The following is a 53,943-nucleotide window of genomic DNA, read 5'->3' on the forward strand; positions in this document are numbered from 1 at the left end:
ACATCGTTGCCCTTGACGATTTCGTCGATGCGCTGCTCGGTAGACATGGTGGGATCGGTTCCTTTCGCGCCTTATTTGGGGGCGGCGGTGGTCAGTTGCAAGGCATGAAGCACGCCGCCCATGCGGCCGCCCAGCGCGGCATAGACCGCCTTGTGCTGGGCCACGCGGCTCATCCCGGCAAAGCTGGCGGAAACGACGTGAGCGGCAAAGTGATCGCCGTCCCCGGCAAGGTCGGTGATCGTCACCTGCGCATCGGGCAGCGCGGCGCGGATCATCGTCTCGATTTCGGCAGCGGCCATTGCCATCAGACTTCGCCCATCAACTGGCGGCGCGCGTCGATCGACTTGGCATCCATCGCGGCGCGGATTTCAGCCTCGGTGCTATCCACCCCGGCGGCGATCAGATCACCCAGCAACTTGCGTACGACGTCTTCGTCGCCGGTTTCCTCGAAATCGGCCTGGACCACCGCCTTGGCATAGGCTTCCGCTTCGGCCTGGGTCAGCTTCATGCGCTCGGCCGCCCACTGGCCCAGCAAGCGATTGCGGCGGGCATGGATGCGGAACAGCATTTCCTCGTCGTGGGCGAACTTGGCTTCGAACGCGCGCTCGCGATCATCGAACATGGTCATAGTGGTCGATCCCGTTGGTGGTCCCGCCATTGCGGATAGTGAGCCACTGCCCGGCCTGCAAGGAGAACATAGGGTGGAACCTAGGGGGCGGGTGGCGGCGCATCAAGCCCGGTATAGGCCGCTAGGAAGGCCAGGACATCGGCGCCACCGGCGATCACCTTGTCCACGCTCTTGCCCCCGCCATGGCCGGCGCCCTGTTCCACGCGCAAGAGACGGGGGCGCGTGCCGATGTCAGCCGCCTGCAACGCGGCAACGTACTTGAAGCTGTGCGCGGGCACGACGCGATCGTCGGTATCGGCGGTGGTGACCAGGATGGCCGGATAGCGCGCGCCGTCGCGGATGTTGTGATAGGGCGAATAGGCGCGCAGCACCTGCCAATCGGCCGCACGTGCCGGATCGCCGTAATCGTCCACCCAGAACCGGCCGGCGGTGAACCGATCGAAGCGCAGCATGTCCATCACGCCCACATCGGGGTTGGCGGCGGCAAACAGGTCGGGCCGCTGGTTGACCACGGCGCCCACCAGCAAACCGCCATTGGAACTGCCCTGGATGGCAAGCCCGCCCTTGGGCGTCACGCCCTGGGCAATGAGATATTCGCCAGCGGCAATGAAATCGTCGAAGCTGTTCTGCTTGGCCGCAAGGCGGCCGCCATCGTGCCAGGCCTGGCCGAATTCGCCCCCGCCGCGAATGTTGGCAAGGGCAAAGGCGCCGCCCGCGGCCAGCCAGGCCATGCGCACCGGCGACCATCCGGGGGTAAGCGCCACGTCGAAACCGCCATAGCCATAGAGCAGCGTGGGCAAGGCCTGCCCGGCCTGGGCCGCGCGGCGGCTGCGCACGAGATAGAGCGGCACCATCGTGCCGTCCTTGGAGCGATAGCGGCGTTGCTCCACCACATAGTCTGCCGGGTCGAACGAAAGGCGCGGCTGGGCAAAAGGCGTGGCCGCGCCGGTCTTGAGATCGAGGCGAAAGATCGTGGGCGGCAGGTTGAAACTGGAGAATTGGTAGAACGTCTCGCTGTCACCCGGCTTGCCGGCAAAGCCCGAGGCCACGCCGATGCCGTTGAGCGTGATCGCGCGCGCCGGCTTGCCCTTTAGATCGGTAACGACCGCGGTGGTCGCGCCATCATGCTGGTAGGACAGGATCAGCCGATCGCCCACCACATTGCCGCCCGCCAGCGTCTGGCGACGTTCCGGGACCACCACGCGCCACCGCGCCGCCGCGCCACCCAGATCGAGTTCCGCGACCATGCCATTGGCCGCGCCCGAGGTGGTGATGAACCACAGGCGATCGCCCAGCCCTTCGACCACTTTCCATTCGTGATCGAAATTGTCCACCAACGGCAGGACCTGCCATTGCCCGTTGCGCCAGGCACCGCCGCGCAGATCCACCAGATGGACCATGCGCCGCGCATCGGTGCTTGCCTCGGTGGTGATCACCGCCCAGCGCCCATCCGAGGTGACGAAAGCCTTGTGGCCCCATTCGGGATGATCGGGCGTGGCAAACACCAGTTCGTCGGCCGATTGGGGCGTGCCCACGCGGTGGAACCACACCGCCTTGCCCGAAAGCACCGCGCGATAGGCCTGGCCCTGCGCCGGAGCGGGATAGCGCGAATAGAGGAAGCCTTCGTCCCCCAGCCACCCGATCAGCGTGTCGTTTGCCCATTCCAGGGCATCGTCGAGCACCTGCCCGCTGCGGGCATCGACAACGCCCAGCGTGCGCCAATCGCTGCCATCGCGCTGGCGACCAAAAGCCAGGAACCGCCCGCTCCGCGATGGCACCCACAGGTCCAGCGCCTGGCTGCCATCGGCTGACCACGCATTGGGATCGAGCAAGAGGCGCGGCGTGCCGCTTTGCCCTTCCTGTACATAAAGCGCCGACTGATTCTGCAAGCCGGTGTTGCGCAGATAGAAATAGCTGCGCCCCGCCTTGCGCGGCAGCGACACGCGCGGATAATCGAACAGGTTGCGGATGCGCGCGGCAAAGGCATCGCGGCCGGGCAGGCTCTTGAGAAATTGTGTCGTCAGGCTGTTTTCGCGCGCCACCCAGTCGGCCACGTCAGGACTGGTGCGCAAGTCGGCTTCCAGCCAGCGCCAGGGATCGGCCACGGCCTGGCCGAACGGCTTTTCCACCACGCCATCGCGCCGCGCAAAGGGATAGGCCGTGCGTGGCAGAACAAGGCCGGTGACCGGTGCCACCGTGGGTGCCCCGGCAATGCCCGTACTGGAAAGCGCGCCCCCGCCGCCGTGTGTCACATCGACTGCAACATCGACGGCCGCATCGGGCGCAGGCGCAGGAACGGGTGCGGCGGCGGCATGTCCGTCATCCGCCCCCCAGCCCGCCATCGACGCCGCCAGCGTTCCCGCCAGCAGCGCCGCGCGCCATCCTGTCCCAAACCTTGTCATTGTTCGCAATGCTCTAGCACCGGCGCGGGGCCGGCGCCAGAGCGGCCCTTCACGGGCGCGGCGTTAATCCCGTGAAATGCGCGAGGAACGCCTGGACGTCGGCGGTTTCCTCGATCTGCTTGTCGATCGGCTTGCCCGACCCATGCCCGGCGCGGGTTTCGATGCGGATCAGGTGTGGCTTGGGCCCGATAGCCGCCGCTTGCAACGCGGCGGCATACTTGAAGCTGTGCCCGGGCACCACGCGATCGTCCGTATCGGCCGTGGTGATCAGGATCGCGGGATAGTCCACGCCGGCGCGGATGTTGTGGTAAGGCGAATAAGCGCGCAGCACGCGCCAATCGGCTTCCTTTTCGGGATAGCCATAGTCATCCACCCAATAGCGGCCAGCGGTGAACTGGTCGAACCGCAGCATGTCCATCACGCCCACCGCCGGGCTGGCGGCGGCGAACAGATCGGGCCGCTGGTTGGTCACGGCACCGACCAGCAGGCCGCCGTTAGAGCCACCTTCGATGGCCAGGCCGTGGCGCGGGGTCACGCCCTTGGCGATCAGGTATTCGCCAGCGGCGATGAAATCATCGAACACATTCTGCTTCTTGTCGCGCCGCCCGGCATCGTGCCACGCATCGCCGTATTCGCCGCCACCGCGCAAGTTGGCCAGTGCAAAGGCCCCGCCGCTGTCGATCCAGGTCATGAACGCGGCCGAAAACCACGGCGTGAGCGCAATGTTGAAGCCGCCATAGCCATAGAGCAGCGTGGGCAGCGGCCCGGTGGCATCCTTGCGGCGCACGATGAACATCGGCACCTTGGTGCCATCCTTGCTGGGATAGAACACCTGCTCGACGCGGAAATCGGCCGGGTTGAACGTCAGGTGCACCGGCTCCCACGGGCTGGTCTGCGCCGTAGCCGGGTCTAGCCGCAGCACGGTGCCCGGCTGGGTGAAGCTGCTGAACGAAAGGAACGCCACTTTGTCGCCAGGGCGGCCGCTCAGCCCCGCCGCACTGCCGATTCCCGGCAGAGTGACGGCACCGGCCGGCTTGCCATCCAGATCGAACGCCAGCACCTGGCTCTTGGCATCGTGGATATAGCTGGCAAAGATGCGGTCGCCGGCAATGCCCACCGATTCAAGGTTATCCTTGCTTTCGGCCACGATCGTTTCGAAACGCGGCGCGCCGCCGGCCAGATCGACACGCACAATCTTCTTCAACGGCGCGCCATCACCCGAAACGAACCACAGCTTGTCGCCCACGCCGTCGACGAAATCCCATTGCGCCTTGAGATCGGGCACCAGGGCGATGACCGGGCCGATCTTGCCATCCGTGACGCGCGCCACATGGACGGTGTTGACCGGATCGGTCCCTTCGCTGCTGGTGATCACCACCCAGCGCCCGTCGCTCGAAACGCTGGCGCCGTGGCCGCGCTTGGGCAGGTCGGGCGTGGCAAACACCGGCTGGTCGGCGCTCTGCGGCGTGCCCAGGCGATGGAGCCACACGGTCTGGTTGTAGTTGAGCGCCTGGAACGCCTGGCCTTCCTTGGGTTCGGCAAAGCGGGAATAGAGCAGCGCATCGTTGCCCAGCCAGGCCAGTCCCGAGAATTTCACCCACTTGAGTTCGTCAGCCAGCGGCTTGCCATCGGCAACACCGACGAACTTGACCGTGCGCCAGTCCGAACCGCCATCCTGCACCGAATAGGCCAGCAAGCGGCCGTCGTCGGAAGGCGCCCAGGCATCGAGCGCGGTGGCGCCATCCTTGGCCCAGAGATTGGGATCGAGCAACACGCGGCCTTTGGTGCCCACGGCAGCGTCGGCGGGGCGCACCAGCAATTGCGACTGGTTCATCAGTCCGCTGTTCCAGGTGTAGAACACCGTCCCGCCGCGCTGCACCGGCAAGCCGAACCGCTCATAGTCGATCAGCGCCTTCATCCGCTTTTCCAGCGCTGCCCGCTCGGGCAGCTGCTTGAGATAGGCGGCGGTATAGGCGCTTTGCGCCTGAACCCAGGCGGCCACCTTGGCATCGGTGCGCACGTCGGCCTCAAGCCAGCGCCAGGGGTCCGACACCTTCTCTCCGAAATGGCTTTCCACCAGCGGCACTTGCGGGCTGGCAGGATAGGGCGGCAGTGGCGGCATGGCCTGGTCCTTGGCAAAAGCGGGCAGAGTGGCGGCAAGGGCGAGCGGCGCAGCAAGCGCAAGCCGGGCAACAGGGGCCAGCCACAGGTGGTTCTTCATCGCGGCATCCTGACAGACGGGGTGGTTACGCAGGAAACTAGCGCCGGATCGATGCCGCGCAACACGGCGTTTGCAAAAGTCAGGAATATTGTTCGAGCATCGGTGGGCGATGCAGGCACTGATCAAAGCGGAACGGCCGCACCGTGAGCGGCGGCACCACTGCGGCCGCTGGGTGGCCGGCATTCATCAGCACCACGTCGGCCTCGGGCAGGACGGCCGAGCGCACAGCGACAAGCAGCGATCGCCCGCTGCGTGCCCAGGCATCGACCCATGCGGTCGTCTCCACACGATCCAGCCCGTCGGGCACCCTTTCCGGCACGGCATCGCTCTGCGTCCAGCCCAGTTCGAACGGCTCTTCGCAAACGTCGGGTGGCCCGACAAGGTAGCGCATCTGCACCAGCACGGCGAGGCCGGCCTCGCTCGCGAAGTGCACGATCGGCTGGCCTGGCGAACAATAGCGCCCGCCAAACCGCCGCGCCCCTGCCCCGTCCAGCGCTCGCTGACCCGCTCTTGCCAATCGCCACAAGATCATGCGCCTTGCTACCGCGCACGTGCGCAGCCGGCAACGGCATGGCCAACGAAAAACGGGCGGCGGCCTTGCGGCCCCGCCCGTTATCCGGTTCGTCCGATCTTGGGGCTTTCACCCCGATGCGATCAGGCGTTTTCGAGTTCGTCTTCGTCGGCGGTCAGCACCGGACCCGAATCGAGGCCCTTGGCCGAGGTGTCGCGGTCCACCAGTTCGATCACGGCGATCGGCGCGGCGTCCGAAGCGCGGTAGCCGGCCTTGATGATGCGGGTGTAGCCACCTTCACGGTCGGCATAGCGAGCAGCCAGCACTTCGAACAGCTTCTGTTCCTGCGCATCGTCGAGCAGACGAGCGTGGGCCAGACGGCGGTTCGAAAGGCCACCGTGCTTGGCCAGCGTGATCAGCTTTTCGACGTAGGGACGCAGTTCCTTCGCCTTGGGCAGAGTGGTGGTGATCTGCTCGTGCTTGATCAGCGCGGCGGCCAGGTTGCGCAGCAGCGCAATACGGTGCGACGAGGTACGACCCAGCTTACGCTGGCCCAGCTTATGACGCATAACTCATTCTCCGTTCGTAGGGGGGCCGTGCGAGGTACCCCGATCCAGGCCGGCTTGAGGGGCGGCCCGTGCCCTGTTGCCACTGCCAAAGCAGAGGCGAATTTATTGCAAGGTTGCAGCGTTGTGCTGCGGCCAGGCCGACACGGGAGTTAATCCCGTGTCGTCAGACGGCCCTGCGGGCCGCTGGCCGGGCAGGCCGCTGATCCTTGTCCAGGCTACCGTTTTGCGATGCAAAACGTCGCCTGCCCAAGGGCGGCCGCTTTTGGGCTATCAGCCCAAAAGCTCCTGCTCCAGCTTCTTGGCCATTTCCTCGATGTTTTCCGGCGGCCAGCCAGGGATGTCCATGCCGAGGCGCAGGCCCATCGACGAGAGCACTTCCTTGATCTCGTTGAGCGACTTGCGGCCGAAGTTCGGCGTGCGGAGCATCTCGGCCTCGGTCTTCTGGACCAGGTCGCCGATGTAGATGATGTTGTCGTTCTTGAGGCAGTTGGCCGAACGCACCGACAGTTCCAGTTCGTCCACCTTCTTGAGAAGGTAGCGGTTGAGCTGGTTGGCGTCGCTTTCTTCCGGCGCATGGGCGGCAACACCGGCCAGCGACGGCACGTGGCCGGTGGGAACCTGGTCGTCGAAGTGGACGAACAGGGCCAGCTGGTCCTGAAGAATGCGCGCGGCATAGGCCACGGCGTCTTCCGGCGTCACCGTGCCATCGGTTTCCACCGAAAGGCTCAGCTTGTCGTAGTCCAACTCCTGGCCGATACGCGCGTTGTCCACCTTGTAGGAGACCTGGCGCACGGGCGAATAGAGCGAGTCGACCGGGATGAGGCCGATGGGGGCATCGACCGGACGGTTCGACACGGCGGGGACATAGCCCTTGCCGGTGTCGCAGGTGAGTTCCATGTTGAAGGTCGCGCCTTCATCCAGGTGGCAGATCACCAGGTCCTTGTTCATCACCTCGATGTCACCGGTCACGGCGATGTCGCCGGCCTTGACTTCGCCAGGCCCGATCGCGGAAAGCTGAAGACGCTTGGGGCCTTCGCCCTGCATCTTGAGCGCGATCTGCTTGACGTTGAGCACGATGTCGGTGACGTCTTCGCGCACGCCGGCGAGCGACGAGAATTCATGCAGCACGTTCTCGATCTTGATCGACGTGACCGCAGCCCCCTGAAGCGAAGAGAGCAGCACCCGGCGCAGCGCGTTGCCGAGGGTAAGACCAAAGCCACGCTCAAGCGGTTCGGCAACGAAAGTCGCGCGACGCTTCGGATCGTGGCCGGGCTTGATTTCGAGATTGTTGGGCTTCTTCAGTTCCTGCCAGTTCTTGATGTTGACAGTCATGGAATTCCCCTAGGGTTTTTCGAGAGCGCCGGCAGTCGGCCAGAAGGGCGCCGCAACCGGTCAAGATATTGGGCGGGTGTGGCGCGCGTGGTACCTCGCGCGCCACTCGCCAAAAGGCAGGTCAGACGCGACGGCGCTTGGAAGGACGCACGCCGTTGTGCGGGATCGGGGTCACGTCACGGATCGCCGTGATCGTGAAACCAACCGCCTGCAGCGCGCGCAGCGCGCTTTCGCGGCCCGAGCCGGGGCCCTTGACTTCGACTTCCAGGGTACGGACGCCGTGTTCGGCGGCCTTCTTGCCGGCATCGTCCGCAGCCACCTGGGCGGCGTACGGAGTGGACTTGCGGCTGCCCTTGAAGCCCATCATGCCGGCAGACGACCACGAGATGGCGTTGCCCTGGGCATCGGTGATGGTGATCATGGTGTTGTTGAAGCTGGCGTTCACGTGCGCAACACCGCTGGTGATGTTCTTGCGCTCGCGGCGCTTAATGCGCTGGGGTTCGCGTGCCATGTGTTGAATTCCTGTCGAGAAACCGTTGGGAAGATCCTGCCTATGCGGCGGATCTTACTTCTTCTTGCCGGCGATCGGCTTGGCCTTGCCCTTGCGGGTGCGCGCGTTGGTGTGCGTGCGCTGGCCACGGACCGGAAGACCCTTGCGGTGACGCAGGCCACGATAGCAGGCCAGGTCCATCAGGCGCTTGATGTTCATCGCGGTTTCGCGACGCAGATCGCCTTCCACGGTGTGCTCGGCGTCGATCGCTTCACGGATCTGGAGCACTTCGGCGTCGGACAGGTCCTGAACGCGGCGGGCATGATCGATGCCGAGCTTGTCGGCAATCTGGCGGGCCTTGAACGAGCCAATGCCATGAATGTAGGTCAGCGCCACGATCACGCGCTTGTTGGTGGGGATGTTGACCCCGGCAATACGAGCCACTTGTTTCTCCGTTTGCTCCACAGGGCGCCGAATCGGCTTCTTGCACCCTATCTCATCGCGACAACACCCGCCGAAAAACGCCAAATTGCAGCCCGCGCAAGCATTTGCCCCGGACTTCAAAAGACCCTTCTCGTTCGAGTGAAAGGCGCGCTTAGGCTTTTTGCAGGGAAAGGTCAACCACAAAGGGCACGTTCACCACGCTGTCGGGTGAACGTGCGGCCATCCCGTAAGCGCGGGGGCCACCTTGGCGACGCCACCTTATACGCCACAAGCGCGTCGGCGCAAAGCATCGATTCGCGTGAGCCGCCATCGATCGCCCATCCGGGCATGTCGCCCGCGTCACTCAGTGGCTGTCATCCCCGCCCAAGGCGGCGTCGAACGCGGCCTGGGCATCCTTTTGCGCCGACGCCTCATCGCCAGGCGCCACCGGCGCAGGGCGAGGCTTGGTCTTGGGTGGCGCCACCTTGGCCGGCGCGGGCTTGGCGGGTGCCGGCTTTGCAGGCGCCGCCCGGGTCGGCTCTGGCTTGGCCGCAGCGGAAGTCTTTTCGGCCGGCTTTGGCGCGGGACGCGCCGGCGCGACCTTGGCCGGCGCAGGCCGTACCGGGGCAGCCTTCACCGGCGCGGCGGGCACAATCGCGCCACCCTCGTCCGGCACGCTCAGGCCGTCATCGTCGTCCACCGGCGGCACCGTGGTCCGCTTGCGCGGCAAAGCCGGCAGCCCACGCAGCGTGGCGGGCGGGCGCCCGCTGATGGGCGCCCCATCGGGATCGAGCGAAGGCCCTTGCGGCACGCTGCGCACCAGTGGAACGACCGGCGTCGCCTCGCCGCTGCCAACCGAGGCGGGCGGCGTGACGATCGGCACCGCGCCGTCCGCCGCCAGAGCGCCGCCCAGCTTGTCTGCCAGGCGGGCGATCTGCTGCCCCAGCATGCGATCGACCGCCGGGGCGATCTGGTCGGGGCGATAGCGCATGTAGCCACCCACGACATATTCGAAGAGAATGCGGGTCCCGCGCTCATTGCTCTTGAGCGTGATGGTCAGCGCGCCAAGCAGGGCTTCGCTCTGCAACGGACCCAGCGCGCCCGACAGCCGCAAGGCCCGGCCCGGCTCGGCATAGATCACGCGCATGTGCTGGACGCTGCCAGCCAAGGCCCCTGCCCCGCCCTGCTTGGAAGGCGGCAGCTTCTCGCAGAAGCAGCCACCGGCCACGGGATCGAGCGTGAGATTGGCCGCTTCACCCGAAAAGGTGTGCTCGCTCGACCACCATGTGGCCGGCTTGACCAGCGCGCGCCAGGCTTCCGGCGCGGATACGCCGACATCGGCAGTCTGGCGCACCACGAAGCCGCGTTCATCGCTCGCCAGGATTTCGGCATGCGCGGGCGTAGCGAGCGCCGCAGCGCCCGCAAAAGTGGGGAAAAGGAGCGCTGCGACCCTGCCTGCAAGCCGTGATCGCACCATTGCACTCCTTTTCCGCCGCCAAAATCCGTCTTCCTGCCGAAAATAGCAGAAAGCAGCGGCGAATTAAGCCAGAATCGCCTCGATCGATGCGGTTACCGCATCCATGTCCGCCATCCCGTCCACGCGCGAAACGATGCCGCGCGCTTCGTAGATCGGCAGGATCGGCGCGGTCTTGGCACGATATTCGGCCATGCGCGTGCGCACGGTTTCCTCGTTGTCGTCGGGCCGGCGCTTAAATTCGTGGCCACCGCACTTGTCGCAGGTGCCCTCGACCTTGGGCTTCTCGAACGTGTCGTGATAGCCCTTGCCGCACGTGGCGCAGGTGTAGCGACCGGTGATACGGGCAACGAGCGCGTCCTCGTTCACCTCAAGCTCGATCACATGGTCGAGCTGGCGGCCGCGGCTGGCCAGGATCGCATCGAGCGATTCGGCCTGCGCCGCGGTGCGCGGATATCCGTCGAAGATCGCCCCGGTGCCGGCGCCCATCGCGTCGAGTTCGTCACCGATCAGAGCCGAGACGATCTCGTCCGAGACCAGCTGGCCCGCTTCCATCACGGCCTTGGCCTGGAGGCCGACCGGCGTGCCGGCCTTGACGGCGGCGCGCAGCATGTCGCCGGTGGACAACTGCTTGAGGCCGTGGCGCTCGACCAGACGCTGGGCCTGGGTGCCTTTGCCGGCGCCCGGCGGGCCGAGAAGAATGATATTCACTGTGGCAGTCCCCCTCTTTGTCACCTGCGCCTTCAGCGCAGTCGGCCTTTCAGCTTGGCCTTCTTGATCAGGTCGCCGTACTGGTGCGCCAGCAGGTGCGACTGGATCTGGGTGATCGTATCGACCGTCACGTTGACCACAATCAGCAGGCTGGTGCCGCCGAAGAACAACGAGCCCATGCCTGTCTCGGCCATGATCCATTCCGGCACGACGCAAACGAACGTGATGTAGGCCGCGCCCAGGACGGTGATGCGGGTCAGCACATAATCGAGATATTTCTCGGTGTTCTTGCCCGGGCGAATGCCGGGGATGAAGCCGCCGTTGCGCTTGAGGTTCTCGGCCGTTTCTTCCGGATTGAACACCACTGCGGTGTAGAAGAAGCTGAAGAACACGATGCCCAGGGCATAGAGGATCATGTAGAGCGGCTTGCCATGGCCCAGGTACTGGTTGAGCCCGATGATGATCTGGCCCCAGGTGGTATCGGGCGAGATCGACTTGCCGGCGAACTGGGTGATGGTGAGCGGCAGCAGCAGCAGCGAGCTGGCGAAGATCGGCGGGATCACGCCCGCGGTGTTGAGCTTGAGCGGCAGGTGGCTGCGATCGGCGGCCATCATCCCGCGCTGTGTCGCGCGCTTGGGATACTGGATCAGCAGGCGCCGCGTGGCGCGCTCGAAGAAGCAGATCAGGATGATGACACCGACCAGGAGCGCCATGACCCCGGCGATGACGAAGCCGTTGAGCTGGCCCGAACGGCCCTGCTCGAACAGGTTGCCCACGAACTTGGGCATCTGCGCCACGATGCCGGCCATGATGATCAGCGACGTGCCGTTGCCGATGCCGCGCGCGGTGATCTGTTCGCCCAGCCACAGCAGGAACATGGTGCCGCCGATCAGGCTGATCACGGCGGTGATGCGGAACAGCACGCCCGGCAGCACGACCGCCTGGATACCGCTCGATGCGCCATAGGCTTCAAGGCCGGTGGCAATCGCATAGCCCTGCACGGCGGTGAGGAACACCGCGCCATAGCGGGTGTACTGGTTGAGCTTCTTGCGCCCGCTTTCGCCTTCCTTCTTGAGGGCGGCGAGCGCTGGGTGGAGCGAAGCGGCCAGCTGCACTACGATCGAGGCGGTGATGTAGGGCATCACGCCGAGCGCGATCAGGCTCATGCGCTGGAGCGAACCGCCCGAAAAGGCGTTGAAGATGTCGAGGATCCCGCCGCGCGTCTGGTTGTACAGCGTTTCCAGGATCAGCGGGTTCACGCCGGGCAGCGGCACGAAGCTCAAGAAGCGGAACACGATCAGCGCACCGATGGTGAACCAGATGCGGTTCTTGAGTTCGGTCGCCTTCGAGAAGTTCGACAGGTTGAGATTGCTGGCGATGTTGTCGGCGCGGGATGCCATGGTCGGGTATCAAGCCTTGCTGTGGCCCGGTCCGGCCGACGCCCGCTTCCAAAGCATCCGCTTCGGATGGTGTCAGGCCCCGCCCGGCGGGCTGCGCGTCAATATGGTGCGTTCAATACTGTACGGGCCATATAGGACGGGCGCAGGGATGCAATAACCCCCGCGCCCGTTTTACGCGATAATTAAAAGGTCTCAGGCTTCGGCAGCAGCCTTAGCGAGGGTCACTTCGACCGCGCCGCCCAGCTTTTCCACCGCAGCCACGGCGCCCTTGGAGGCACCGGCCACCTTGAAGCTGACCTTGGTGGTCAGTTCGCCCTTGGCCAGCAGGCGCACACCATTCTTGCCGCCACGGGCCAGGCCGGCGGCCTTGAGCGCCGCGTGATCGACCACGCCCGATACGTCGAGCTTGCCGGCGTCGATGAACTTCTGGATCAGGCCCAGGTTCACTTCGGCATAGTCCTTGGCGAAGATGTTGTTGAAGCCGCGCTTCGGGATGCGCATGTGCAGCGGCATCTGACCGCCTTCGAACCCGTTGACGGACACGCCCGAACGCGCCTTGGCACCCTTCTGGCCGCGGCCAGCGGTCTTGCCCTTGCCCGAGCCGATGCCACGGCCCACACGCATCCGGCCCTTGCGCGAGCCGTCGTTGTCGGAAATCTGGTTGAGCTTCATGATGTGCACTCGCTTTCGCTTTGAGTCGCGCTGATAGGAAGTTGCGGCCCTTAGTGGCTTGCGGCGGGCTTGTCACCCCCTCAGGGTGATTCGTGGGCCGACATCCCGGAATCCTTTGGATGGAACGGCCAGGCCAAGCGCCATGCCCACGCCCTTCGACAAGCTCAGAGCGAACGGACGCTCGGTTATCAAATCCGTCCGGGCTGAACCATAGCAATCCGGTGAACGCGGCTGTCAGGTCGCGGCGTTCCGACGTTTTACACGCTGCTCGAGCCACCAATCATTTTGCCATTCTTCGTAGCCACCTGAGTGCGCCCTCAAGAGCGTTCGCTCAGGAGCAGCCAAAGGCGGGGAACGCCGGGTGGATACGCCGAGCCTGTCGAAGCCGACATATCTGAGAGCGCAACGCAGCCGCAAACGAAAAGCCCCGCGCATCAAAAGATGCGCGGGGCTTTTCAAAAGGCTCTGCTCTGGAGGCTATGGTCAGTCGACCACGGCCACCATGTGCGGCAGCTTGGCGATGGCGCCACGGGTTTCGGCGGTGTCTTCCACCTCGACCACGCGGTGCATCTTGCCCAGGCCCAGACCGATCAGAATCTTCTTCTGATGTTCCGGGCGACGGATCGGCGAACCGATCTGCTTGATCTTGATCTTCGCCATGACCGATTACTCCGCGATGGCTTCGGCGGCGGCTTCGGCTTCGACTTGCGAAGCGCCACCACGACCGAGCAGATCAGCGACCTTCTTGCCGCGACGCTGGGCGACAGACTTCGGCGAAGTCTGGTCCTGCAGCGCGTCGAAGGTGGCGCGGATCATGTTGTAGGGGTTCGAGGTGCCGACCGACTTGGTCACCACGTCGTGCACACCCAGGCTTTCGAAGACGGCGCGCATCGGGCCGCCCGCGATGATGCCCGTACCGGCCGGGGCCGAGCGGACATTGACCTTGCCCGCACCGAAACGGCCCTTGCCGTCGTGGTGAAGGGTGCGGCCTTCCTTGAGCGGAACGCGAACCATCTTCTTCTTGGCCGAGGCAGTGGCCTTGGTGATGGCTTCAGGCACTTCGCGGGCCTTGCCGTGGCCGAAGCCCACGCGACCCTTGCCATCGCCGACCACGACCAGCGCCGCGAAGCCGAAGCGCTTACCGCCCTTGACCGTCTTCGAGACGCGGTTGATGTGAACGAGCTTTTCGATCAGCTCTTCACCCTGGTCCTCGTCGTTGTTGTTGTTGCGGCCACGACGGTCGTCGCGACGGCCACGGCCGCCACGTTCACCGCGTTCGCCACGCTCGCCGCCACGGCCACGACCGCGACCGCGACCTTCGCGCTGCTCGCCACCGGTCTGTTCGACGGGGGCAGCGGCATCGCCCTGCAGGTTGGTTTCGTCAGCCATGATCAGAACTCCAGGCCGCCTTCGCGGGCAGCATCAGCCAGCGCCTTGACGCGGCCATGGAACAGGTAACCGCCACGGTCGAAGACGACGGTGGTGACACCGACTTCCTTGGCCCGTTCGGCGATCTGCTTGCCCACCAGGGCAGCGGCGTCGATGTTGGCGCCGATCGACTTCTCGCCCTTCACCAGCGACGAAGCGGCAGCCAGGGTACGGCCGGCAGCATCGTCGATGATCTGCGCGTAGATGTGACGGCCCGTGCGGTGCACGGAAAGACGCGGGCGACCGCCCGAGCGCGCCTTGAGCGCGGTACGGACGCGGCGGCGGCGGCGATCGAAGAGAGACAGCTTGGCCATTACTTCTTCTTCCCTTCCTTGCGGAAGATGAACTCGCCACGGTACTTGATACCCTTGCCCTTGTAGGGTTCGGGCTTGCGCCAGCGGCGAATTTCGGCCGCAACCTGGCCGACCTTCTGCTTGTCGATACCCGAGATTTCGACCGTGGTGTTATCCGGGGTCTTGATCTCGATGCCTTCCGGCACGGCGAAATCGACGTCGTGGCTGTAGCCGAGCTGCAGCTTCAGGTTCTTGCCCTGAGCGTTGGCGCGATAGCCGACGCCGGTGATGTCCAGGATCTTGGTATAGCCCTGGGTCACGCCGGTGACGAGGTTGGAGACGAGGGTGCGCTGCATGCCCCAGAACGCGCGAGCGCGCTTGGTGTCATTGGCAGGCTTCACCGAGATCGTACCGTCTTCGACGGCATAGGCGATGTCGTCGACGAGCGAGAGCGTGAGGGTGCCCTTGGGGCCCTTCACGGTCAGCACGCCGTTCGCGATGTCAGCGGTGACGCCACTCGGGATCGCCACCGGCTTCTTGCCGATGCGGCTCATCAGAACACCTCCGCCAGCACTTCGCCACCGACGTTGGCAGCGCGTGCTTCGGCATCCGAAAGCACGCCCTTGGGCGTCGAGACGATGGTGATGCCAAGGCCGTTGCGCACAACCGGGAGTTCCTTGGAACCCGAGTAGACGCGGCGACCAGGCTTGGAGACGCGGGCCACATGCTTGATCGCGGGCTGGCCTTCGAAGTACTTCAGCTCGATGCGCAGCTGCGGGTGGGCGCCGGTGGCGTCCTCGCTGAAGCCACGGATATAGCCTTCGCGCTGGAGAACTTCGAGAACGTGCGCACGCAGCTTGGAAGCGGGCGAGAGGACCGAGTCCTTCTTCGCCTGCTGGCCGTTGCGGATACGGGTGAGCATATCACCCAGGGGGTCGGTCAATGCCATCGTAGAGGCTCCTTACCAGCTCGACTTCGTCACGCCGGGGATGAGCCCCTTGTTGGCGAGATCGCGCAGTTCGATGCGGCAGAGACCGAACTTGCGGTAGTAGCCACGCGGGCGGCCGGTGGTGTTGCAACGGTTGCGGACACGCGTGGGATTCGCGTTACGCGGCAGCTCGGCCATCTTCAGACGGGCAATGAGGCGCTCGGTTTCGTCGAGCGATTCATCGTCGGCCTGGGCCTTGAGCGCGGCGTACTTGGCCGCAAACTTTTCAACGAGCTTCTTACGACGCTCGTTCTTGTTGATCGAACTCAGTTTCGCCATGGACTTAAGCTCTTTCCTATGACTGGCTTCAGGCGGCCTGCGCCTGTTCGGCGGCTTCCTGCGGGAACGGGAAACCGAACAGGCGAAGCAGTTCACGTGCCTCGTCGTCGGTCTTGGCGGTGGTGGTCACGATGATGTCGAGCCCGCGCACCTTGTCGATCTGGTCGTAGCTGATCTCAGGGAAAATGATCTGTTCCTTGAGACCCATCGCATAGTTGCCGCGGCCGTCGAACGACTTGGGGTTGAGACCCCGGAAGTCGCGAATGCGGGGCATTGCGATGGTGATCAGGCGGTCCAGGAATTCGTACATGCGTTCACGGCGCAGGGTGACCTTGCAACCGATCGGCATGCCTTCACGCAGCTTGAACTGCGCGATCGACTTCTTGGCCTTGGTGATCACGGGCTTCTGGCCGGCGATCAGCTCCATTTCGGCAGCGGCGGTCTGGACCTTCTTCTTGTCCTGGCTCGCTTCGCCAACGCCCATGTTCAGCGTGATCTTGTCGATCCGCGGAATTTCCAGGTCGTTCTTGTAGCCGAACTTCGCCTTCATCGCGGCAGCGATTTCAGCGTCGTACTTGCCCTTGAGGCGCGGAGTGTACTTGTCAGCCATCGATGGCCTCCCCGGACTTGACGGCCACGCGAACCTTCTTGCCATCGCGGGTTTCGAAGCGGACGCGGGTGGGCTTGCCATCCTTGTCGGCCACGGCGACCTTCGAGATGTGCAGCGGCGCTTCGAAGCGATCGATGCCACCCTGCGGGTTCTGCTGGCTGGGCTTGCGGTGACGGGCAGCGACGTTCACGCCGGCAACGACGACCTTGTCTTCCTTGGGAAGAACCTGGAGGACGGTGCCGGTACGGCCCTTGTCCTTGCCCGAACGAACGACGACGTTATCGCCCTTCTTGATCTTGGCGGCAGCCATTACAGCACCTCCGGGGCAAGCGAGATGATCTTCATGAAGCCCTTGCCGCGCAGTTCGCGCACCACGGGGCCGAAGATACGGGTGCCGATGGGCTCTTCGTTCTTGCCGACGAGCACGGCAGCGTTGCCGTCGAAGCGGATCACGCTACCATCGGGACGACGAACGTCCTTCTTGGTGCGCACGATAACCGCGCGATGGACGTCGCCCTTCTTGACACGGGCGCGGGGCTGCGCCTCCTTCACCGACACCACGATGATGTCGCCGACGCTTGCGGTACGACGCTTCGACCCGCCCAGCACCTTGATGCACTGGACGCGCTTGGCGCCGCTGTTGTCCGCGACGTCGAGATTGGATTGCATCTGGATCATTGATCCGGTTCCTTCTCACTGGCTTGCCGGAACCAGTCCGGCAGTTCCAAAAACGTGACGCTCCCTAAGACCGAGAACGGACGTTTTGTCAAACGTCCGCTTCGATCGCGGCGGTCTTCCCAGCCAGAACCCGGTCGATAACCTTCCAGGTCTTGAGCTTGGAGTAAGGTGCGGTCTCTTCGATCCGCACCGTTTCGCCGGTCTTGAAGGCATTCGCCTCGTCGTGGGCGTGATACTTCTTCGAGCGGCGGATGATCTTCCCGTAGAGCGGGTGCTTCACCTTGCGCTCGACCTTCACGACCACGGTCTTGTCGGTCTTGTCGGAAACCACGGTCCCGATAAGGATACGCTTGGGCATCGTGTGTCTCCTTAAGCCTTTGCAGTGCGAGCGCGCTCGCCCTGCAGAGTCTTGATCCGCGCGATGTCGCGGCGCACTTCCTTGATGCGCGCCGGACGCTCCAGCTGGCTCGTCGCCGCCTGGAAGCGCAGGTTGAACTGTTCGCGCTTCAGCTCGGCGAGGTCAGCAGTCAGCTGGTCGTCGCTCTTGACGCGGAGGTCTTCGAACTTAGCCATCATTCCCACTCCTTACTCGCCACCAAGGTGCGAGGTATCGCCGAGGCGAGCCACAACCTTGGTCTTGATCGGCAGCTTCATCGCTGCACGGCTGAAAGCTTCGGCGGCCAGGGGGCCGGCGACGCCGTCAAGCTCGAACAGGATCTTGCCGGGCTTCACGCGAGCGGCCCAGTATTCCACCGAACCCTTGCCCTTGCCCTGGCGGACTTCGGCCGGCTTCTTGGTCACCGGAAGGTCGGGGAAGATGCGGATCCAGAGACGGCCCTGGCGCTTGATGTGACGGGTGATCGCGCGGCGAGCCGCTTCGATCTGGCGAGCGGTGACCCGCTCCGGTTCCAGGGCCTTGAGGCCGTAGGAGCCGAAGTTGAGGTCGGTACCGCCCTTGGCGTTGCCGTGGAGACGGCCCTTGAACGCCTTGCGGAACTTGGTCTTCTTGGGTTGCAGCATGGTGCTAGCCTATCCTCAAGCCTCAGCGCGCCGGACGGACACCGGAGGTCTGTGCCTCCAGCATCAGGCGGTCCTGCGCCAGCGGGTCATGACCCAGGATCTCGCCCTTGAAGATCCAGGTCTTGATGCCGATCACGCCGTAGGCGGTGTGGGCTTCGGCTTCGGCGTAGTCGATGTTCGCGCGCAGGGTGTGCAGCGGAACGCGACCTTCACGGTACCATTCGACGCGGGCGATTTCCGCCCCGCCGAGACGGCCGCCGCAGGTGATCTTGATGCCTTCGGCACCAAGACGCAGGGCCGACTGCACGGCACGCTTCATCGCACGGCGGAAAGCCACGCGGCGCACGAGCTGGTCGGCAATGCCCTGGGCAACGAGCTTGGCATCGATTTCCGGCTTGCGGATTTCAACGATGTTCAGCTTCACGTCGCTGTTGGTGAGCTTGGCAAGCTTGGCGCGGAGCTTTTCGATGTCCGCACCCTTCTTGCCGATGATCACACCGGGACGGGCCGCGTAGATCGAGATGCGGCACAGCTTGGCCGGACGCTCGATCACCACCTTCGAGATGGCTGCCTGGGGCAGGCTCTCGACGATGAACTTGCGGATCTGAAGGTCTTCCTTCAGCAGCTGCTGATAGTTGCGCCCTTCGGCGTACCAGCGGCTATCCCAGGTGCGGTTGATCTGCAGGCGCAGACCGACGGGGTTCGACTTGTGACCCATGGATCAGGCCTCCTCGACTTCACGGACGACGATCCGAAGCCGAGAGATCGGCTTCAGGATGCGGGTCGACTTGCCGCGACCACGGGTGTGGAAGCGCTTCATCGTGATGGACTTGCCAACCGAGGCTTCCGCCACGACCAGCGAGTCGACGTCCAGGTTGTGGTTGTTTTCCGCGTTGGCGATCGCCGAGGCGAGCACCTTGCGGGCATCAACCGCCATGGCCTTCTTGGAGAAGGTCAGGACATTGAGGGCGTCTTCGGCCTTCATGCCACGGATCAGGGCGGCGACAAGGTTGAGCTTCTGGGCCGAACCACGGATCGTGGTGTTGACCGCAAGAGCTTCCTTTTCACCGACGCGGCGGGGAGCAGCAGACTTGCTCATCAGCGCTTGCCCTTCTTGTCAGCGGCGTGGCCGGGGAAGTTGCGCGTCGGCGCAAATTCACCAAGCTTGTGGCCGACCATCTCTTCGCTCACGGAGACGGGGATGAACTTCTGCCCGTTGTAGACGTTGAACGTCAGACCAACGAACTGCGGAATGATGGTCGAACGACGCGACCAGGTCTTGATCGGGCCAGCGCGGCTGCCAGCATCCTGGGCCACTTCGGCCTTCTTCAGGAGGTGCAGGTCGACGAAGGGGCCCTTCCAGACGGAACGTGCCATGGGGTCTTACCTCTTCTTCTTCGCGTGGCGCGAACGAATGATGAACTTGTCCGTCTTCTTGTTGTGACGGGTGCGGGCGCCCTTGGTCGGCTTGCCCCACGGAGTAACCGGATGACGGCCACCCGAGGTGCGGCCTTCACCACCACCGTGCGGGTGGTCGACCGGGTTCTTTGCCACACCGCGCGTCAACGGACGACGGCCAAGCCAGCGGTTGCGACCGGCCTTGGCAAGGTTCTGGTTGGAGTTGTCGGGGTTCGACACGGCGCCAACGGTGCCCATGCAGTCGCCACGCAGGTAGCGCTGTTCGCCCGAGTTCAGGCGAACGATCACCATCCCGCGGTCACGACCGACGAGCTGGACGTAGGTACCGGCCGAACGGGCGATCTGACCGCCCTTGCCCGGCTTCATTTCCACGTTGTGGATGATGGTACCCACCGGCATCTGCGACAGGAGCATCGCATTGCCCGGCTTCACGTCGGTCTTTTCACCGGCAACCACCACGTCGCCCACGGCCAGGCGCTGCGGCGCCAGGATGTAGGCCTGCTCACCGTCTTCGTACTTGACGAGGGCGATGAACGCGGTGCGGTTGGGATCGTATTCCAGACGTTCCACAGTGGCCGGCACGTCCCACTTCCGACGCTTGAAGTCGATGAAGCGGTACTTCTGCTTGTGACCGCCCGCGATACCGCGGCTGGTCACGTGGCCCTTGTTGTTACGGCCGCCGGTCTTGCTCTTGCCTTCGGTCAAAGCCTTGACAGGCTTGCCCTTCCAGAGCGCCGACTTGTCGACGAGGACCAGGCCGCGACGGGCGGGGCTGGTCGGGTTATAGCTCTTGAGTGCCATGGTCTATGCCTTCGCCTCAGATACCGCTGGTGACGTCGATCGACTGGCCGGCGGCCAGAGTCACGACGGCCTTCTTGACGTCGGTGCGCTTGTAGGGCTTGCCCTTCCAGCGCTTGGTCTTCCCCTTCTGGGTCAGCGTGTTCACCTTGGTGACCGTGACATTGAAGAGGGCTTCCACCGCCGCCTTGATCTCCGGCTTGGTCGCCTTTTCGGCAACCTTGAAGACCACGGCATTGTTTTCGCTCAGCAGCGTCGCCTTTTCGGTGATGTGGGGAGCCACGATCACGTCATAGTGACGCGTGTCGATTGCGTCCTTAGCCATTGAAACGCGCCTCCAGCTTCTCGACCGCGGCGCGCGTCAGCACCAGCGTATCATGCTTCAGGATGTCGTAGACGTTGGCGCCGATCGCGGGGAGGACGTTGACGCCGACGATGTTGCGGGCCGCGCGGGCGAAGCCCTCGTTGACCTGCTCACCATCCACGACGAGCACCTTCTTGCCGAAGCCCGCCTTGGCGAGCGTGCCGGCCAGGACCTTGGTCTTCGCTTCGTTCAGTTCCAGGGTGTCGATCACGACCAGGCCGCTCTTGGCCTTGGACGAGAGCGCCATCTTGAGACCGAGCGCGCGCACCTTCTTGTTCAGCGAAACGCTGAAATCACGAACGCGCGGACCATGGGCCTTGCCACCGCCGATGAAGATCGGGGCCTTGCGGTCGCCGTGACGAGCGGTACCACCACCCTTTTGACGGCCGAACTTCTTGCCGGTGCGGGCAACGTCCGAACGCTCGCGAGCGCCACGGGCCGTGCCACGACGGTTTTCGAGCTGCCAGGTCACAACGCGGTGCAGGATGTCGGCGCGCGGTTCGAGACCGAACACGTCATCTGCAAGTTCCACGTCGCCGGCGGCCGAACCGTCCAGATTGAGGACTTGAACCTTCACGACTTAGCCCTCCTGGCCATCGGCGGCTTCGGGAGCGGCCTGTTCGTTGGTGTTGGCGGCCTTGAGGCCGGCGGGATAGGGTGCTTCCGCGTGGCGAGCGACCTTGACCGCGTCACGAACGAGCAACCAGCCATTCTTCGCGCCAGGGACCGAGCCCTTGACGAAGATCAGGCCGCGCGCATCGTCGGTGCGAACGATTTCAAGGTTCTGCTGGGTGCGCTGACGGTCGCCCATGTGGCCGGCCATCTTCTTGTTCTTGAAGACGCGGCCCGGATCCTGGCGGTTACCCGTCGAACCGTGGGCACGGTGCGAGATCGACACGCCGTGCGTGGCGCGCATACCGCCGAAGCCCCAACGCTTCATGGCGCCGGCAAAGCCCTTGCCCTGGGTGTGGCCAGTGATGTCCACGTACTGCCCTGCAACGAAGTGCGAAGCGGCGATGCTGGCACCGACATCGAGCAGCGCGTCATCGGCGACGCGGAACTCGGCGACCTGCATCTTCAGCGGAACTTCGGCCTTGGCGAAGTGTTCGCGCTGCGGCTTGGCAACGTTCTTCTGCTTGGCTTCGCCAGCACCCAGCTGAAGCGCGACGTAACCGTCACGTTCGGCAGTGCGGACCGAAACCACCTGGCAATCTTCGAGCGAAAGGACGGTGACCGGCACGTGCCGACCATCTTCCTGGAACAGGCGGGTCATACCCACCTTCTTCGCGATCACGCCGGTGCGCATGATCTCATACTCCTCACAGAGGCCTTCGAGGGCCCATCCCCCAAAGGCGTGTTCAGCCCGTATAAGAAGCATGCCCCGTCCGGGCTGAGTGCCCCTGCCTGAACAGGAGCGAACGGGGGACGCTTTCCCGACCCTTTGCGCAGCACCCTGGAGAGGGCAGCGGCACGAGCGGGCCGGAGGTATCCCTTTTGTCGCGGCAGAACGGATTTTCCGCCAAACCAGCCTCAGGGCCGGAAGAGATGGTGGATCACAAGTGATCCGAAACTGGAAACCGATGAGGCTCGGTCAAGCCGCCCTGCCCGCCACACATGTGGGGGCGGGACCAGGGCGCTGGCATCAGGCCAGCTTGATCTCGACGTTCACGCCGGCAGCGAGGTCCAGCTTCATCAGCGCGTCGACGGTGGCAGCGTTGGGCTGCACGATGTCAAGCAGGCGCTTGTAGGTGCGGACTTCAAACTGTTCGCGCGACTTCTTGTCGATGTGCGGACCGCGGTTGACGCAGAACTTCTCGATGCGGGTCGGCAGCGGAATGGGACCACGAATCAGGGCGCCGGTGCGGCGGGCGGTGTCCGCGATTTCACCAGTGGCCTGGTCCAGCACGCGATGATCGAAGGCCTTGAGGCGAATGCGGATGTTCTGGGCTTCCATGTCCGTTTACCGATGCGAAAGAGCGAATAACAAAAACCAGCCGCCCTGCCCTTACAATCCCCTCCCGATGGATGGGGAGAAAGCGGGACGACTGATCGAAAAAGACCGTCCGGCGGGAGAGCGAATCTCCCGCCGGTCCGGCGCCTATATTACTTCGTGATCTTGCTGACAACCCCCGAACCGACGGTACGGCCGCCTTCGCGAATTGCGAAGCGGAGACCTTCGTCCATGGCGATCGGCGCGATCAGCTTGACCGACAGGGTGAGGTTGTCGCCCGGCATCACCATTTCGGTGCCTTCGGGGAGAACCACTTCACCGGTCACGTCGGTGGTGCGGAAGTAGAACTGCGGGCGGTAGTTGGCGAAGAACGGCGTGTGACGGCCACCTTCATCCTTCGACAGCACGTAGACTTCCGCCGAGAATTCGGTGTGCGGCGTCACCGAACCGGGCTTGGCAAGAACCTGGCCACGCTCGACTTCTTCACGCTTGATGCCACGGATCAGGGCGCCGATGTTGTCGCCAGCTTCGCCCTGGTCGAGCAGCTTGCGGAACATTTCCACGCCGGTGACGGTGGTCTTCTGGGTGTCCTTGAGGCCGATGATTTCGACTTCTTCACCCACCTTGACGATGCCGGTTTCGACGCGGCCGGTCACAACCGTACCACGGCCCGAGATCGAGAACACGTCTTCGACGGGCATCAGGAAGGGCTTGTCGGTCGGACGCGGCGGCTGCGGGATGTAGCTGTCGACAGCTTCCATCAGCGCGTTGATCGAGTTCTTGCCGATGGCGTCGTCACGACCTTCGAGAGCGGCCAGAGCCGAACCCTTGACGATCGGAATATCGTCGCCCGGGAAGTCGTACGACGAAAGCAGTTCGCGCACTTCCAGCTCGACGAGTTCGAGGATTTCCTCGTCGTCAACCTGGTCGACCTTGTTCATGTACACGACCAGAGCCGGCACGCCGACCTGGCGGGCGAGCAGGATGTGTTCGCGGGTCTGCGGCATCGGGCCGTCAGCAGCGTTCACCACCAGGATCGCGCCGTCCATCTGGGCAGCACCGGTGATCATGTTCTTCACGTAGTCGGCGTGACCCGGGCAGTCGACGTGCGCGTAGTGACGGTTGGCGGTTTCATACTCGACGTGGGCGGTCGAGATGGTGATGCCGCGTTCGCGCTCTTCGGGAGCCTTGTCGATGTTGGCATAATCGGTGAACTGGGCGCCGCCGGTTTCCGACAGGACCTTGGTGATCGCTGCGGTCAGCGTGGTCTTGCCATGGTCAACGTGACCGATGGTGCCGATGTTGCAGTGCGGCTTGTTCCGCTCAAACTTAGCCTTGGCCATTGTTCAAACCTTCTATTCGCTTGTCTGTGAATTCTGCGGGGTACGGCACCCGACGGAATCAGGCGCCGCCCCTAGCCTGATCAGAGTGATCAGGCAAGCTTCTCCTTGACCTCAGCCGCGACATTCGCCGGAACTTCGTCATAGTGGGAGAATTGCATGGTGTACTGCGCGCGCCCCTGCGTGAAAGAACGCAGCTGGTTCACGTAGCCGAACATGTTCGCGAGCGGCACCATGGCCTCGACGACCTGGGCATTGCCCCGGCTGTCGGTGCCCTGGATCTGCCCACGACGCGAGTTCAAGTCGCCGATGACGTCACCCATGAATTCCTCAGGGGTCACCACTTCGACGCTCATGATCGGCTCGAGCAGCTTGATGCCGGCCTTCTGGGCGGCTTCACGCATGGCACCACGACCGGCGATTTCGAAGGCCAGGGCCGACGAGTCGACGTCGTGGTACGCACCGTCGTAGAGCAGGATTTCAAAGTCGATGATCGGGAACCCGACGAGCGAGCCGGTAGCGGCCGTTTCGCGCATGCCCTTTTCAATCGCGGGAATATATTCCTTGGGAATATTACCGCCCTTGATTTCGTCCTTGAAGATGATGCCCGAACCACGTTCGCCCGGCGTGACCTTGACCTTCACGCGGCCGAACTGGCCGGTACCACCCGACTGCTTCTTGTGGGTGTAGTCGAGGTCGACCGGCTTGCCCAGGTATTCGCGGTAGGCCACCTGCGGTGCGCCCACGTTCGCTTCAACCTTGAACTCGCGACGCATGCGGTCGACGATGATGTCGAGGTGCAGTTCGCCCATGCCCTTGATGATCGTCTGGCCCGATTCGTGATCGGTCGAGACGCGGAACGAGGGGTCTTCGGCGGACAGGCGATTGAGCGCGATGCCCATCTTTTCCTGGTCGGCCTTGGTCTTGGGCTCCACCGACAGCTCGATAACCGGCTCGGGGAATTCCATGCGTTCGAGCACGATCGGCGCGCGTTCGGCGCAGAGCGTGTCGCCCGTGGTGGTTTCCTTCATGCCGGCCAGCGCGATGATGTCGCCAGCGAACGCTTCGTCCACGTCCTTGCGGTCGTTGGCATGCATTTCGAGCATGCGGCCGACCTTTTCCTTCTTCTGCTTCACCGAGTTCAGGTACGTGCCCTTGGTCAGCGTGCCCGAATAGATGCGGATGAAGGTGAGCGAGCCCACGAACGGGTCGTTCATGACCTTGAACGCCAGAGCCGAGAACGGCGCGTCGTCCTGGGGCGGACGGCTGTCCTTCTCGTCGCTGTCGACCTTGACGCCCTGGACGTCTTCGATGTCGAGCGGCGAAGGCAGGTAGTCGACCACGGCGTCGAGCAGGGGCTGTACGCCCTTGTTCTTGAACGCCGAGCCGCAGCACACCGGCACGAACGAGTGGTTCAGCGTGCCCTTGCGGATCAGCTTCTTGAGCGTTTCGGCGTCGGGCTCGTTGCCTTCGAGATAGGCTTCCATCGCCTCGTCGTCCTGCTCGACGGCGAGTTCGATCAGTTCCGAACGATAGATCGCGGCTTCGTCAGCCAGGTCGGCCGGGATTTCTTCATAGAAAAATTCGGCGCCGAGCGATTCGTCCTTCCAGATGATCGCGCGGTTGTTGACCAGGTCGACCAGGCCCTTCAGATCGGCTTCGAGACCGATCGGAATGTAGAGCACGGCAGGCTTGGCACCGAGGCGGTCGATGATCGACTGCACGCAGTACTTGAAGTTCGCACCGGTGCGGTCGAGCTTGTTGATGAAGCACATGCGCGGCACGCCGTACTTGTCGGCCTGGCGCCACACGGTTTCCGACTGCGGCTCAACGCCGGCAACGCCGTCGAAGCAGGCAACCGCACCGTCGAGCACGCGCAGCGAACGTTCGACTTCGATGGTGAAGTCCACGTGGCCGGGGGTGTCGATGATGTTGATGCGGTGGTCGTTCCAGAAGCAGGTCGTCGCGGCCGACGTGATCGTGATGCCGCGTTCCTGTTCCTGTTCCATCCAGTCCATGGTCGCGGCGCCGTCGTGCACTTCGCCGATCTTGTAGGACTTGCCGGTGTAGTAAAGGATGCGCTCGGTTGTCGTCGTCTTGCCGGCGTCGATGTGCGCCATGATACCGATGTTGCGGTAACGCTCGAGCGGATGGCTGCGGGCCATGGTGGTGTTCCTTGGGTTCGGGAAGGGCCGGATTGCTCCGGCCCACCCCATATGGTTACTGCTGTGACCGTTTGAAGACGGCCACGTGACCAGTTTTTCGGAAGCTTACCAGCGGTAGTGGCTGAACGCGCGGTTGGCGTCGGCCATGCGGTGGGTGTCTTCGCGCTTCTTGACGGCGTTGCCGCGGTTGTTGGCAGCGTCCAGCAGTTCGGCCGACAGGCGGGCCGACATGGTGGTTTCCGAACGGTTGCGCGCAGCCGTGATCAGCCAGCGAATGGCCAGGGCCTGGGCGCGCTCGGGGCGCACTTCCACGGGAACCTGGTAGGTCGCACCACCGACGCGGCGCGAACGCACTTCGATGTGCGGCTTCACATTGTTGAGCGCATCGTGGAACAGCTGCACCGGATCCGCCTTGGCGCGGGTCTGCATGGTGTCGAGAGCGCCATAGACGATGCTTTCGGCAACCGACTTCTTACCGTCGAGCATGAGGTTGTTCATGAACTTCGACAGAACCTGATCACCGAACTTCGGATCGGGCAGGATGACCCGCTTTTCCGGACGACGACGACGTGACATATTGAATTCCTTCTGACCGGGCCAGCATCAAAGCCAGCCGCTCATTTCCGGCATGGTGGCCTGGCGGGGCACCGCGTGCCCCCACCCGCCACGCTTGCGGCCACGATTACTTGGGACGCTTGGCGCCGTACTTCGAACGGCTCTGCTTGCGGTCCTTCACGCCCTGCGTGTCGAGCACGCCGCGCAGCACGTGGTAGCGCACGCCGGGAAGGTCGCGCACACGGCCGCCGCGGATCAGCACCACGGAGTGTTCCTGAAGGTTGTGGCCTTCGCCGGGAATGTACGAAATGACTTCGCGGCTGTTGGTCAGACGGATCTTCGCGACCTTGCGGAGAGCCGAGTTCGGCTTCTTCGGGGTGGTCGTGTAGACGCGGGTGCAAACGCCGCGCTTCTGCGGGTTCTGCTCCATCGCAGGGACCTTGCTCTTGGCCTTCTGCGGGACGCGACCCTTGCGGATCAGCTGGTTGATCGTAGGCATGAAGTACTCTTCACCTTGGTTGTGGCAACGCCGGAACAGGTGAAGGAAGACGCATCTCATGCAATGCACCAAGGCAGCGGCGCAAAAGGCCACGGCGCGGGACGCATCGTATGAGCCGAAAACACTCCACCCAGGCCAACGGCACCGGGTTACTTTGACGGCTAGAATCCCGGTGGACCGGCCGGGCGATTCGGCATGATCCGAATCAGCAAGGCCAAGCCCAATGGGAAAAGGGCCACCATGGCGGATTACCCGCCACTTGCAGCCCCATGCGCACCGGCAATGTTCAGCTCTTTGACTGGCCGGCGGCATGAAATGCCCCCGGAACGAAAGCGCCCCTACGCCAAGGCACCGCCAAGGTCAAGCCGGACGCCCGCGATCCTGGCCAGTCACAAATTCTACCGTTGCGGTTGAGAATCCGCTTGGGACGGGAACGCGATGTGATACCATCACCGATGCAACCGCCGCCGCGATCCGCCCGGGTCCACTGCGGCCGTTGCCCGGGACGCGGCCTTGCCTGTCATCAAAAGGCCGGACCGGAACATGGCTGAGAGGAGAAACGCATGGCTTATGTCGATCAGACTGCCCGTCGTCCTTCACTGCGCATCGGCCTTGCCGTCGGCCTGCTCCATGTGGGCGTCGGCGCCGCGCTGCTCACCACTTTTGCCGGCGGGGCCATCCGTGCAGTAATCCACGATACCTTGCAGGCCAACGACTGGACTTATGTCCCGCCCCCGCCACCCAAGACCCCGGATCGCAAACCGCCGCCCCCCACGACCGGCCAAGTGACCCCTGCACAAACGCCGGCGGACCCGCGCACGCCAGCCAATCCGCTCCCCCAGACCGGGCCGCTCATCTTGCCCCAGGGCGATACCGGCCCGATCGGCGTGCCCACGCCGGGACCGATTGTCATGCCTTCGCCAGAGCCGCTGCCCACGCCAACCGTCACGCCGCAGCGCGCGGTGCCGCGCGGCGATCCGGGCGGGTGGGTCACGCGCGATGATTATCCGACACAGGCCGTGCGCGAGAACTGGACCGGGGTCACTCGCTTTCGCCTGACGATCGGCCGCGATGGCCGCGTGCTGGACTGCGCCATCACCGGCAGCAGCGGACACGACCTGCTTGATGCCACCGCCTGCAACCGCATCACCAGCCGTGCGCGGTTCCGCGTGGCGACCGACGAAACCGGCGCTGCGACGACAGGTATCTATCTCGGCTCGATCCGCTGGGAATTGAGCGAGTAAGGACACGTTACGCCTTCACCCTGCCTGCCGGCCGCGCGGCGCGAGGAATCTATCCCCGCATCCCCGTGCGGCCGGGCTTTTCACCCCAGGGTGCGATGCCCGACCGGCCAGAACCTGGTGTCAGTCGGCCGCCAGGTCCTGAAAATCCAGCATGGCCAGCGCGGACGCTTCGGCGCTGCGGCCAGTCTGCACCGCCGAACCCATGCCTGTCTGCCAGTTAAGCATCAGATCGGTCATGGCGGCCATGCCACGCGCTGTCAGGCACACGAACGTGCGCCGCCCATCGCGGCCATCGTCCTCGCGTTCGACCAGCGCGCGCGCTTCCAGAATGCGCAGCCAGCGCAGCGCCGTGGTCGGCGGCACATTGGCGCCGATGCACGCGCTGGTGGTGGGCACGCGCCGCCCTTCGCCGGCCGCGATATAGAGATCAAGCAGGATGTCCCAGGTCGGCTCGCCGAACAGGTCGGCCGCCAGGAAGCGCTCACGCCGGCGGCGGCCGGCATAGATTTCGCGCGCCATCGCCAGCGCCGCTGTCGGCAGCACGGGGCGCTGCGGCGCCACCACTGCCGATACGGCGATCGGTTCTGCCGGAAATGCCATTGCCCTGGCGCCATCGCCGCGACGGGCAGCAGCCCGCATCGAACGCACGGTCATGCCACGGCCCTCCCCTTGCCCGAAAGCACAGCGATCAGGTCAGCCGCCAGCCGTGATAGTCGCCCAGCCGCCGCGTGCGCAGCACATGCGCCGCGGTGCCAAAGATCAGCAACAGCAGTTGCAGCGTGAAAGGCACCTGGGTCATAACCCAGTACGCCTTGCGCACCATGGCCAGTTCCCACAGCTTGGCCGCGTGGCCCAGCAGCACCACCGCCTGGGCCGCACTGACCGCCAGGGGCCATGCCCGGTTGGCCCGCAAGGCCACCCACAGCAAGACGATAAACGCCCATATATCGATTACCAGGTGTCCAGGGTTCACCGCGAACCATGCGGGATCTCCGAAAATAGCGTGGTTGGCGACGTCGAGCGCGAACGTTGCGAGCAGGATCGCCGCCACCGATTGTTCCGGTTCGCCGCCCCTGCGGGCGGCGAACAGCACGGCAAACGCCAGAAGAATGCGGGGTAGCCAGAGCGAAAGCATCGGGCGTCACATCCTCCTTGCGCGTGCGGACGGCCGGTCAGGCCGCGCGTGGAAGGGCTGCGGCAGCCGCATCGCCGGCGTCGGCCGGATCGGCCAGGGTGGCCGTCTTGGGGCACTGGTCGTTGCCGCCCATGGTTTCGGCGGCAATCGCGCTCAGGCGCCCATGAACCCGCGCCAGTTCGCCCCCGGCATCGACCATCGCCTGCTGGCTCTTGAGCAGGCGCATCAGCGCATCCTGCCCCTGGAACGGCGGCAGGCCGGCCTCGCGGCGCGCCGTCACCATCGACGAAAGCAGGTTGGCCTGGCGGATCAGCGCTTCATCGAGCGCTGCTTCGGCTTCGTGCAGATCGCGGGTGACGCGCATCTGGGCGACAGCCGGGGTCATCGCGGCAGCGCCGCGAACAGAAAGGGTCTGATTGTGCTTGTTGCTGGTCATCGTCATGTGCCTCCACTCGGCGCCAAGGGCGCCGTCCCCGTTTTGACGCGGAGGATGATCGACGGTTCAGCGATCCACGATCCGTGACAGTTGCGAAAACATCGTCAACCCGCCCAGCACCGTGAGGATCAGGACCATCGCGATCAGGGCCGTGGCCCCCAGTCGCATCAGTGTCCCATATGGTCCGTCAAACATCTCCGGAAGGACGCGATGATATCCCTCATCCCGTTGGTTGACCGGTGCGCCGTCAGCGTGATCCCCATCAACGCTGCCGTACCCGGTCGGGGCTTGGGCCCCATCGCTGCCTTCCTCATGCTTGTGCGTCGGATTATTGCGCATGGCGACGTCCGGCGAACCATATACGGGTTTTCCGGATAGGCCTTCGGCGGCCGTCCGCTCCAGCAAAAGTCTATATGCCTGCGCCACTTCGCTGCGCGACGTGACCTGCAGCTTGCCCCGCGCCAAAAGGATACGCTGATCAACCGTATAGGGAGAGATCCCCAGAATCCGCGAGATCTCCTTGGAGGTCTTGTGCTGGATCAACAGGTCCAGAACCTCCCGCTGCTTGGCGGTGAGTGCATCGAGCGGAGATTCGGATAGTGGCGAGATGGTCATGGTTTCCAACCGATCCTATCGGCAGTGCCGGCCATGTGCCACCCTGCAAGGGAGAGCAGGCGAATCAAAAGTCGATAAAGAAAGGGCATCAGCGATATGTTCATGAACCGGCAAGCGTGATCGGTGGCATGGTACTCTCTGTAACAATGGTTAACGCAAAAGCACACCCATGGGCAGCGCATTGCATATCCCGCGCGGGTGCCACATATCTTTTCATATAGGGGAGGCCGCAGGCTTGGAGGTCCGTCACATGTTCTCGCGGCGCAGCGGCAAGGTTCTCGCCTTGTGCCGGATGACGATGGCGCTCCTGTTCATGGCCGGCATCGTGTTTGCCGCCGACGTATCCTTGCGCAATCCCGATCTCACCACGCTCCTGGCGGGCGGCTACGTGCTGTGGGCCATCGTGCTGGCGGGCGTTGCCTGGCAAGACTGGTGGTTCGATTGCCGCCTGGCCCCGGTTGCGCAGATCATCGATTTCATCGCCTTTGCCTCTGCCATCTATTTTACCGAGCAACCCCATGGCGTGTTGACCGGCCCGTTCCTGGTGTTCGGCACGTTCCTGCTGCTGGTGGCGCTGGTTCGCTGGGGCACGATCGGCGTGGCCGCCACTGGCATGGGGCTCATACTCTCGGCAATCGTCCCTGCAGCGGCGCTGGCCATGGAAAGCGCCGGCCCCGATCCGCTGCGCTTCGTGCGCGGGCTGATCTGCATGGTGGTGGTATCCATGCTGATGCTGTGGCTGGCCAGCCGCCAGCGCGGCTTGCGCGTGGTCACGCTGCCAGACCCGATCGGCGCGCCCGGTGCCCGGCGCAACCGCGTGTTGACCGGCGCACTGGGGCAGGCCTGCGCCACCATGGGCGCACGCGGCGCGGCACTGGCCGTTGCCTGGGGTGACGAACCGTGGATCGACCTGCTGGTCGAGCGTGACGGCGTCGTCACCACCGAACGCCAGGGTCCGGGGCTGCTGTCGGAAACCCTGGGTGCGCCAGGGTACCCCACCTTGTTCGATTTGCGCCGCCGCCGCCGCATCGGCCTGGCCGCCGAACACCAGCTGGTGATCGAGCACGAAGCCTTCACTGCGCCGCTGGCCGTCCGCTGCGAGGTGAACGAAGGCATCATTGCCACGTTCAATTCGGTTTCGAGCCAGGGGCAGCTGCTGGTCTGGGGCATTCCCGCCATGGCCGTGGACGATCTGCCGTGGATGGCAGCACTCGTGCGCGAAATCGGCCTGGCACTCGATCGCGAGGAAATGGCAACCCTGGCAAAGAGTTCGGCCGTGGCCGAAGTGCGCAATGCCCTGGCGCGCGACCTGCACGACAGCGTGGTGCAGTTCCTGGCGGGCACGATGTTTCGCCTCGAGGCGCTGCGCCGGCGGCTGCGCGATGGCAAGGACCCCGAAGGCGAAATCGTGGCCATGAAGGACGCGCTGCGCCGCGAACTGGCCCAGTTGCGCGTGATGATCGACCGCCTGCGCCGGGGCGAGGACGGCGACCGCGCCACCGACCTCACCGAGGAATTGCGCAGCCTGGTCGAAGAGATGTCCGCCCACTGGCGCATCCGCGTGACCTTTGCCGCCCATGTCGGCCCGCTGTCGGTTCCGATCCACTTATCCTATGAATTGCGACAAATGGTGCGCGAGGCTGTTGCCAACGCAGCGCGACATGGCCAGTGCAGCGAAGTGTCCATCTCGCTCGATCACGACGGCTCGCTGCTGACCGTCACCATCGCAGACAACGGCATCGGCTTTCCCCGTGCCGGGCAATTGCGCCAGCCCCGCTCCATTACCGAGCGCGTAGCCGCGCTGGGCGGGCGGATGCATATTGCCGAACATTCCAACAACCACCTGCGTCCGGGCGCCCGTCTCGATATCGAAGTGCCCATCCGCCTCTATGCATGACAGGCCTCCAGGCATGACCAGCGTTCTTGTCGCAGACGATCACGGCTTCATCCGCGCTGGCGTGGCCGCCGTGCTGCGTGACAGCCAGTTCCATTTGGTGGCGGCCACGGCCAGCGGCGAAGAAACGCTGGCGGCGATCACCACCCACGATCCCGATATCGTACTGCTCGATATCAACATGCCCGGCATGAACGGCGTGCAGGTGCTCGAAACCCTGCGCGCGCGCGGCGACAAGCGCCGCATCGTCCTGCTGACCGCAGAACTGACCGACCGCAATCTGCTGGCCGTGATGCGTGCCGGGGTTGAAGGTATCGTGTCCAAGGACGGCGCGGGAGACGAACTGATCGAAGTGCTCGACAAGGTCCAGGACGGCGAGCGTGCGATCTCCGCCGATCTGCTGCAACGCGCGCTCGATCTTTCGCTTCATCCCGAAGGCGCGGGCCCGCTCGACCGGCTCAACCCGCGCGAGCGGCGCATTGCCCGGCTGGTGGCACGTGGCATGCGCAATCGCGACATCGGCGCCGAACTCAATATCGGCGAAGGCACCGTGAAGGTCTATCTCCACGCGATGTACCAGAAGCTGGGCATCGAGAACCGCACCGAACTGGCGCTCATGGCGGTGAACGACCTGGCAGAGTGAACCGGCGCGCCCTCCCCCCCAGGAAGACGCGCCGGCCAATCGATCCACGCGTGCGGCACGTGGACCGAACGCCAAACGTTCACGCCGGCGTCAGCACCAGGGTGGCCGCGGCGGTATTGCTGATCGGGATATGATAGTTGCGCGTCACTTCGGCCTGGGCGCCATCGCCCAATGCCCCGCGCGCGGCGATCCAGTTGACGATCTCAACCCCCTGCGTCCCGGCGATGGCCGCCACTTCCTCGGTGGAATGGCGCAGCAGGGCCTGCGGGTCGTTGGCCAGGTGATCCAGGCAGAACCGGTCGTAATCGGCATTGATGAAGCCAGCGCGCGCCCCGTCGAGCTGGTGTGACAACCCGCCCGAGCCGATCACCACCACGCGCGTATCGTCCTGCCAGGATTGCAGCGCCCGGTTTACCGCGCGGCCCAGGTCATAGCAGCGCTGGGGTGAGGGCAGCGGATATTGCACCGTGTTGATCGCGACCGGCACGATCTTGACCGGCCAGGCGTCGGCATCGGGATAGGCCAGTTCGAAGGGGATCGACAGCGCATGGTCCACTTTCATCTTCTGGCACATGGTGATGTCGAACCCGCTGCCCACCAGTTCCTCGATGATGTGCCAGGAAAGCCCGGGATCGCCTTGAAACGTCTTGTAGACCGGCAGGCCCCAGCCCTCGTCCTCGTTGGGATAGGATGCTGCCGCGCCCACGGCAAAGGTCGGCATCGCGTCGAGGAAGAAGTTGAGCCCGTGATCGTTGTAGAACACGATGGCGACATCGGGCCTGGTCTGGGAAAGCCACGCGCGAACCGGGGGATAGCCATCGAAAAACGGCTTCCAATAGGGCTTGTCCTGGTCACCCCGAGCGATTGCCCCGCCGATGCCGGGCACGTGGCTGCTGAAATAGCCGCCGATGATCTGCGCGCTCATGCCGCCAATCCTTCATCCTGCCGCGCCGCGACGCAGCCTGCCGCCGTTCCCTGGTCGATCAGGTACTGCTTGAATTCGGGTACGCTCATGCCCGTTTGCAGCGCGCCCAGATCCTGCACGTTAAGACCGAATATCCCGGCCAGCTTGGCCAGGTAATAGACATTGCCGCCGGCCTCGATCATGCCCAGCACATCGCGCCGGGCCACGGCATCGCGCTGTTCGGGCGTGAGGCGATACCGCGCGCAATAGCCTTCCTCGTCAGCGAGGAACGCGGCGCGATTGGCGCTGTCGTTGAACGAAAAGCACATCGCGTTGAGTTCGAAACCCCGGCTGGCCAGTTCGCCGTCGAACAACAGCGTGCCGGCGATCCCTCGCCGCAACGCCATACTTTCAGGATTGGTCATCGCTGCATCCTCCTTGCCCATCCGCCCGATCGCCGTTGCGGATCAAGCCACCATGCTACGATAGCAAGGCTGCGCCCGCCCTCCTTGACGCATGTCAAATGGGCCAGCGCGTGTGGGTCAACGGGCATAGGGATGGTTACGCAAGGGCGTGACCGGGCTTTCCAAGCGCAAGAAATCCCCGTCTAGGCATGCCATGGCCCTGACCAATGCCGAAAGGCAACGCCGCTATCGCCAAAAGCTAAAAGCCCGCGCATCGGGAGAAGCGGCGGGAGACCTGGTGCGCGCCATGGTCGAGCGCGCCATCGGCGTGCTGTGGCGTATCCAGGCGGCGGCATCGCCCGAAGATGCCTTGATCGTCACCGGCCAGTCCGACGCCAACGCGCAAGAGTACTCGCTGGCCGAGTTCCGGGCCAACCTGGCGCGCCATCCGGCCAGCCTGCTTGCGCTGTGCCGCGCCACCCTTAACCATGGCGTTGCCCTTCTCCCCGAAGAGCGGGCGCTCCTCGCCAGCCTGCTGGAAATAGAAGCCGCCTTGCGCCTTGCCCCGCCCCGCCCGCGTTGACGGATTTAACCCCTTTCGCTTGACCCAGGATAAAAAAGCGCTGCGGTTTACAGGCTATGCCGTTAACACTGTTTTGCAAACGGTCTGACACTGCGGATTCGCGATTCTGCAAGGGCTTAAGGGGCGTAAATGAAAGTCTTGACCGGGGTTTCCGGTGTGATGCAGGCCGCGCTGATCAAGCAGCGCAGCCTGGCCGAGCAGGCCTTGCTGTCTGCCGGCCTGGCCATCGTGCCTGCGCTCCTGCGCCTGGTGATAGATCCCGATCCTGGCACGATGCCGTTCCTGGTGTTCTGGCCCACCGTGCTGCTGTCGGCGCTGCTGCTCGAACCATGGTTCGCCGCGCTGGCCGTGATCGGCTCGTTCGCCTTGGCCCTGATGCTGTTTGTCCGCCCACTCGCGCAGATGGCGTGGACGGGGCAGTTGCTGGTATCGCTGGTTCTGGCCCTGTGCTGCGTCGTGCTGGCAATGACCATGGCGATCGTGGCGCGGACCACCGTGCGCGAGTTGCACTCGGTGACGCGCCAGCAGGACTCGTTCAACCGCGAATTGCGCCACCGCACGCGCAACCTGCTGGCCATCATCCAGGCGCTGTCCGCGCGCGGCCCGCGTGCCGAAAACCCGCTGGATTTCTTCCGCGAGTTTTCCGATCGGCTCGAAAGCCTGGCCAAGGCCAGCGACCTCTTGCGCATCGGCACAGAGGCGGAAGGCCACCTGCCCGAACTGATCGAGCGCACCATCGCGCCGTTCAGCCTGGGATCGCGCATCCGCCTGAGCGGCACCGCCTGCGTGGTGCCCGATCAAAGCTGCATTCCGCTGATCATGGCCGTGCACGAGTTGTGCACCAACGCCATCAAGCATGGCGCCCTGTCCGGCCCGGCCGGCTGGGTCGACTTGCGCTGGTTCCTGGCGCCAGACGGCAACCGGCTTTACCTGCTGTGGAAGGAAACCGGCGGCCCGCTGGTGGCCCCCCCCGCGCACGAAGGGACGGGCTCGCACCTGCTGCGCGCGCAGCCCGGCCTGGAAGCAGTCGACCTGATGTTCGATCCCAAGGGCGTGTGGTGCGAGATGCTGATCGTGGGCGCGCGCGCCACCGCCGAGCACGAAATGGCCTGAACCCACCCCCGGCCGGCCTTTCCACACACCGCCGCGCACAGCGGTTCCAAACGCTATTGTTCCGCGGCGGAAGTATTTGGCAACGTGGTCTTGGCGCATGCTGCTATAGCAGTGGCGATTGAGGGCCTTGTTGGGGGTGTTTGAACGTGGATCGGCAAATGCTGCGCCTTTTCCTGCGCAGGTATCGCGGAAATCTCGCGCTGGTGGCGGTGGCCAGCCTGCTGCTCAATGTCCTGGTCTTTGCCGGATCGGGCTACATGATGCTGGTCTACGACTCGGTTTTGCCCAGCCGCAGCATCCCCACCCTGGTGGGGCTCTTCGTGATGCTCGTGCTGATCTACGTATTTCAAGCGGTTTTCGAGGCAATCCGGGCAGAGGCGCTGCTGGGCGTTGCCAATGGCGTGCACGATGACCTGTTTGGCGCGGTGCACTATGCCACCGTTTCGCGGCCACTGCGCGCCGGGGCCGAAAAGGGCGATGGCCTCCAGTTCGCGCGCGATCTCGATTCGGTCCACACTTTCCTGGCCGGGGCCGGACCGGTCGCGCTGATCGACCTGCCCTGGGTGATCATGTTCCTGATCGTGCTGGCCGCGCTGCACTGGTGGCTGGGCCTTACCGCATTGGCCGGCGTGCTGGTCATGGCGGTACTGGCCCTCATGTCCAACCGCCGCACCCAGACCGCCTCGCGCGAATTGGCGATGATCACCGGGCAACGTAGCGCAGCCACCCTCTCGGAAATCCGCTTTGCCGAATCCGCCTTTGCCATGGGCATGCAGGACCGCCTGGTGGCCCGCACCTCGGGCTGGGAAAGCCAGTTCATCGCGGCACAATCGGCCCTGGCGCGCACCGTCTCGCGCCTGGGCGGCGCCAGCCGCACGTTCCGCATGCTGCTGCAATCGATCATCCTCACGGTGGGCGCGCTGCTCGTCATCGATGACAAGGCCAGTGGCGGCGTGATCCTGGCGTCCTCGGTGCTGTCGGGCCGCGCCCTGGCGCCGGTCGATTCGGCCATCGCCAACTGGAAAGGCCTGGTTGCCGCGCGCAGCGGCTGGACCCGTATCGTCCAGGCCATCACCACGTTCCGCCGCCCGCCCGAACGGCAGGTGACGCTCGATCGCCCCCGCGGCGAACTGGCGTTGCGCGATCTGTGGGTGGCGCCGCCGGGAACCCAGCGGTTTACCGTGCAGGGCGTGTCGCTGTCGGTGCAACCTGGTCAGGCGCTTGCCGTGATCGGCCCCAGCGCAGCGGGCAAGACTTCCCTGGTGCGTGGCATCCTCGGGATATGGAAACCCAACCGCGGGGAGGTTCGCCTGGACGGCGCCACGCTGGATCAGTGGGATGCCGAAGCGCTGGGCAGCGCCTTTGGCTATGTCCCGCAAACGGTGGACCTGATCGAAGGCACGGTGGGCCAGAACATCGCGCGGTTCGATCCGGCCGCCACGTCCGATGCGGTGATGGCCGCTGCCCGCGCGGCCAGCCTGCACGAGGCGATCCTGGCCCTGCCCGATGGCTATGACACACAGGTGTCGGCCGGCGCGAGCGAGCTTTCGGCCGGACAGCGCCAGCGCGTGGGCCTGGCCCGCGCGCTTTATGGCAATCCCCATCTGCTGATCCTGGACGAGGCCAATTCCAACCTCGATGCCACCGGCGACGCCGCGCTCAACCGCGCGGTGCTGGAAATGCGCCAGCGCGGCGGCATCGTGATCATGATCACCCATCGCCCCGCCACGCTCGGCCCGATCACCCATGTCGCCGTGATGCAAAACGGCCGCCTGGTCGATTTTGGAGAGCGCGACGCGGTGATGCAGCGCACGCTCCAGGCAAACGATGGCGCCGCCGCGCCCGGCGCACCCGCACCCGGCCGCCTGGCCCAGGAGGCCGCACGATGAACGCGCCCCTTTCTCCCGATGCCGTGCGGCAGCTTCTTCCCGCGCTGTGGGTTGACGAGCCTGGCGAGCCCAAGCCCCATGCCCCGCGTCTTTTGGTGCGGCTGGTCGTCGCACTGGCCGGCCTGATGGTCCTGCTGTTCGGCCTCGCCGCCATCGTGCCGATCGGTGGCGCGGTGATCGGCGGCGGCCAGGTGGGCGTGGAAAGCCGGGTCAAGCGCATTGCCCATCCCACCGGCGGCGTGATCACGGCAATTGCCGTGATCAACGGCCAGCATGTGCGCCAGGGCGAACTGCTGATGCGGCTGGATGACCGCGTGACCGGCGCCGATGCCACCTATTCCAACCTCACCGTGGAACAGTTGCTGGCGCAGAAGGCGCGGCTTGAGGCCGAACGGCTCGGCCTGGGCCAGGTGGTGTTCCCGCCCCAGCTGACCGGCTCTGCCAATCCCAGCGCGCGCAAGGCCATGGCCGATGAACAGCATCTGTTCGCCATGCGCCAGACCGAAGAGGGCCAGTTGCGGGCCCAGCTTGCGGCGCGCGTGGTGCAATACAACCAGCAGATCACCGGCCTTCAGGCGCAGATCGATGCCTTGCGCCAACAGCGCCACTTGATCGAACCCGAACGCCAGGGCGTGCGCGACCTGTGGGACAAGCAGCTTGTCACGATCAATCGGCTCAACCAACTGGAACGCACCGCCGTGGATATCGATGGCCAGGTGGCGCAGTTGCAATCGCAGATCGCCCAGACCCGTGCCCGCATTACCGAAGCGCAGGAGCAATCGATCCAGACCGTGCAGACCCGCCGCGTGCAGGCCGGCACCGACCTTGCGCAAGTGAACACTTCCCTCAACCAGCAGCAGTTGCGCAACGTCAGCGCATCGGACCAGAAGGACCGCAGCGAAATCCGCGCGCCTTATTCCGGCACGATCGAAAAGATCGCCTTTGCCGCGATCGGCGATGTGGTGCGCCCGGCCGAACCGATCATGGAAATCGTGCCCGATCACGACGTGATGGTGGTCGAAGCCTCGATCAGCCCCACCGATGTCGACCAGGTGCGCGTGGGCCAGGCCGCGCGGGTACGCTTCTCGGCCTTCAACCGTGCCGCCACGCCGGAAATACCCGGCCGCGTGGTCTATGTCGCCACCGACCGGACGGATAACCAGGAAACCCGCCAGGCCTATTACACTGTGCGGATCGAAGTGGACCAGGGCGCGATCCAGCGCGAGGGGCTGGCACTGCGCAGCGGCATGCCAGCCGAAACCTATATCGAAACCGGCAACCGCTCGCTGCTGTCCTACGTCACCAAGCCGCTGCGTGACCAGTTCATGCGCGCCTTCCGCGACAATTGAGGGGGAATTTCGCCATGCGCCGCAACGCCTTGCGCCACCTGCGCCTTCATTGCCGGCGCGCCCTGCCCAGATCGTCGGCATCAGCCGCGGCGGTTCTTGCCTTGCTTGCCACGCCGGCCGCGCACGCACAGGATGCCGCGCAGGACGAAGATGCCGCCCCCGCCTATGCACCTGAATTGCCGGCCGACACGCCGGCCGACATCGTGGAGGGCGCCGCGGCGGGGCGGCCCGTTACCACGCTCGCCGATGCCTTGCGCTATGCCTATTGGACCTCGCCCACGCTGCTCGCCCAGCGCAGCAGCGCGCAAAGCAGCGATTGGGGCGTGGCCCAGGCGCGCGCCGCCTATGGTCCCAAGCTCGATTACGCGCTGACGTATGGCTGGACCAAGGATCGCTTCGAAATCGCCAAGGGGGTTTACCTCGGCCGCCGCGGCTGGACCTCCACCGCCACGGCCGTGCTGACCCAGCCCCTGTTCAGTTTCGGCCGCTCCTTTGCCAACGAGCGCGGCGCGCGGGCGCAGGCGTCGTACCAGCGCGCGGTGCTGCACTCGGCCGAGCAGCAGGCCTTGCTCGATGCGGTGGACGCATTTGTCGGCCTGCGCCGCACCCGCGCGGCCGTGGCCATCGCGGCCGACAACCTGTCCGCTCTCACCCGTGAATTGACCGACAACCAGGCCCGGCTCAAGGCACATGAAGTGACAGCCACCGATATCCAGCAGGTGGAAACGCGGGTGGAACTGGGCCGCGTGCAACTGCTGGCCGCGCAGCGTGACGCCGGCAGTGCGGAGGCTGCTTTCATCCGCATGATCGGCACCCGCGCTGGCGACCTCGCCGCGCCACCCGCGCTGCAACTGCCCGTTTCCGGGCTGGAAGAAGCCTATGCCTATGCCGAGGCACACAATCCGTTGATCCTGGCGGCGCAGGAACGCGAGCGTGCCTCGCGCGCCAGCGTGGAAGGCGCCAAGGCCGACCAGCGCCCGCGCGTGGATTTCCAGGGCACTGCCGCCCTGCTGCCCTATTCCAGCGGCTTTTCCAATTATTCCGACAGCTTGCGCCAGACCGAGATCAAGGGCGTGGTCACCCTTTCGGGCCCCTTGTTCGACAGCGGAGAGCGCGCCGCGCGCATCCACGCGGCCGAAGCGGCCAACGATGCCGATTGGCGCCTGATGGACGCCACCTTGCGTGAAAACCGCGCGGCCCTCGCCAGCGCCTGGAACGACTGGCAAGCCCAGACCAGCGCGATCGACAACCTCGCCAAAGCGGTCGAATCTGCGCAAAAGGCCTATGACGGCGCCGTGCTGCAAGAACGCGCCGGCATGTTCACCACGCTCGACGTGCTGCAACTGGCGCGCGAACTGCTTCAGGCGCGCAGTTCCTATAACGAAGGCATTGCCGGCGCCTATATCGCCAAGGCGCAAGTGCTGGCCGCGCTTGGCGCGCTCGATGCCACTTGGCTGCTGCCCGATGCCCCGCGCCACGATGCGGAAAAAGACGCCTGGCGCGTGGCCGGCAAGGCCGACGTCCCCCTGATCACCGCAACGGTGCGCGCGCTGGACGGGCTGGTCGAAGGCCCCGCCCGCCCCCGCCCCACGCGCGACCCTGCTGCTGGCACCCATGCTGCGGCGGCCACGATCGGCGTTCCCGAAACCCCGGCAATGCCCTGATCGGGTTTGGGCCCTAAAAGGAAGCGGTCAGGTTGAGCGCGCCATAGGCCGTGGTGCCATGGGCCGGCGCATTGGGCGCGTCTTCCAGAAACCGCCCCTTCATCAGCAATACCCCGTCCATTTCGAACCGCAACTTGGCCGGGCGCACCCACCAGCGGAAACGCCCGTCCAACTGGTGGCCGGCAAACCCGCCCGATCGGCCCGAAGCATCGCGCACGCCCGTTGTCGAGAAACTGTCGGTCCGCGATGCCAGCCACAAGGCTTCATACGTGGCAAAGGCATCCCACCGGGGCGATGGGGCGACCTCTACTCTGATGCCGGGCGTCGAGACATTGGCCCGGCCGACGGCGTTATAAAGCCCGGCGGGCGCCAGGTCTGCCCGGCGCATGCCATAGAGCGTGTCGAAGTGGCGATAGGTCCCGGGCGCGCCATCGCCGCTGGCGCGATCGTACTGCACCGAAACGCGCGTTTTCCAAGCGTCATGTAGGCTGTAGCTCATCGCTGCGTGGATGAACCAGGCCGCAACCGGCAATGTCGCCGCACCCGGCGCGACCGAAGCGCTGACCCGGCCCGATTGCGCAAAGGCCTCCACCTCTCCATCGAGTTTTCCCGCCGCCGGCTCGCGCAGCAGGCGGCCGCCATACGTGTCGATCGCGCGATCGCGCGTGGGATGGCCCGGCGTGTCGCGCTCACCCAGGTGAAAATAGCTGGCTTCGGCCGTGAGCGACCCGATCGCCTTCGCCTTGGCGAGCACACCGCCCCAAAGCACCAGATCGAACCCTTCGCGATCGACGGCAAAGGCGTTGCGCCGTAGCGATGCCGGATCGTCGGGCCGGCGCTGCTGCGGCAGGACGTAGATCGCTGTTGCCGTAATCCCGTTGCGGGTGGCCACGTCGGCGCGCAAGCCGGTGTAGCCGTTGGTCGTGTTGCGATATTCGTCTGCGGCCACCAAGCGGCGCGACCCGATGTTGAGCAGGAACCGCCCCGCCTGGACGGAAACCTTGGCGTGCCCGACCACGCCCTTCGCCGCCACGAAGGCCTGCACCAGTTCCAGCGTGTTGACTTCGCCCGTGGTGATCGGCGTGCCCTTGTCACCGCCATAGACGCGGCTGTCCCACAGTTCCCCGCCGATGGTGAATGGACCGGACTGGTATTTGGCCATGAGCGTCGTGCGCAGATTGACCAGATCATCGTTCTGATTGAACCCGGCGCGCGGTTGATTGGCAATCGCCTCGTACCGCAAGCGCGCGGTGCCGGATAGCGCGAAGCCCCCGCCGTCATCGGCCCATGCAGGCGCGGCGAAAGCGATCAATCCGATGCAACACATTGCCCTGACCATCAGCATCCCCCCGGCGCCGCTGTTTGTCTAGCGGCGCCATAGGGATTTGCCGGCGCTGGGTCGCAGAAGTTTATCTTCCAAACGAGACACGACGCCTAGGCAGGCCGGGATGCGGCGGATCGAGACCGCTTAGAACTCCGACCAATCGTCTTCCGACAATGCGGTATTGCCGGCGCTGCGCGGGGCGGGCGCCGGGCGTGGACGCGGTGGCGCAGCGGGCGGCGCAACCGGCGCGGCGGCGGCCGGCGGCGGGGCCGACGGCACGGGGGTTGGCAACGGCGGCGGGGCTGCCGGCCTGACAGGCACCGCAACCGGCGCTGCCATGGGGGTCGGCGCGGGCACTGGGTCAGGCGTGGGCGCGCGGGGTGCCGTGGTGGGGGTGGGGGCCGCCTGCCCGGCGGCAAAGCGGAACTTGCCCAACTCGCGCGCCATCACGCCGGCCTGATCGGCCAGGTTGCGCGCCGTGGCGGTGGCTTCCTCGGCCATGGCGGCGTTCTGCTGGGTGATCGAATCGACATCGCGCACGGTGGCGTTGATCTGGCCCAGCGTTTCGGCCTGCTGGGTGGAGGTGCCGCTGATCCGGCGCATGACATCGTTGATTTCGCTGACGCTGGCGGCAATGCGCTCCAGTGCGTCGCCGGTGGCGGTGACCAGCCCCACCCCGCTGGAAACCTGTTCGGTGGAACTGCCGATGCGGGCGCGGATGTCGCGCGCGGCGTCGCCAGCGCGCTGCGCCAAGGCCCGCACTTCGCTCGCGACCACGGCAAAGCCCTTGCCGGCGTCCCCGGCGCGGGCCGCTTCCACCCCGGCGTTGAGCGCAAGCAGATTGGTCTGGAACGCGATGGCGTCGATCACGCCAACGATTTCGGCGATTTCCTGCGAGGATTTCTCGATCGCGGCCATGGCGTCGATGGCGCGTCCCACCACTTCGCCCGATTGCCGTGCCTCGTCCAGCGTGGTCTGCACCATCGCGCTGGCGTGGCCTGCTTCCTGCACCGACTTCTGCACGCTTTCGTTGATCTGGCGCAGCGCAGCAGCGGCTTCCTCAACGGCTGCGGCCTGCTGTTCGGTGCGGGTGGAAAGGTCTTCCGATCCGGCCAGGATCTCGGCCGATCCGTTGGACACCTGCTCGGCAATGCCGCCCACCGATCGCATCGCGCCGGCCATCGCATCGACGGCGGAATTGAACGCCGTGCGCAGGCATTCGTAGTCCTGGCGGAAGGCGCGCGTCAGGCGGCAATCGAGGTCTCCGCCGGCAAGCCGCTCCAGCCCGTCGCGCAGGGCATCGACCACCGCAGAGGTTTCCGCCTGGCTCTGCACCTGGATCATCAGCGCATCACTGCCATCCATCTCCACCGGGGTAAGCGTCACCAGCATGCGCAGCGGCTGGCCCTGGCGATCGAGATTGAGCCATTCGAACCGCGAGAAGCCCTGGCGCTGGGCTTCGGCCAGCCGCTCGGCCACATGGACATCCGAGGGGCGGCCATCGGCCTGGCGCGGCGCCGCCAGCGAGCCCGGCGTGGCCCCGATGATTTCCTGGCGGGTGCGCTGATAGACGCGTTCGGCCGCCGCGTTGCACAACGTGAAGCAACCGTTCTGCATCAAGAGGAAGCCGTCGGGCGACCGCTCGAGCACGGCCTGCGCAAATCGGGTCTCGAGCGGAACGACAACGCGCCTTTTGAACATGCAACCTTTCCCCGGTTCCGGTGGACTGAACAGACGGGTCCGGCGCTATCATCGCGACGCTCAAACGCAGCTTAAACGATGGCCACGTAAACATCCGGGTGGGGCGCTGTGGCTTGGGCGAAGCCCGGCGTCATCCTCGCGCAAGATCAAGACGATAGCCGATGCCTGGCTCGTTGCGCAGGGCGGATTGGCCGGGTGGCCGGTCGCTTTCCAGCTTGCGCCGGATGCCACGCGCGGCAACGCGCAGATATTCCACGTCGGTTTCATGGCCCGGCCCCCAGATCGTGCGCAAGAGCTGCGCATGGGTCACCACGCGCCCGGCATGGCCGGCCAGTTCGGCCAGGAACGCATATTCCTTGGGCGCGAGGTGTACTTCCACGCCCGCTTTGCGCACCTGCCGCGCGGCAAGGTCGATCTCCACATCGGCAAAGCGCAGTAACGCGCCGCCTGCTGCCCCGGCGCCGCCGGCCAATCGCGCGCGGTGGCGCAGGGCGGTGCGCACGCGGGCCAGGATTTCGTCGGGATCGAACGGCTTGGTGACATAGTCGCTGGCGCCAAGATCGAGCGCGGCAACCTTTTCCGCCGTGGCATCGCGTGCCGAAAGCACCACCACGGCAAGGCCCGCGGCCACCAGTTGCGGCAGGATTTCCAGGCCGTCGCGATCGGGCAGGCCCAGATCGAGCAGCGCCAGATCGGGCGCGTGGGCGGCCCGCTGGTCCAGTGCCTGGGCGGCGCTGGCAGCCTCGCTCACCACATAGCCGGCCTGGCCCAGGGTGTGGTGCAACAAGGCGCGGATGGCAGGATCATCATCCACCACAAGCACCCGCGCGTTCTTCGCCTCGACCACGCCGCTCATGCCTTACGCCTCCACCGCGCGAACCAGCGCGGACGGCACATGCAGGGCAAAGCGGGCGCCGCCGTCTGGGCGATTGGCCGCCGTCACCGCCAGCCCCATGGCTTCGGCAAAGCCCTTAACGATCGCGAGACCCAGGCCAGTGCCGCCCTGCCGATCAGACCCTTCCAGCCTGGTGAACATCCCGAAAATTCGCTCCTCCTCGCCAGGCGTAACGCCGGGCCCATTGTCACACACGGCCAGTTCCACCCCGCCCTGCCCGTCGGCCAGGGCCTCTACGCGGATCGCGCCGCCGCCGCCATGGCGGGCAGCGTTGTCGATCAGGTTGATCAGGCAATGGTGCAACAGGCGCGGATCGGCCAGCACCAGCGGCAAGTCCTCAGGCACGGCCAGGTCCACCTGGCGCGCCAAACCGGCCGGGGCCAGGTGATCGAGCGCGGCATCGCAGGCTTCGGCCAGGTCCACCGGCTCGGGCTCGCGGCGCAAGGCACCGGTTTCCATCCGCACCATCTCGATCAGGTTGGCAACAAACCGGTCGAGCCGCTCTGCCTCGCTCCGCGCGCTGGCCAGGGCCACGGCCTGTTCGTGGTCCAGAGGACGCAGCGCGCGCAGGGTGCCGAGCACGGTGGTCAGTGGCGTGCGCAGATCATGCCCGATCGAGGACAGCAAGGCACTGCGCAGGCGTTCGCGTTCTTGCACGCGGCCCAGCGCCAGCTTTTCCTCTTCCAGGCCGATCCGCGCCAGGGCCAGCCCGGTCTGCGCCAACAGGCTTTCCAGCAAGGGCGCCTGCGCGCCTTGCAAGGGCAGATCGGCATCAGGATCGCCCACGCCCACCACGGCCAAGGGGCCATGGCTGCCCGGCACGGGCAGGAACAGCCATTCCGATGCGGTGGGCACCAGCCCGCCCGGCCCGGCAGAGCGCCCACTGTCCAGGCACCACTGCGCCGCCGCCGCTTCGAGAAGATCGAGCCGGTCATGCGCAGGGCGTGCCGCCACCAGTTCCACGATGCCCTGCGCATCGGGCGCTGCCACCAGCACGCGCAGGCCGAACAGATGCGCCACTTCGCTGGCCAGCAAGGTCCACAGCGCGTCGCGCCGGATCACGCCCATCAATCGTCCGGCAAAGCCGGCCAGCAAGGCGTCGCGCCCGGCCTGCGCCTGGGCCAGCATTGCCTGCTGGCGCAGGCGCGCGGCCATGTGGCTGCCCACCAGCGCCACGCCCAGCAGGATGACCAGCGTGATCAGGTGCGATGGATCGGCCACCGCCATGGTGAAGCGGGGCGGAATAAAGAAGTAGTTGTAGCACAAGGACGACAGCACGCCCGCCGCCAGCCCGGGCCGCAATCCCAGGCGAATAGCGGCAAACATCACCGGCACCAGATAGAGCAGCCCGATATCGGCAATGTCGCCCCGCGCCAGCAGCGTCAGCCCCATCAATGTGGCAAGGCCGATCAGCGCGGCCGTGGCCAGGAGGCCGGCAAGCAGCCCATCGCCCTCGGCAGTGCCGGTCGGAGGCGCAATGCGGTGGGCGTGAGCAAGGGTCATAGCCATGGGATGCCGCACCAGTGCCCCTGCTGTCGAGAGGCCAGGCTGTCGCACCCGGTCGCGGCCTCACGACAAAGAAGGCGTGAAGCGGCGTAAAGAATGCATAAATTTCGTCGCGCCCGGTCACGCCGGGGCGTAGCGGCGCCGCCATGACTGCCATACCCCTTTCGGCGGCGCCCGATTCCGCGGCCGCCAGTGCGTCCGCTGCCACCGATCATGCGCCTGCCAGCGCTTCGCCCGGAACACATGATGGCCACCCGCCACAGGGCCTCGTGCCCCTGGCCGTGGGCGCCATCGGCGTGGTGTTCGGCGATATCGGCACCTCGCCGCTCTATTCGCTGAAGGAAAGCTTCATCGGGCACCATCGCCTGGCGGTGGATGCCGATCATATCTTCGGCGTGCTCTCCCTGATGTTCTGGACCATGACGCTGATCGTCACGGTCAAGTATGTCTTCGTGATCCTGCGCGCCGACAACAAGGGCGAAGGGGGCAGCCTGGCGCTGCTCGCGCTGATCGGCCGGCAACTCAAGCCGGGCCGGTGGACGGCGTTCACCGCGATCCTGGGCATCGTCGCCACGGCCCTGTTCTATGGCGACGCCATCATCACACCGGCGGTTTCGGTGCTTTCGGCGGTGGAAGGGCTCACCGTGGTGCACCCCGCCTTTGCCGACGTGGTCCTGCCGATTTCGATCGCCATTCTCATCGGCCTGTTCGCCATCCAGTCGCGCGGCACGGCGGCGGTGGGCAAGTTGTTTGGCCCGGTGATGCTGGTCTATTTCCTGGTCATCGCGCTGCTTGGCCTCAACGGCATTGCCCGTGCGCCGGAAATCCTGCTGGCGGTGAACCCCTGGTATGCGGTGAAATTCTTCACGCTCGATCCCCTGCTGGCGTTCCTGGCGCTGGGTTCCGTCGTGCTGGCGGTGACCGGGGCCGAAGCGCTCTATGCCGACATGGGCCACTTCGGCCGTCGCGCGATCATGGTCGCGTGGCTGTGGGTGGCGTTTCCCTGCCTGCTGATCAACTATGCCGGCCAATCGGCCCTGCTCTTGCGCAACCCGGCCATGGTGGAAAATCCGTTCTTCCTGATGGCCCCGGATTGGGCGCGCCTGCCGCTGGTGATCCTGGCCACCCTGGCCACGGTCATCGCCAGCCAGGCGGTGATCTCGGGCGCGTTCTCGGTTTCGCAGCAGGCGGTGCAGCTTGGCTTCCTGCCACGCATCCGCATCCTGCACACCAGTGCCAGCGCGGCCGGACAGGTCTATGTTCCGCTGGTGAACTGGGTCTTGCTGGCGATGGTCATCCTGCTGGTGCTGGCGTTTCGCACGTCGAGCAACCTGGCCTCGGCCTATGGCATTGCCGTGACCGGTACGATGTTCATCACCGCCTGCATGCTCGGCGTGCTGACCTTTGCCGTGTGGAAGTGGCACCCGCTGGTGGCGGGCCTCGTCACCGGCACGTTCCTGGTGATCGACGGCGCCTATTTCGCCTCGAACGCCACCAAGATTCCCGATGGCGGCTGGTTCCCGCTGCTGGTGGCGGCGATCACGTTCACCGCGCTCACCACCTGGGCCACCGGGCGGCGCATCCTGCGCGAGCGCCTGGCCGAAGACGCCATGCCGTTCGACCTGTTCCTGGGTTCGGTGTGCGAGCGCGTGCGCCGGGTCAAAGGCACGGCGGTGTTCATGGCGTCGACCGTCGAAGGCATCCCGCCCGCGCTGCTGCACAACTTGAAGCACAACCACATCCTGCACGAACGCGTGGTGATCCTGACCGTGATTACCGCCGGCGTGCCCCACGTGCCCGATCACAAGCGGCGCGACGTGGAAGACATGGGCCACGGCTTCTATCGGATGATCATCAACAGCGGCTTTATGGACGAGGCGGACATTCCCGCCGAACTGGCCGCGGAAACCCGCGCAGGCGGACCGTTCAAGCCGATGGAAACCAGCTATTTCCTGGCGCGGCAAACCCTGATCGCGTCAAAGCGGCCGGGTATGGCGATCTGGCGGGAAAAGCTGTTTGCTTGGATGGTGCGCAATTCGGAAAGCCCGATGCAGTTCTTCCGCCTGCCCACCAACCGCGTGATCGAACTGGGCAGCCAGTTGGAAATCTAGCGGTGGCCGCGCGAGGGCTTCGACAGGCTCAGCCCGAACGGAAGCCCTTCTAACTCCCCCTCCTCTTCAGAGGAGGGGGTCGGGGGGTGGTGGAACCCTTGCGCGAGGCTTCGCACCACCCCCGGCCCTCCTCTGAAGAGGAGGGGAGAATCGGCCTGCATCTCAACTCGTTCGCCAGGATTCAGGCCCGCTAAATTTCCACCACCGCATCAGCCAGCCGCGCCACATCCTGCTGCTGGTGCGATACCAGCAGGACCGGCAGGGCAAAGGCATCGCGGATGCGCGCGATCAGGGCAATCACCCCTTCGCGCCGCGCCGGATCGAGCGCGGTCAGCGGTTCGTCCATCAACAGGAAACGCGGGGCCGACAGCAGCGCCCGGCCGATCGCCACGCGCTGCGCTTCCCCGCCCGACAACGTGTGCGGGCGCCGGCCGAGCAAAGGCGTGATGTCGAGGAAGCCGGTCACTTCCTCCAGCGTCAGCGTGCGGCGTTCGGCCGGGGCGTGGCGCCAGCCGAACAGCAGGTTGTCCCGCACGGACAGGTGCGGGAACAGGCGCAAGTCCTGAAAGACATAGCCAGCGGCGCGGACCTGGGGGGGCAGGTCGATCCCGCTGGCGGCATCGAACAGGACGGCGCCATCCACGGCGATGCGGCCCGAACGCGGGCGCAACAGGCCGGCGACGGCATCGAGCGTGCTGGTCTTGCCCTGCCCTGACGGGCCAACCAGCGCGGTAATGCCGGGCCCGCCGGCCACGCGCACGGCAAATTCGCGGCCACCGCGCGCCAGCACGATGTCGATATCAAAGGACATGCGCGCCCCTGCCCCCCTGCAAGCCAACGCCCCCCTGGCGCCGCGCCAGCCATTCCGAGCCGACCAGCGCCAGCAGCGACAGCACCACCGCCACCACGGCCAGGCGCCAGACCGTGGCTTCGCCGCCGGGCACCTGCAACGCGGCATAGATCGCCAGCGGCAGCGTCTGGGTTTCCCCCGGAATGTTGGACACGAACGTGATCGTGGCGCCGAATTCGCCCAGCGAGCGCGCAAAGCCCAGCACCGCACCGGCGAGCATGCCCGGCGCGCAGAGCGGCAAGGTCACCTGGCGGAATGTGGCCCATGGCCCGGCGCCCAGGGTGCGCGCGGCCTGCTCCAGCCGGGGATCGACCGCTTCAAGCGACAGGCGGATGGCCCGCACCATCAACGGCAGGGCCATGATCGCGGCAGCCAGTGCCGCGCCGGTCCAGCGGAACAGCAGGGTCACGCCAAACGTGCGCCACAGCCAGCCACCCATCGGGCCGGCCGGCGCAAATGCCACCAGCAGCATCCAGCCGATCACCACCGGCGGCAAGACCAGCGGCAGGTGCACCACCGCATCGAGCACCAGGCGCCCGCGAAACCGCCCACGCGCCAGCGCCCAGGCCAGGGCAAAGGCGATGGGCAGAACGCCCAGGATGGCAACGCCGCTGACTTTGGCCGACAGCGCCACCACGCCCCATTCCTGTGCCGAAAGCAGCATGCCCGTCAGTGTGCCACAAAGCCGAAGCGACGGAAAATCGCCTTGCCCTGCCCAGACAGCAGGAAGCGACGAAAACCTTCGGCATCGGGATGGGTGGAACTGGCCAGCCGGGCCAGCGGATAGGTGATCGGCGCATGGCTGCCGGCGGGAAACACCCCCACCACCCGCACGCCCGGTTCGGCCCGCGCATCGGTGGCATAGACGATGCCCAGCGGCGCGGCGCCATGGGCGATCAGGGCCAGCGCGGCACGCACGTTTTCGGCCCGCGCCACTTGTCCCTGAACCTGGCTCCACACCCCCAGCCGTTCCAGCGCCGCCTTGCCATAGCGGCCGGCCGGCACGGCATCGGGATCGCCCATCGCCAGCTTGCCCCCGCCCAGCGCGCGCGCCAGCGGGAAACCAGGCGCGGGATAGAGCCGCAAGGCGCTGCCCGCCGGAGCCACGATCACCAGCGCGTTGGTCACCAGCCGCGCACGCGTGCGCGGTGCCAGGAGACCGGCATGCGCAACATCGTCCATCCAGTCTTCATCGGCCGACACGAACAGGTCGGCCGGAGCATGGGCCTCGATCTGTCGCGCCAGCGCCGAAGAGGCCGCGAACGATACCACCGGCCGTGCATGGCCCAACGCCGACCAGCGATCGGCCGCGGCGTTCATCGCTTCCTGCAGGCTGGCTGCGGCCAGCACCAGCGGCCCCTTGCCCAGGCCCTGTGCGGCGGCGGGCGCGGCGCTCGTGGCCAGAGCGGCGATCACGGCAAGAAAACGCAGAACAAGGCGGCCCATGGCAACTCCACAACGGATGCGCTGTATTTGGCGGGATATATTCAGCTGCCCTACAGCCAGCCAGGGCGAAATGCAAAAAGCACGGGCGCGGCAAAGCGGGCTTGCCGCCTGCCCCGGATTGGGCAAGAGCACGCACACGCAAGCGTAAGGACAAGGAACAGCAATGCGCGCATGGTTCCGGGCTATGGCCCTGGCGGCAACGATCACGGTCTCGGCGATGGGCCCTATGGCCGCCCAGGCACTGGCCGCGCCGGCCCAATTGCCCGATATCCCGGCCCCGTGGCGCACCGTTCCCGATGTGGGTGCGCTGCTGGCGCAAGATCGCGTCTCGGGCCCGGTCCAGGCGCCCGTGAGCGTGGTGGTCTGGTCCGATCCCGAATGCCCCTATTGCAAGCAGTTTTCCGGCGTGCCCGACGCGGCCATTTCGCGGGCCAAGGGCCAGGCCAACCTGGCCATTCGCATGCTGCCCCTGCCGTTCCACGGTGCGGCCGCCGTGCTGGGCGGCATGGCGGCGCTGTGCGTGGCCGATCAGGGCGGGTCGGCGGCCTATTACCGTTTCCTGGGCGATTACTTTGCCCGCACCGGCGGCAATGGCCGCGGCCTGCCTGGCAATAGCACCGATCGCGGCCGCGGCGCGGTGGTCGCGCTCGCCCGGCAGGATGGCGCCGCCGACGCGGCCAAGCTCGACGCCTGCCTGCGCAGCGACGATACCCTGGGGCGCCTGGCGGCCGAAGGCGACGCCGCCGAACGCGCCACGGTGCAAGGCACGCCGGCCGTTGCCGTGCGCAACAACACCACGGGCGAAACCATCCTCGTCGATGGGGCGATCGATGGCGAAACCCTGGACGCGGCGATCGCCCTGATGGCCGCGCGCAGCACCCGCCACGGCCCGCCGCCGGCGGATTATTCGCGTTGATCCAGATTGAGCCCCAAATTGAGCCAAAGTTTCCCGCGAATCAGGCTTCAAACGCCAAGTTTTCGCGCTAAACGGCAGGGATGGACCGCATAGATCGCAAGTTGCTGGCTGCACTGCAGGCAGATTCGCAAAGTTCGCTGGCACAACTGGCCGATCGGGTGGGGCTTTCCAGCTCTGCCTGCCACCGGCGGATGCGCGCGCTGGAAGAAAACGGCACGATCACGGGCTATGGCGCACGGGTTGACGCGGGCAAGATCGGGCTCAACCTGCATGCCCTGATCGACATCACCTTGGAAAGCCAGAGCCGCGAAGCGATGGAACGGTTCGAACGCGCTGCGCTGGATTCGACTGAAATCCTTGAATGTTATCTCATCTCGGGCACGGGTGATTATCGCCTGCGCATCGGCGCGCGCGACATGGCCGATTACGACCGGCTACACCGCGATTGCCTGGCCCGCCTGCCCGGGGTCAGCGCGATGCACACCAGCTTCGTGATCCGCCCGATCAAGGCGTGGAACGGCTATGCCCTTGGATAGGGCATGATCATGGCAAGGCGCGGCATGCTCGGCCTGTTGGCTGGATTGCCGTGGGCGGGCCTGGCGCGCGCGGCGTCGCTGTCCTTTCCGCGCGATACGGCGGCCGCTGGCCGGCTGCGCCGCCGCCTGGGGGTTCCCGCGCTGGCTGCCGGTTGGCGCGAAGGCGCCACGGGGGGTGAAACCTGCGCCGGCCTGCGCATGATCGGCGCTACGGCGCCTGTCGCACAAGGCGATGCCTGGCACTGGGGCTCCGTCACCAAGCCGGTGACTGCCACGCTGATTGCCCTGGCGGTGGAAGCGGGTGAGCTTGCCTGGGACGAGCCGCTGCTGGCACGCCTGGCCTGGCACGATGCACCGGCCTGGCAGGGCGTTACGCTCTTGCACCTGCTGTCCCATACCAGCGGCTTTCCCCGGTTGGACAGCGATGGCGAAATGGATGCCTTTCCGGCAGAGGAAGCCGATCCGCGCGCCAGCCGCCTGGCCCTGACCCGCATGACTCTCGCCCGCGCGCCCGAGGCCGCGCCCGGCACACGCTTCATCTATTCCAACCGCAATTATGTGGCTGCGGCCGCGATGCTTGAGGCGGCCTGCGGCCAGCCCTGGGAAACGCTGGTGGCCCAGCGCCTGTTCGCGCCGCTTGGCATGGCCGGGGCGGGCTTTGGCGCACCGGGCACGCCGGGCCTGCTGGACCAGCCGGTGGGCCATGCCTGGTGGCCCGGTGAAGCCGGCGTGCCCCACCCGCCGGGCGTACCACCGACCGACAATCCCGCCGTTGCGGGGCCCGCCGCAAGGCTGCACGCGCCCATCGCCGCGATGATCGCGTTCCTTGAGGCCCACCGCACCCGCGCGCCACTGTTGCGGCCGCAAACCTGGCAGCGGCTGCACACCCCGCCGTTCGGCGGCAGCTATGCGCTGGGTTGGGTCGTGCGCCCCGATGGCACCTTGTGGCACGATGGCAGCAACAACCTGTGGACCGCGCAAGTGCTGGTGAGACCCGATGCCGCGCGCGCGATTGCCACCAACTGGGGCGATCACCAGCGGCTGGCAACGCCGCTGGAGGCGGCGCTGCACAGTTGATCAATCGGTCTCTTCCACCCGCGCCATGGCCACCACCGCGCCAGCCATGACAAGCGCCGCCACCAGCATCGTCCACTTCGGCTCGTCAGGAAAAAAGCTGCGCATCACCCCGCCCATGGCCGTCGCGACGATGAGCTGCGGGATCACGATGAACAAGTTGAACAACCCGATATAGATGCCGAACTTGCGCGGGGGCAGCACCCGGGTGAGGATCACATAGGGCATGCCCAGAATGGAAGCCCAGGCCACGCCCACCAGGGCCATCGGCACCAGCAGCAGTGTGGCATCGCGGATCACCAGCAGCAGCACGAAGGCCAGCGCCCCGGCGCCCAGCCCCACCATATGCGTGCGCACATTGCCGATCCGCCGCGCCAGCACCGGCAGGGCAAACGCCGCCAGTGCCGCAACGCCATTGTAAAAGGCGAACATCACGCCCACCCAGTCGGCCCCGGCGTTATAGGCTGCGCCACTGGTGTCTGTGGCATGGA

General features: G+C 65.6%; 64 protein-coding genes (2 of these 64 cut by a window edge). 12 read left to right on the forward strand and 52 right to left on the reverse strand.

What is annotated here, in order from left to right; all coding sequences use genetic code 11:
- From grxD to rpsL, 38 genes are all read right to left on the reverse strand, one after another.
- A protein-coding gene (gene grxD / locus R9J51_RS17755; RefSeq protein WP_168556945.1) for a Grx4 family monothiol glutaredoxin crosses the window boundary here: on the reverse strand, positions 1-47 show its 5' portion. Its footprint begins 277 nt before the window's first position; 47 of the gene's 324 nt are visible here — the first part of the coding sequence; it begins with the start codon at positions 45-47; the stop codon falls past the left edge of the window.
- Between the two features lie 24 nt (positions 48-71).
- A complete protein-coding gene (locus tag R9J51_RS17760) occupies positions 72-305 on the reverse strand; it encodes a BolA family protein (protein WP_168556944.1) in 234 nt (77 codons plus the stop codon).
- Positions 305-628 (reverse strand): DUF1476 domain-containing protein, encoded by a 324-nt coding sequence (locus tag R9J51_RS17765; RefSeq protein WP_168556943.1) that lies wholly within the window; start codon positions 626-628, stop codon positions 305-307. Before R9J51_RS17765 ends, R9J51_RS17760 begins: the two co-directional genes overlap by 1 nt.
- 80 nt (positions 629-708) lie before the next feature.
- Positions 709-3,030 carry a prolyl oligopeptidase family serine peptidase gene (locus R9J51_RS17770; RefSeq protein ID WP_432787638.1) on the reverse strand — a complete coding sequence of 774 codons (2,322 nt, stop codon included), beginning with the start codon at positions 3,028-3,030 and terminating at the stop codon, positions 709-711.
- Between the two features lie 49 nt (positions 3,031-3,079).
- Positions 3,080-5,251, reverse strand: a complete 2,172-nt coding sequence (locus R9J51_RS17775; protein ID WP_179505277.1) for a prolyl oligopeptidase family serine peptidase — start codon at positions 5,249-5,251, stop codon at positions 3,080-3,082.
- A 79-nt stretch (positions 5,252-5,330) separates the two neighbouring features.
- Positions 5,331-5,783 (reverse strand): RES family NAD+ phosphorylase, encoded by a 453-nt coding sequence (locus tag R9J51_RS17780; RefSeq protein ID WP_221240682.1) that lies wholly within the window; start codon positions 5,781-5,783, stop codon positions 5,331-5,333.
- A gap of 122 nt (positions 5,784-5,905) precedes the next feature.
- Positions 5,906-6,331, reverse strand: coding sequence for a 50S ribosomal protein L17 (gene rplQ / locus R9J51_RS17785; RefSeq protein WP_168556940.1), 426 nt, complete (start codon positions 6,329-6,331; stop codon positions 5,906-5,908).
- A gap of 270 nt (positions 6,332-6,601) precedes the next feature.
- A complete protein-coding gene (locus R9J51_RS17790; protein WP_168556939.1) occupies positions 6,602-7,663 on the reverse strand; it encodes a DNA-directed RNA polymerase subunit alpha in 1,062 nt (353 codons plus the stop codon).
- Positions 7,664-7,784: 121 nt separating this feature from the next.
- Entirely contained in the window at positions 7,785-8,174 is a 390-nt protein-coding gene (gene rpsK, locus R9J51_RS17795; protein ID WP_008065643.1) for a 30S ribosomal protein S11, read from the reverse strand.
- A gap of 54 nt (positions 8,175-8,228) precedes the next feature.
- A complete protein-coding gene (rpsM, locus tag R9J51_RS17800) occupies positions 8,229-8,597 on the reverse strand; it encodes a 30S ribosomal protein S13 (protein ID WP_022675075.1) in 369 nt (122 codons plus the stop codon).
- Positions 8,598-8,940: 343 nt separating this feature from the next.
- Entirely contained in the window at positions 8,941-10,053 is a 1,113-nt protein-coding gene (locus tag R9J51_RS17805) for a hypothetical protein (protein ID WP_179562252.1), read from the reverse strand.
- Positions 10,054-10,116: 63 nt separating this feature from the next.
- Positions 10,117-10,761, reverse strand: a complete 645-nt coding sequence (locus tag R9J51_RS17810) for an adenylate kinase (RefSeq protein WP_168556937.1) — start codon at positions 10,759-10,761, stop codon at positions 10,117-10,119.
- Between the two features lie 32 nt (positions 10,762-10,793).
- Positions 10,794-12,161, reverse strand: coding sequence for a preprotein translocase subunit SecY (secY, locus tag R9J51_RS17815; RefSeq protein WP_168556936.1), 1,368 nt, complete (start codon positions 12,159-12,161; stop codon positions 10,794-10,796).
- Positions 12,162-12,353: 192 nt separating this feature from the next.
- Positions 12,354-12,833: a 50S ribosomal protein L15 gene (gene rplO, locus R9J51_RS17820; RefSeq protein ID WP_179505279.1), complete on the reverse strand. Its 480-nt coding sequence runs from the start codon at positions 12,831-12,833 to the stop codon at positions 12,354-12,356.
- 483 nt (positions 12,834-13,316) lie between these two features.
- Complete coding sequence (gene rpmD / locus R9J51_RS17825) at positions 13,317-13,493, reverse strand: 50S ribosomal protein L30 (RefSeq protein ID WP_168556934.1); 177 nt, start codon at positions 13,491-13,493, stop codon at positions 13,317-13,319.
- A gap of 6 nt (positions 13,494-13,499) precedes the next feature.
- Entirely contained in the window at positions 13,500-14,222 is a 723-nt protein-coding gene (gene rpsE, locus R9J51_RS17830; protein ID WP_168556933.1) for a 30S ribosomal protein S5, read from the reverse strand.
- A gap of 2 nt (positions 14,223-14,224) precedes the next feature.
- On the reverse strand, positions 14,225-14,575 hold the full coding sequence (rplR, locus tag R9J51_RS17835) for a 50S ribosomal protein L18 (protein WP_168556932.1): 351 nt from the start codon (positions 14,573-14,575) through the stop codon (positions 14,225-14,227).
- Positions 14,575-15,108, reverse strand: a complete 534-nt coding sequence (gene rplF / locus R9J51_RS17840) for a 50S ribosomal protein L6 (protein ID WP_168556931.1) — start codon at positions 15,106-15,108, stop codon at positions 14,575-14,577. The genes rplR and rplF overlap by 1 nt, the downstream gene beginning before the upstream one ends.
- Entirely contained in the window at positions 15,108-15,503 is a 396-nt protein-coding gene (gene rpsH / locus R9J51_RS17845) for a 30S ribosomal protein S8 (RefSeq protein WP_168556930.1), read from the reverse strand. Before rpsH ends, rplF begins: the two co-directional genes overlap by 1 nt.
- 12 nt (positions 15,504-15,515) lie before the next feature.
- The gene (gene rpsN / locus R9J51_RS17850) at positions 15,516-15,821 is read right to left on the reverse strand and encodes a 30S ribosomal protein S14 (protein WP_168556929.1); all 306 of its coding nucleotides are present in this window, start codon (positions 15,819-15,821) and stop codon (positions 15,516-15,518) included.
- A gap of 28 nt (positions 15,822-15,849) precedes the next feature.
- On the reverse strand, positions 15,850-16,431 hold the full coding sequence (gene rplE / locus R9J51_RS17855; protein ID WP_168556928.1) for a 50S ribosomal protein L5: 582 nt from the start codon (positions 16,429-16,431) through the stop codon (positions 15,850-15,852).
- Entirely contained in the window at positions 16,424-16,741 is a 318-nt protein-coding gene (rplX, locus tag R9J51_RS17860) for a 50S ribosomal protein L24 (RefSeq protein WP_168556927.1), read from the reverse strand. The genes rplE and rplX overlap by 8 nt, the downstream gene beginning before the upstream one ends.
- On the reverse strand, positions 16,741-17,109 hold the full coding sequence (gene rplN, locus R9J51_RS17865) for a 50S ribosomal protein L14 (protein ID WP_022675053.1): 369 nt from the start codon (positions 17,107-17,109) through the stop codon (positions 16,741-16,743). Before rplN ends, rplX begins: the two co-directional genes overlap by 1 nt.
- Positions 17,110-17,197: 88 nt before the next feature.
- A complete protein-coding gene (rpsQ, locus tag R9J51_RS17870) occupies positions 17,198-17,467 on the reverse strand; it encodes a 30S ribosomal protein S17 (protein WP_110762456.1) in 270 nt (89 codons plus the stop codon).
- An 11-nt stretch (positions 17,468-17,478) separates the two neighbouring features.
- Complete coding sequence (rpmC, locus tag R9J51_RS17875) at positions 17,479-17,685, reverse strand: 50S ribosomal protein L29 (protein ID WP_022675055.1); 207 nt, start codon at positions 17,683-17,685, stop codon at positions 17,479-17,481.
- Between the two features lie 9 nt (positions 17,686-17,694).
- The gene (gene rplP, locus R9J51_RS17880; protein ID WP_110762455.1) at positions 17,695-18,129 is read right to left on the reverse strand and encodes a 50S ribosomal protein L16; all 435 of its coding nucleotides are present in this window, start codon (positions 18,127-18,129) and stop codon (positions 17,695-17,697) included.
- Positions 18,130-18,151: 22 nt separating this feature from the next.
- Positions 18,152-18,847 (reverse strand): 30S ribosomal protein S3, encoded by a 696-nt coding sequence (gene rpsC, locus R9J51_RS17885; protein ID WP_168556926.1) that lies wholly within the window; start codon positions 18,845-18,847, stop codon positions 18,152-18,154.
- A gap of 3 nt (positions 18,848-18,850) precedes the next feature.
- Positions 18,851-19,228 (reverse strand): 50S ribosomal protein L22, encoded by a 378-nt coding sequence (rplV, locus tag R9J51_RS17890; protein ID WP_168556925.1) that lies wholly within the window; start codon positions 19,226-19,228, stop codon positions 18,851-18,853.
- Complete coding sequence (gene rpsS, locus R9J51_RS17895; RefSeq protein WP_022675059.1) at positions 19,228-19,506, reverse strand: 30S ribosomal protein S19; 279 nt, start codon at positions 19,504-19,506, stop codon at positions 19,228-19,230. Before rpsS ends, rplV begins: the two co-directional genes overlap by 1 nt.
- Before the next feature lie 6 nt (positions 19,507-19,512).
- Positions 19,513-20,349, reverse strand: coding sequence for a 50S ribosomal protein L2 (gene rplB / locus R9J51_RS17900; RefSeq protein ID WP_168556924.1), 837 nt, complete (start codon positions 20,347-20,349; stop codon positions 19,513-19,515).
- Between the two features lie 16 nt (positions 20,350-20,365).
- A complete protein-coding gene (locus tag R9J51_RS17905; protein WP_022675061.1) occupies positions 20,366-20,671 on the reverse strand; it encodes a 50S ribosomal protein L23 in 306 nt (101 codons plus the stop codon).
- Positions 20,664-21,287: a 50S ribosomal protein L4 gene (gene rplD / locus R9J51_RS17910; RefSeq protein ID WP_179505280.1), complete on the reverse strand. Its 624-nt coding sequence runs from the start codon at positions 21,285-21,287 to the stop codon at positions 20,664-20,666. The genes R9J51_RS17905 and rplD overlap by 8 nt, the downstream gene beginning before the upstream one ends.
- A gap of 3 nt (positions 21,288-21,290) precedes the next feature.
- Positions 21,291-22,016, reverse strand: a complete 726-nt coding sequence (rplC, locus tag R9J51_RS17915; protein ID WP_168556922.1) for a 50S ribosomal protein L3 — start codon at positions 22,014-22,016, stop codon at positions 21,291-21,293.
- Between the two features lie 336 nt (positions 22,017-22,352).
- Positions 22,353-22,664, reverse strand: coding sequence for a 30S ribosomal protein S10 (gene rpsJ / locus R9J51_RS17920; protein WP_011444906.1), 312 nt, complete (start codon positions 22,662-22,664; stop codon positions 22,353-22,355).
- Between the two features lie 149 nt (positions 22,665-22,813).
- Positions 22,814-24,004 carry an elongation factor Tu gene (gene tuf, locus R9J51_RS17925; RefSeq protein ID WP_168556921.1) on the reverse strand — a complete coding sequence of 397 codons (1,191 nt, stop codon included), beginning with the start codon at positions 24,002-24,004 and terminating at the stop codon, positions 22,814-22,816.
- An 89-nt stretch (positions 24,005-24,093) separates the two neighbouring features.
- Complete coding sequence (fusA, locus tag R9J51_RS17930) at positions 24,094-26,166, reverse strand: elongation factor G (protein WP_168556920.1); 2,073 nt, start codon at positions 26,164-26,166, stop codon at positions 24,094-24,096.
- Positions 26,167-26,271: 105 nt separating this feature from the next.
- Positions 26,272-26,742 (reverse strand): 30S ribosomal protein S7, encoded by a 471-nt coding sequence (gene rpsG / locus R9J51_RS17935; RefSeq protein WP_022675066.1) that lies wholly within the window; start codon positions 26,740-26,742, stop codon positions 26,272-26,274.
- Between the two features lie 106 nt (positions 26,743-26,848).
- Complete coding sequence (rpsL, locus tag R9J51_RS17940; protein ID WP_022675067.1) at positions 26,849-27,220, reverse strand: 30S ribosomal protein S12; 372 nt, start codon at positions 27,218-27,220, stop codon at positions 26,849-26,851.
- 563 nt (positions 27,221-27,783) lie between these two features.
- Between rpsL and R9J51_RS17945 the strand changes: the two genes are divergently transcribed.
- The gene (locus R9J51_RS17945; protein ID WP_179505281.1) at positions 27,784-28,464 is read left to right on the forward strand and encodes an energy transducer TonB; all 681 of its coding nucleotides are present in this window, start codon (positions 27,784-27,786) and stop codon (positions 28,462-28,464) included.
- A 120-nt stretch (positions 28,465-28,584) separates the two neighbouring features.
- On the opposite strand, the gene R9J51_RS17950 is transcribed toward R9J51_RS17945, so the two are convergent.
- From R9J51_RS17950 to R9J51_RS17965, 4 genes are all read right to left on the reverse strand, one after another.
- Positions 28,585-29,118 (reverse strand): MarR family transcriptional regulator, encoded by a 534-nt coding sequence (locus tag R9J51_RS17950; RefSeq protein ID WP_221240683.1) that lies wholly within the window; start codon positions 29,116-29,118, stop codon positions 28,585-28,587.
- A gap of 34 nt (positions 29,119-29,152) precedes the next feature.
- Positions 29,153-29,557: a hypothetical protein gene (locus R9J51_RS17955; protein WP_432787643.1), complete on the reverse strand. Its 405-nt coding sequence runs from the start codon at positions 29,555-29,557 to the stop codon at positions 29,153-29,155.
- A 79-nt stretch (positions 29,558-29,636) separates the two neighbouring features.
- Complete coding sequence (locus tag R9J51_RS17960; protein ID WP_246866185.1) at positions 29,637-30,035, reverse strand: hypothetical protein; 399 nt, start codon at positions 30,033-30,035, stop codon at positions 29,637-29,639.
- Between the two features lie 66 nt (positions 30,036-30,101).
- Complete coding sequence (locus R9J51_RS17965; protein ID WP_168556917.1) at positions 30,102-30,650, reverse strand: helix-turn-helix domain-containing protein; 549 nt, start codon at positions 30,648-30,650, stop codon at positions 30,102-30,104.
- Between the two features lie 250 nt (positions 30,651-30,900).
- On the opposite strand from R9J51_RS17965, the gene R9J51_RS17970 reads away from it, so the two are divergent.
- Positions 30,901-32,547, forward strand: coding sequence for a histidine kinase (locus R9J51_RS17970; protein ID WP_179505282.1), 1,647 nt, complete (start codon positions 30,901-30,903; stop codon positions 32,545-32,547).
- 13 nt (positions 32,548-32,560) lie between these two features.
- Positions 32,561-33,187: a response regulator gene (locus R9J51_RS17975; protein ID WP_168556915.1), complete on the forward strand. Its 627-nt coding sequence runs from the start codon at positions 32,561-32,563 to the stop codon at positions 33,185-33,187.
- Positions 33,188-33,266: 79 nt separating this feature from the next.
- Here R9J51_RS17975 and R9J51_RS17980 read toward each other — a convergent pair whose 3' ends face one another.
- Positions 33,267-34,112 carry a class III extradiol dioxygenase family protein gene (locus R9J51_RS17980; RefSeq protein ID WP_179505283.1) on the reverse strand — a complete coding sequence of 282 codons (846 nt, stop codon included), beginning with the start codon at positions 34,110-34,112 and terminating at the stop codon, positions 33,267-33,269.
- The gene (locus R9J51_RS17985) at positions 34,109-34,516 is read right to left on the reverse strand and encodes a protocatechuate 4,5-dioxygenase subunit alpha (RefSeq protein ID WP_211184988.1); all 408 of its coding nucleotides are present in this window, start codon (positions 34,514-34,516) and stop codon (positions 34,109-34,111) included. The genes R9J51_RS17980 and R9J51_RS17985 overlap by 4 nt, the downstream gene beginning before the upstream one ends.
- A 148-nt stretch (positions 34,517-34,664) precedes the next feature.
- Here R9J51_RS17985 and R9J51_RS17990 point away from each other — a divergent pair, with 148 nt between their 5' ends.
- From R9J51_RS17990 to R9J51_RS18010, 5 genes are all read left to right on the forward strand, one after another.
- On the forward strand, positions 34,665-35,078 hold the full coding sequence (locus tag R9J51_RS17990) for a hypothetical protein (protein ID WP_432787644.1): 414 nt from the start codon (positions 34,665-34,667) through the stop codon (positions 35,076-35,078).
- A 129-nt stretch (positions 35,079-35,207) separates the two neighbouring features.
- The gene (locus R9J51_RS17995) at positions 35,208-36,191 is read left to right on the forward strand and encodes a sensor histidine kinase (protein WP_168556912.1); all 984 of its coding nucleotides are present in this window, start codon (positions 35,208-35,210) and stop codon (positions 36,189-36,191) included.
- 158 nt (positions 36,192-36,349) lie between these two features.
- Positions 36,350-38,080, forward strand: a complete 1,731-nt coding sequence (locus R9J51_RS18000) for a type I secretion system permease/ATPase (RefSeq protein ID WP_210425702.1) — start codon at positions 36,350-36,352, stop codon at positions 38,078-38,080.
- Positions 38,077-39,429: an HlyD family type I secretion periplasmic adaptor subunit gene (locus tag R9J51_RS18005; RefSeq protein ID WP_168556910.1), complete on the forward strand. Its 1,353-nt coding sequence runs from the start codon at positions 38,077-38,079 to the stop codon at positions 39,427-39,429. The genes R9J51_RS18000 and R9J51_RS18005 overlap by 4 nt, the downstream gene beginning before the upstream one ends.
- A 14-nt stretch (positions 39,430-39,443) precedes the next feature.
- Complete coding sequence (locus R9J51_RS18010) at positions 39,444-41,093, forward strand: TolC family protein (protein WP_218847381.1); 1,650 nt, start codon at positions 39,444-39,446, stop codon at positions 41,091-41,093.
- Between the two features lie 13 nt (positions 41,094-41,106).
- Here the strand turns inward: R9J51_RS18010 and R9J51_RS18015 are convergent, their stop codons facing one another.
- The 4 genes from R9J51_RS18015 to R9J51_RS18030 form a co-directional block, all read right to left on the reverse strand.
- Positions 41,107-42,405 carry an alginate export family protein gene (locus R9J51_RS18015; protein WP_432787645.1) on the reverse strand — a complete coding sequence of 433 codons (1,299 nt, stop codon included), beginning with the start codon at positions 42,403-42,405 and terminating at the stop codon, positions 41,107-41,109.
- Between the two features lie 156 nt (positions 42,406-42,561).
- Entirely contained in the window at positions 42,562-44,118 is a 1,557-nt protein-coding gene (locus R9J51_RS18020) for a methyl-accepting chemotaxis protein (protein ID WP_218847380.1), read from the reverse strand.
- Positions 44,119-44,248: 130 nt separating this feature from the next.
- Complete coding sequence (locus tag R9J51_RS18025) at positions 44,249-44,974, reverse strand: response regulator transcription factor (RefSeq protein WP_179505287.1); 726 nt, start codon at positions 44,972-44,974, stop codon at positions 44,249-44,251.
- 3 nt (positions 44,975-44,977) lie between these two features.
- Positions 44,978-46,522 carry a sensor histidine kinase gene (locus R9J51_RS18030; RefSeq protein WP_432787646.1) on the reverse strand — a complete coding sequence of 515 codons (1,545 nt, stop codon included), beginning with the start codon at positions 46,520-46,522 and terminating at the stop codon, positions 44,978-44,980.
- 143 nt (positions 46,523-46,665) lie between these two features.
- Between R9J51_RS18030 and R9J51_RS18035 the strand changes: the two genes are divergently transcribed.
- Positions 46,666-48,630 (forward strand): potassium transporter Kup, encoded by a 1,965-nt coding sequence (locus R9J51_RS18035; RefSeq protein ID WP_179505288.1) that lies wholly within the window; start codon positions 46,666-46,668, stop codon positions 48,628-48,630.
- 190 nt (positions 48,631-48,820) lie between these two features.
- Here R9J51_RS18035 and R9J51_RS18040 read toward each other — a convergent pair whose 3' ends face one another.
- The 3 genes from R9J51_RS18040 to modA are packed head-to-tail and all read right to left on the reverse strand — an operon-like array spanning position 48,821 to position 50,926.
- Positions 48,821-49,441, reverse strand: a complete 621-nt coding sequence (locus R9J51_RS18040; RefSeq protein WP_179505289.1) for an ATP-binding cassette domain-containing protein — start codon at positions 49,439-49,441, stop codon at positions 48,821-48,823.
- On the reverse strand, positions 49,431-50,144 hold the full coding sequence (modB, locus tag R9J51_RS18045) for a molybdate ABC transporter permease subunit (protein WP_179505290.1): 714 nt from the start codon (positions 50,142-50,144) through the stop codon (positions 49,431-49,433). The genes R9J51_RS18040 and modB overlap by 11 nt, the downstream gene beginning before the upstream one ends.
- Positions 50,145-50,149: 5 nt before the next feature.
- Positions 50,150-50,926, reverse strand: a complete 777-nt coding sequence (gene modA, locus R9J51_RS18050; protein ID WP_179505291.1) for a molybdate ABC transporter substrate-binding protein — start codon at positions 50,924-50,926, stop codon at positions 50,150-50,152.
- Between the two features lie 163 nt (positions 50,927-51,089).
- Here modA and R9J51_RS18055 point away from each other — a divergent pair, with 163 nt between their 5' ends.
- The 3 genes from R9J51_RS18055 to R9J51_RS18065 all read left to right on the forward strand — a co-directional run bounded on the left by R9J51_RS18055 (position 51,090) and on the right by R9J51_RS18065 (position 53,455).
- Positions 51,090-51,842, forward strand: a complete 753-nt coding sequence (locus tag R9J51_RS18055; RefSeq protein ID WP_179505292.1) for a thioredoxin domain-containing protein — start codon at positions 51,090-51,092, stop codon at positions 51,840-51,842.
- Positions 51,843-51,922: 80 nt separating this feature from the next.
- Complete coding sequence (locus R9J51_RS18060; protein WP_168556900.1) at positions 51,923-52,378, forward strand: Lrp/AsnC family transcriptional regulator; 456 nt, start codon at positions 51,923-51,925, stop codon at positions 52,376-52,378.
- 3 nt (positions 52,379-52,381) lie between these two features.
- Complete coding sequence (locus R9J51_RS18065; RefSeq protein ID WP_179505293.1) at positions 52,382-53,455, forward strand: serine hydrolase domain-containing protein; 1,074 nt, start codon at positions 52,382-52,384, stop codon at positions 53,453-53,455.
- Here the strand turns inward: R9J51_RS18065 and R9J51_RS18070 are convergent, their stop codons facing one another.
- On the reverse strand, positions 53,456-53,943 hold the end of the coding sequence (locus R9J51_RS18070; protein ID WP_168556898.1) for an MFS transporter. It continues 991 nt past the right edge of the window; 488 of the gene's 1,479 nt are visible here — the last part of the coding sequence; its start codon lies off the right edge, out of view; its stop codon occupies positions 53,456-53,458. It lies immediately after the preceding gene.

Source organism: Novosphingobium rhizosphaerae (assembly GCF_050920675.1).
GTDB classification, from domain to species: domain Bacteria; phylum Pseudomonadota; class Alphaproteobacteria; order Sphingomonadales; family Sphingomonadaceae; genus Novosphingobium; species Novosphingobium rhizosphaerae.

Bases quoted from the DNA above. Each gene is read 5' to 3' on its own strand.
- R9J51_RS17760 (WP_168556944.1), bottom strand. From the start codon at position 305: ATGGCAATGGCCGCTGCCGAAATCGAGACGATGATCCGCGCCGCGCTG.
- R9J51_RS17765 (WP_168556943.1), bottom strand. From the start codon at position 628: ATGACCATGTTCGATGATCGCGAGCGCGCGTTCGAAGCCAAGTTCGCC.
- R9J51_RS17770 (WP_432787638.1), bottom strand. From the start codon at position 3,030: ATGACAAGGTTTGGGACAGGATGGCGCGCGGCGCTGCTGGCGGGAACG.
- R9J51_RS17775 (WP_179505277.1), bottom strand. From the start codon at position 5,251: ATGAAGAACCACCTGTGGCTGGCCCCTGTTGCCCGGCTTGCGCTTGCT.
- R9J51_RS17780 (WP_221240682.1), bottom strand. From the start codon at position 5,783: ATGATCTTGTGGCGATTGGCAAGAGCGGGTCAGCGAGCGCTGGACGGG.
- rplQ (WP_168556940.1), bottom strand. From the start codon at position 6,331: ATGCGTCATAAGCTGGGCCAGCGTAAGCTGGGTCGTACCTCGTCGCAC.
- R9J51_RS17790 (WP_168556939.1), bottom strand. From the start codon at position 7,663: ATGACTGTCAACATCAAGAACTGGCAGGAACTGAAGAAGCCCAACAAT.
- rpsK (WP_008065643.1), bottom strand. From the start codon at position 8,174: ATGGCACGCGAACCCCAGCGCATTAAGCGCCGCGAGCGCAAGAACATC.
- R9J51_RS17805 (WP_179562252.1), bottom strand. From the start codon at position 10,053: ATGGTGCGATCACGGCTTGCAGGCAGGGTCGCAGCGCTCCTTTTCCCC.
- secY (WP_168556936.1), bottom strand. From the start codon at position 12,161: ATGGCATCCCGCGCCGACAACATCGCCAGCAATCTCAACCTGTCGAAC.
- rplO (WP_179505279.1), bottom strand. From the start codon at position 12,833: ATGAAGCTCAACCAGATTTCCGACAACGACGGCTCGCGCAAGGGCCGG.
- rpmD (WP_168556934.1), bottom strand. From the start codon at position 13,493: ATGGCGAAGATCAAGATCAAGCAGATCGGTTCGCCGATCCGTCGCCCG.
- rpsE (WP_168556933.1), bottom strand. From the start codon at position 14,222: ATGGCTGACGAAACCAACCTGCAGGGCGATGCCGCTGCCCCCGTCGAA.
- rplR (WP_168556932.1), bottom strand. From the start codon at position 14,575: ATGGCCAAGCTGTCTCTCTTCGATCGCCGCCGCCGCCGCGTCCGTACC.
- rplF (WP_168556931.1), bottom strand. From the start codon at position 15,108: ATGAGCCGCATCGGCAAGAAGCCGGTGGCGATCCCGAGTGGCGTCACC.
- rpsH (WP_168556930.1), bottom strand. From the start codon at position 15,503: ATGGCATTGACCGACCCCCTGGGTGATATGCTCACCCGTATCCGCAAC.
- rpsN (WP_168556929.1), bottom strand. From the start codon at position 15,821: ATGGCGAAACTGAGTTCGATCAACAAGAACGAGCGTCGTAAGAAGCTC.
- rplE (WP_168556928.1), bottom strand. From the start codon at position 16,431: ATGGCTGACAAGTACACTCCGCGCCTCAAGGGCAAGTACGACGCTGAA.
- rplX (WP_168556927.1), bottom strand. From the start codon at position 16,741: ATGGCTGCCGCCAAGATCAAGAAGGGCGATAACGTCGTCGTTCGTTCG.
- rplN (WP_022675053.1), bottom strand. From the start codon at position 17,109: ATGATCCAGATGCAATCCAATCTCGACGTCGCGGACAACAGCGGCGCC.
- rpsQ (WP_110762456.1), bottom strand. From the start codon at position 17,467: ATGCCCAAGCGTATCCTTATCGGGACCGTGGTTTCCGACAAGACCGAC.
- rpmC (WP_022675055.1), bottom strand. From the start codon at position 17,685: ATGATGGCTAAGTTCGAAGACCTCCGCGTCAAGAGCGACGACCAGCTG.
- rplP (WP_110762455.1), bottom strand. From the start codon at position 18,129: ATGCTGCAACCCAAGAAGACCAAGTTCCGCAAGGCGTTCAAGGGCCGT.
- rpsC (WP_168556926.1), bottom strand. From the start codon at position 18,847: ATGGGTCACAAGTCGAACCCCGTCGGTCTGCGCCTGCAGATCAACCGC.
- rplV (WP_168556925.1), bottom strand. From the start codon at position 19,228: ATGAGCAAGTCTGCTGCTCCCCGCCGCGTCGGTGAAAAGGAAGCTCTT.
- rpsS (WP_022675059.1), bottom strand. From the start codon at position 19,506: ATGGCACGTTCCGTCTGGAAGGGCCCCTTCGTCGACCTGCACCTCCTG.
- rplB (WP_168556924.1), bottom strand. From the start codon at position 20,349: ATGGCACTCAAGAGCTATAACCCGACCAGCCCCGCCCGTCGCGGCCTG.
- R9J51_RS17905 (WP_022675061.1), bottom strand. From the start codon at position 20,671: ATGGCTAAGGACGCAATCGACACGCGTCACTATGACGTGATCGTGGCT.
- rplC (WP_168556922.1), bottom strand. From the start codon at position 22,016: ATGCGCACCGGCGTGATCGCGAAGAAGGTGGGTATGACCCGCCTGTTC.
- rpsJ (WP_011444906.1), bottom strand. From the start codon at position 22,664: ATGGAAGCCCAGAACATCCGCATTCGCCTCAAGGCCTTCGATCATCGC.
- tuf (WP_168556921.1), bottom strand. From the start codon at position 24,004: ATGGCCAAGGCTAAGTTTGAGCGGAACAAGCCGCACTGCAACATCGGC.
- fusA (WP_168556920.1), bottom strand. From the start codon at position 26,166: ATGGCCCGCAGCCATCCGCTCGAGCGTTACCGCAACATCGGTATCATG.
- rpsG (WP_022675066.1), bottom strand. From the start codon at position 26,742: ATGTCACGTCGTCGTCGTCCGGAAAAGCGGGTCATCCTGCCCGATCCG.
- rpsL (WP_022675067.1), bottom strand. From the start codon at position 27,220: ATGCCTACGATCAACCAGCTGATCCGCAAGGGTCGCGTCCCGCAGAAG.
- R9J51_RS17945 (WP_179505281.1), top strand. From the start codon at position 27,784: ATGGCTTATGTCGATCAGACTGCCCGTCGTCCTTCACTGCGCATCGGC.
- R9J51_RS17950 (WP_221240683.1), bottom strand. From the start codon at position 29,118: ATGACCGTGCGTTCGATGCGGGCTGCTGCCCGTCGCGGCGATGGCGCC.
- R9J51_RS17960 (WP_246866185.1), bottom strand. From the start codon at position 30,035: ATGACCAGCAACAAGCACAATCAGACCCTTTCTGTTCGCGGCGCTGCC.
- R9J51_RS17965 (WP_168556917.1), bottom strand. From the start codon at position 30,650: ATGACCATCTCGCCACTATCCGAATCTCCGCTCGATGCACTCACCGCC.
- R9J51_RS17970 (WP_179505282.1), top strand. From the start codon at position 30,901: ATGTTCTCGCGGCGCAGCGGCAAGGTTCTCGCCTTGTGCCGGATGACG.
- R9J51_RS17975 (WP_168556915.1), top strand. From the start codon at position 32,561: ATGACCAGCGTTCTTGTCGCAGACGATCACGGCTTCATCCGCGCTGGC.
- R9J51_RS17980 (WP_179505283.1), bottom strand. From the start codon at position 34,112: ATGAGCGCGCAGATCATCGGCGGCTATTTCAGCAGCCACGTGCCCGGC.
- R9J51_RS17985 (WP_211184988.1), bottom strand. From the start codon at position 34,516: ATGACCAATCCTGAAAGTATGGCGTTGCGGCGAGGGATCGCCGGCACG.
- R9J51_RS17995 (WP_168556912.1), top strand. From the start codon at position 35,208: ATGAAAGTCTTGACCGGGGTTTCCGGTGTGATGCAGGCCGCGCTGATC.
- R9J51_RS18000 (WP_210425702.1), top strand. From the start codon at position 36,350: ATGCTGCGCCTTTTCCTGCGCAGGTATCGCGGAAATCTCGCGCTGGTG.
- R9J51_RS18005 (WP_168556910.1), top strand. From the start codon at position 38,077: ATGAACGCGCCCCTTTCTCCCGATGCCGTGCGGCAGCTTCTTCCCGCG.
- R9J51_RS18010 (WP_218847381.1), top strand. From the start codon at position 39,444: ATGCGCCGCAACGCCTTGCGCCACCTGCGCCTTCATTGCCGGCGCGCC.
- R9J51_RS18020 (WP_218847380.1), bottom strand. From the start codon at position 44,118: ATGTTCAAAAGGCGCGTTGTCGTTCCGCTCGAGACCCGATTTGCGCAG.
- R9J51_RS18025 (WP_179505287.1), bottom strand. From the start codon at position 44,974: ATGAGCGGCGTGGTCGAGGCGAAGAACGCGCGGGTGCTTGTGGTGGAT.
- R9J51_RS18030 (WP_432787646.1), bottom strand. From the start codon at position 46,522: ATGGCTATGACCCTTGCTCACGCCCACCGCATTGCGCCTCCGACCGGC.
- R9J51_RS18035 (WP_179505288.1), top strand. From the start codon at position 46,666: ATGACTGCCATACCCCTTTCGGCGGCGCCCGATTCCGCGGCCGCCAGT.
- R9J51_RS18040 (WP_179505289.1), bottom strand. From the start codon at position 49,441: ATGTCCTTTGATATCGACATCGTGCTGGCGCGCGGTGGCCGCGAATTT.
- modB (WP_179505290.1), bottom strand. From the start codon at position 50,144: ATGCTGCTTTCGGCACAGGAATGGGGCGTGGTGGCGCTGTCGGCCAAA.
- modA (WP_179505291.1), bottom strand. From the start codon at position 50,926: ATGGGCCGCCTTGTTCTGCGTTTTCTTGCCGTGATCGCCGCTCTGGCC.
- R9J51_RS18055 (WP_179505292.1), top strand. From the start codon at position 51,090: ATGCGCGCATGGTTCCGGGCTATGGCCCTGGCGGCAACGATCACGGTC.
- R9J51_RS18060 (WP_168556900.1), top strand. From the start codon at position 51,923: ATGGACCGCATAGATCGCAAGTTGCTGGCTGCACTGCAGGCAGATTCG.
- R9J51_RS18065 (WP_179505293.1), top strand. From the start codon at position 52,382: ATGATCATGGCAAGGCGCGGCATGCTCGGCCTGTTGGCTGGATTGCCG.